This window comes from Pseudomonas sp. N-137 (genome assembly GCF_034555295.1).
Classification (GTDB): Bacteria; Pseudomonadota; Gammaproteobacteria; order Pseudomonadales; family Pseudomonadaceae; genus Aquipseudomonas; species Aquipseudomonas rhizophila.
In genome coordinates this window covers 115344-173014 of the sequence record NZ_JAXUDQ010000029.1, presented here as the reverse complement: position 1 = coordinate 173014, position 57671 = coordinate 115344, and the positions used below count along the sequence as shown (strand labels likewise).

Annotated in this window: 50 protein-coding genes and 3 pseudogenes (1 of these 53 only partly in view); 24 read left to right on the top strand and 29 right to left on the bottom strand. The window is 60.8% G+C overall.

Annotation, left to right across the window (positions count from 1 at the left end):
- Positions 1-24: 24 nt before the first annotated feature.
- Together T3A99_RS20580 and T3A99_RS20575 are read left to right on the top strand one after the other, a co-directional pair.
- Complete coding sequence (locus T3A99_RS20580; protein ID WP_322834749.1) at positions 25-555, top strand: hypothetical protein; 531 nt, start codon at positions 25-27, stop codon at positions 553-555.
- A 93-nt stretch (positions 556-648) separates the two neighbouring features.
- Entirely contained in the window at positions 649-918 is a 270-nt protein-coding gene (locus T3A99_RS20575) for a hypothetical protein (protein ID WP_322834748.1), read from the top strand.
- A 232-nt stretch (positions 919-1150) separates the two neighbouring features.
- On the opposite strand, the gene T3A99_RS20570 is transcribed toward T3A99_RS20575, so the two are convergent.
- The 8 genes and pseudogenes from T3A99_RS20570 to T3A99_RS20540 all read right to left on the bottom strand — a co-directional run bounded on the left by T3A99_RS20570 (position 1151) and on the right by T3A99_RS20540 (position 7710).
- A complete protein-coding gene (locus tag T3A99_RS20570) occupies positions 1151-1462 on the bottom strand; it encodes a hypothetical protein (protein ID WP_322834747.1) in 312 nt (103 codons plus the stop codon).
- A 75-nt stretch (positions 1463-1537) separates the two neighbouring features.
- Positions 1538-2002 (bottom strand): annotated as a pseudogene (locus T3A99_RS20565) (hypothetical protein).
- Positions 1999-2241 (bottom strand): hypothetical protein, encoded by a 243-nt coding sequence (locus tag T3A99_RS20560; protein WP_322834746.1) that lies wholly within the window; start codon positions 2239-2241, stop codon positions 1999-2001. The pseudogene T3A99_RS20565 and the gene T3A99_RS20560 overlap by 4 nt, the downstream one beginning before the upstream one ends.
- Positions 2242-2243: 2 nt before the next feature.
- Positions 2244-2912 carry a lambda exonuclease family protein gene (locus T3A99_RS20555; protein ID WP_322834745.1) on the bottom strand — a complete coding sequence of 223 codons (669 nt, stop codon included), beginning with the start codon at positions 2910-2912 and terminating at the stop codon, positions 2244-2246.
- Entirely contained in the window at positions 2909-3175 is a 267-nt protein-coding gene (locus T3A99_RS20550) for a hypothetical protein (RefSeq protein WP_322834744.1), read from the bottom strand. Before T3A99_RS20550 ends, T3A99_RS20555 begins: the two co-directional genes overlap by 4 nt.
- 12 nt (positions 3176-3187) lie before the next feature.
- Positions 3188-3504: pseudogene (locus T3A99_RS27980) on the bottom strand (recombinase RecT).
- A gap of 146 nt (positions 3505-3650) precedes the next feature.
- Positions 3651-4343, bottom strand: a complete 693-nt coding sequence (locus T3A99_RS20545; protein ID WP_047229344.1) for a response regulator — start codon at positions 4341-4343, stop codon at positions 3651-3653.
- Positions 4318-7710, bottom strand: coding sequence for an ATP-binding protein (locus T3A99_RS20540; RefSeq protein WP_322834743.1), 3393 nt, complete (start codon positions 7708-7710; stop codon positions 4318-4320). The genes T3A99_RS20545 and T3A99_RS20540 overlap by 26 nt, the downstream gene beginning before the upstream one ends.
- 320 nt (positions 7711-8030) lie before the next feature.
- On the opposite strand from T3A99_RS20540, the gene urtA reads away from it, so the two are divergent.
- The 9 genes from urtA (at position 8031) to T3A99_RS20495 (ending at position 16894) form a co-directional block, all read left to right on the top strand.
- The gene (urtA, locus tag T3A99_RS20535) at positions 8031-9275 is read left to right on the top strand and encodes an urea ABC transporter substrate-binding protein (RefSeq protein ID WP_047229346.1); all 1245 of its coding nucleotides are present in this window, start codon (positions 8031-8033) and stop codon (positions 9273-9275) included.
- Between the two features lie 111 nt (positions 9276-9386).
- A complete protein-coding gene (gene urtB, locus T3A99_RS20530) occupies positions 9387-10304 on the top strand; it encodes an urea ABC transporter permease subunit UrtB (protein ID WP_047229347.1) in 918 nt (305 codons plus the stop codon).
- 10 nt (positions 10305-10314) lie between these two features.
- Positions 10315-11502, top strand: a complete 1188-nt coding sequence (urtC, locus tag T3A99_RS20525) for an urea ABC transporter permease subunit UrtC (protein ID WP_047229348.1) — start codon at positions 10315-10317, stop codon at positions 11500-11502.
- Positions 11499-12257: an urea ABC transporter ATP-binding protein UrtD gene (gene urtD, locus T3A99_RS20520; RefSeq protein ID WP_139050669.1), complete on the top strand. Its 759-nt coding sequence runs from the start codon at positions 11499-11501 to the stop codon at positions 12255-12257. The genes urtC and urtD overlap by 4 nt, the downstream gene beginning before the upstream one ends.
- Positions 12258-12267: 10 nt before the next feature.
- Positions 12268-12957 (top strand): urea ABC transporter ATP-binding subunit UrtE, encoded by a 690-nt coding sequence (gene urtE, locus T3A99_RS20515; RefSeq protein ID WP_047229350.1) that lies wholly within the window; start codon positions 12268-12270, stop codon positions 12955-12957.
- Positions 12958-13112: 155 nt separating this feature from the next.
- A complete protein-coding gene (gene fmdA, locus T3A99_RS20510; RefSeq protein ID WP_047229351.1) occupies positions 13113-14342 on the top strand; it encodes a formamidase in 1230 nt (409 codons plus the stop codon).
- 36 nt (positions 14343-14378) lie between these two features.
- Positions 14379-14726: an FmdB family zinc ribbon protein gene (locus T3A99_RS20505; protein WP_047229352.1), complete on the top strand. Its 348-nt coding sequence runs from the start codon at positions 14379-14381 to the stop codon at positions 14724-14726.
- 14 nt (positions 14727-14740) lie between these two features.
- Entirely contained in the window at positions 14741-15784 is a 1044-nt protein-coding gene (locus T3A99_RS20500; RefSeq protein ID WP_047229353.1) for an aliphatic amidase, read from the top strand.
- Positions 15785-15787: 3 nt separating this feature from the next.
- Positions 15788-16894 (top strand): AAA family ATPase, encoded by a 1107-nt coding sequence (locus tag T3A99_RS20495; RefSeq protein WP_322834742.1) that lies wholly within the window; start codon positions 15788-15790, stop codon positions 16892-16894.
- Here T3A99_RS20495 and T3A99_RS20490 read toward each other — a convergent pair.
- The 3 genes from T3A99_RS20490 to T3A99_RS20480 all read right to left on the bottom strand — a co-directional run bounded on the left by T3A99_RS20490 (position 16839) and on the right by T3A99_RS20480 (position 19859).
- Positions 16839-18416: a lactate dehydrogenase gene (locus T3A99_RS20490; RefSeq protein WP_322834741.1), complete on the bottom strand. Its 1578-nt coding sequence runs from the start codon at positions 18414-18416 to the stop codon at positions 16839-16841. The genes T3A99_RS20495 and T3A99_RS20490 overlap by 56 nt on opposite strands.
- A gap of 377 nt (positions 18417-18793) precedes the next feature.
- Positions 18794-19057, bottom strand: coding sequence for a hypothetical protein (locus tag T3A99_RS20485; protein ID WP_047229356.1), 264 nt, complete (start codon positions 19055-19057; stop codon positions 18794-18796).
- 130 nt (positions 19058-19187) lie between these two features.
- Positions 19188-19859, bottom strand: coding sequence for a class I SAM-dependent methyltransferase (locus T3A99_RS20480; RefSeq protein WP_322834740.1), 672 nt, complete (start codon positions 19857-19859; stop codon positions 19188-19190).
- A gap of 226 nt (positions 19860-20085) precedes the next feature.
- Between T3A99_RS20480 and T3A99_RS20475 the strand changes: the two genes are divergently transcribed.
- Both T3A99_RS20475 and T3A99_RS20470 read left to right on the top strand, forming a co-directional pair.
- Complete coding sequence (locus T3A99_RS20475; RefSeq protein WP_107322866.1) at positions 20086-20790, top strand: TetR/AcrR family transcriptional regulator; 705 nt, start codon at positions 20086-20088, stop codon at positions 20788-20790.
- The gene (locus T3A99_RS20470; RefSeq protein ID WP_107322865.1) at positions 20780-21565 is read left to right on the top strand and encodes a pyrroline-5-carboxylate reductase family protein; all 786 of its coding nucleotides are present in this window, start codon (positions 20780-20782) and stop codon (positions 21563-21565) included. The genes T3A99_RS20475 and T3A99_RS20470 overlap by 11 nt, the downstream gene beginning before the upstream one ends.
- A 283-nt stretch (positions 21566-21848) precedes the next feature.
- Here T3A99_RS20470 and T3A99_RS20465 read toward each other — a convergent pair whose 3' ends face one another.
- Entirely contained in the window at positions 21849-23885 is a 2037-nt protein-coding gene (locus T3A99_RS20465; protein ID WP_107322864.1) for an NADH:flavin oxidoreductase, read from the bottom strand.
- Between the two features lie 359 nt (positions 23886-24244).
- Between T3A99_RS20465 and T3A99_RS20460 the strand changes: the two genes are divergently transcribed.
- Positions 24245-25147 carry a glycine betaine ABC transporter substrate-binding protein gene (locus T3A99_RS20460; RefSeq protein ID WP_076385501.1) on the top strand — a complete coding sequence of 301 codons (903 nt, stop codon included), beginning with the start codon at positions 24245-24247 and terminating at the stop codon, positions 25145-25147.
- A 134-nt stretch (positions 25148-25281) separates the two neighbouring features.
- On the opposite strand, the gene T3A99_RS27975 is transcribed toward T3A99_RS20460, so the two are convergent.
- On the bottom strand, positions 25282-26049 hold the full coding sequence (locus T3A99_RS27975) for a methyl-accepting chemotaxis protein (protein WP_372241386.1): 768 nt from the start codon (positions 26047-26049) through the stop codon (positions 25282-25284).
- A 93-nt stretch (positions 26050-26142) separates the two neighbouring features.
- A pseudogene (locus T3A99_RS27970) lies at positions 26143-27225 on the bottom strand (cache domain-containing protein); the annotation flags it as partial.
- A gap of 279 nt (positions 27226-27504) precedes the next feature.
- Between T3A99_RS27970 and T3A99_RS20450 the strand changes: the two are divergent.
- On the top strand, positions 27505-28545 hold the full coding sequence (locus tag T3A99_RS20450; RefSeq protein WP_047229359.1) for a GlxA family transcriptional regulator: 1041 nt from the start codon (positions 27505-27507) through the stop codon (positions 28543-28545).
- Positions 28546-28577: 32 nt separating this feature from the next.
- Here T3A99_RS20450 and T3A99_RS20445 read toward each other — a convergent pair whose 3' ends face one another.
- A complete protein-coding gene (locus T3A99_RS20445; protein WP_322834739.1) occupies positions 28578-29300 on the bottom strand; it encodes a pirin family protein in 723 nt (240 codons plus the stop codon).
- A 320-nt stretch (positions 29301-29620) separates the two neighbouring features.
- Here T3A99_RS20445 and T3A99_RS20440 point away from each other — a divergent pair, with 320 nt between their 5' ends.
- Complete coding sequence (locus T3A99_RS20440) at positions 29621-30571, top strand: GlxA family transcriptional regulator (RefSeq protein ID WP_047229361.1); 951 nt, start codon at positions 29621-29623, stop codon at positions 30569-30571.
- A 183-nt stretch (positions 30572-30754) separates the two neighbouring features.
- Complete coding sequence (locus T3A99_RS20435) at positions 30755-32233, top strand: ATP-binding protein (protein WP_305468090.1); 1479 nt, start codon at positions 30755-30757, stop codon at positions 32231-32233.
- On the opposite strand, the gene T3A99_RS20430 is transcribed toward T3A99_RS20435, so the two are convergent.
- Positions 32180-34990: an ATP-binding protein gene (locus tag T3A99_RS20430; protein ID WP_322834738.1), complete on the bottom strand. Its 2811-nt coding sequence runs from the start codon at positions 34988-34990 to the stop codon at positions 32180-32182. The genes T3A99_RS20435 and T3A99_RS20430 overlap by 54 nt on opposite strands.
- A 380-nt stretch (positions 34991-35370) precedes the next feature.
- Here T3A99_RS20430 and T3A99_RS20425 point away from each other — a divergent pair, with 380 nt between their 5' ends.
- From T3A99_RS20425 to T3A99_RS20395, 7 genes are all read left to right on the top strand, one after another.
- Positions 35371-36192 (top strand): alpha/beta fold hydrolase, encoded by an 822-nt coding sequence (locus T3A99_RS20425; protein WP_047229364.1) that lies wholly within the window; start codon positions 35371-35373, stop codon positions 36190-36192.
- Positions 36193-36324: 132 nt separating this feature from the next.
- Positions 36325-37272, top strand: a complete 948-nt coding sequence (locus T3A99_RS20420) for a LysR family transcriptional regulator (protein WP_047229365.1) — start codon at positions 36325-36327, stop codon at positions 37270-37272.
- On the top strand, positions 37269-37682 hold the full coding sequence (locus T3A99_RS20415; protein WP_139050656.1) for a DoxX family protein: 414 nt from the start codon (positions 37269-37271) through the stop codon (positions 37680-37682). Before T3A99_RS20420 ends, T3A99_RS20415 begins: the two co-directional genes overlap by 4 nt.
- Positions 37675-38301 carry an antibiotic biosynthesis monooxygenase gene (locus T3A99_RS20410; protein WP_047229367.1) on the top strand — a complete coding sequence of 209 codons (627 nt, stop codon included), beginning with the start codon at positions 37675-37677 and terminating at the stop codon, positions 38299-38301. The genes T3A99_RS20415 and T3A99_RS20410 overlap by 8 nt, the downstream gene beginning before the upstream one ends.
- Before the next feature lie 144 nt (positions 38302-38445).
- Positions 38446-40284: an amidohydrolase gene (locus T3A99_RS20405; protein ID WP_047229368.1), complete on the top strand. Its 1839-nt coding sequence runs from the start codon at positions 38446-38448 to the stop codon at positions 40282-40284.
- Between the two features lie 146 nt (positions 40285-40430).
- Positions 40431-41066: an isochorismate family cysteine hydrolase YcaC gene (gene ycaC, locus T3A99_RS20400; RefSeq protein WP_076385491.1), complete on the top strand. Its 636-nt coding sequence runs from the start codon at positions 40431-40433 to the stop codon at positions 41064-41066.
- A 250-nt stretch (positions 41067-41316) separates the two neighbouring features.
- Positions 41317-42195, top strand: coding sequence for a LysR family transcriptional regulator (locus T3A99_RS20395; protein ID WP_047227745.1), 879 nt, complete (start codon positions 41317-41319; stop codon positions 42193-42195).
- A gap of 55 nt (positions 42196-42250) precedes the next feature.
- Here the strand turns inward: T3A99_RS20395 and T3A99_RS20390 are convergent, their stop codons facing one another.
- The 13 genes from T3A99_RS20390 to nuoC all read right to left on the bottom strand — a co-directional run.
- Entirely contained in the window at positions 42251-42727 is a 477-nt protein-coding gene (locus T3A99_RS20390; RefSeq protein ID WP_047227744.1) for a hemerythrin domain-containing protein, read from the bottom strand.
- A gap of 201 nt (positions 42728-42928) precedes the next feature.
- The gene (locus T3A99_RS20385) at positions 42929-44032 is read right to left on the bottom strand and encodes an NAD(P)/FAD-dependent oxidoreductase (RefSeq protein ID WP_047227743.1); all 1104 of its coding nucleotides are present in this window, start codon (positions 44030-44032) and stop codon (positions 42929-42931) included.
- A 129-nt stretch (positions 44033-44161) separates the two neighbouring features.
- On the bottom strand, positions 44162-45625 hold the full coding sequence (gene nuoN / locus T3A99_RS20380; RefSeq protein ID WP_047227742.1) for an NADH-quinone oxidoreductase subunit NuoN: 1464 nt from the start codon (positions 45623-45625) through the stop codon (positions 44162-44164).
- Between the two features lie 7 nt (positions 45626-45632).
- Positions 45633-47165, bottom strand: a complete 1533-nt coding sequence (gene nuoM / locus T3A99_RS20375; RefSeq protein ID WP_047227741.1) for an NADH-quinone oxidoreductase subunit M — start codon at positions 47163-47165, stop codon at positions 45633-45635.
- 39 nt (positions 47166-47204) lie between these two features.
- Positions 47205-49058: an NADH-quinone oxidoreductase subunit L gene (gene nuoL / locus T3A99_RS20370; RefSeq protein ID WP_047227740.1), complete on the bottom strand. Its 1854-nt coding sequence runs from the start codon at positions 49056-49058 to the stop codon at positions 47205-47207.
- Entirely contained in the window at positions 49055-49363 is a 309-nt protein-coding gene (nuoK, locus tag T3A99_RS20365; RefSeq protein ID WP_044463936.1) for an NADH-quinone oxidoreductase subunit NuoK, read from the bottom strand. The genes nuoL and nuoK overlap by 4 nt, the downstream gene beginning before the upstream one ends.
- A 4-nt stretch (positions 49364-49367) precedes the next feature.
- Positions 49368-49868, bottom strand: coding sequence for an NADH-quinone oxidoreductase subunit J (gene nuoJ, locus T3A99_RS20360; protein ID WP_047227739.1), 501 nt, complete (start codon positions 49866-49868; stop codon positions 49368-49370).
- Between the two features lie 9 nt (positions 49869-49877).
- The gene (nuoI, locus tag T3A99_RS20355) at positions 49878-50426 is read right to left on the bottom strand and encodes an NADH-quinone oxidoreductase subunit NuoI (protein WP_047227738.1); all 549 of its coding nucleotides are present in this window, start codon (positions 50424-50426) and stop codon (positions 49878-49880) included.
- An 11-nt stretch (positions 50427-50437) separates the two neighbouring features.
- Positions 50438-51445, bottom strand: a complete 1008-nt coding sequence (gene nuoH, locus T3A99_RS20350; protein WP_047227737.1) for an NADH-quinone oxidoreductase subunit NuoH — start codon at positions 51443-51445, stop codon at positions 50438-50440.
- The gene (gene nuoG / locus T3A99_RS20345; protein WP_047227736.1) at positions 51442-54156 is read right to left on the bottom strand and encodes an NADH-quinone oxidoreductase subunit NuoG; all 2715 of its coding nucleotides are present in this window, start codon (positions 54154-54156) and stop codon (positions 51442-51444) included. The genes nuoH and nuoG overlap by 4 nt, the downstream gene beginning before the upstream one ends.
- 139 nt (positions 54157-54295) lie before the next feature.
- Positions 54296-55654 (bottom strand): NADH-quinone oxidoreductase subunit NuoF, encoded by a 1359-nt coding sequence (gene nuoF, locus T3A99_RS20340; protein WP_076385483.1) that lies wholly within the window; start codon positions 55652-55654, stop codon positions 54296-54298.
- Complete coding sequence (gene nuoE, locus T3A99_RS20335) at positions 55651-56148, bottom strand: NADH-quinone oxidoreductase subunit NuoE (protein WP_003203372.1); 498 nt, start codon at positions 56146-56148, stop codon at positions 55651-55653. The genes nuoF and nuoE overlap by 4 nt, the downstream gene beginning before the upstream one ends.
- A 2-nt stretch (positions 56149-56150) precedes the next feature.
- Positions 56151-57671 carry the 3' portion of an NADH-quinone oxidoreductase subunit C/D gene (gene nuoC, locus T3A99_RS20330; RefSeq protein WP_047227734.1) on the bottom strand. The gene runs 264 nt beyond the window's last position, so the window shows 1521 of its 1785 coding nt (coding positions 265-1785); its start codon lies off the right edge, out of view; the stop codon is at positions 56151-56153.

Below are 57671 nucleotides of genomic sequence, written 5' to 3'. Positions count from 1 at the left end.
CCGGCATGGAGATGGATCAAGGAGATGGCTTTGGAGGCAGCAACATGGGCGAATGTGATCGCAGGTCTAGCGCTTTTTGTATCTGTAGCAGCTGCTGTATTTTCGTGGAGATCCGTATCCCAGGCGAAGCGGGCTAATAGCATCGCCATTCATCAATACCAGAAGGAACTTCATCGGGCGTTTTTCGAAGTTCGAAGGCTCTTGAGTGGTCGCGGATTATTTTTGAAGCAGCAGGAGTTAGCTCCGTATGGGATGATTCTGCGGTCATCCTCGCTCTACGTCAGTGAGGCGCTTTCTGCGAAACTGCTTGAGTTCTACGATAGTTGCTTTCAAGTAGAAAATTTACACACCTGCCTCGAAATGAATCGCGATTATGCACGACTTATCGCAAACGAGGAGACGGGTCTAGCCGGCGCCGACTTTGAAGCGCACCGAGCGAGTGCTGATGATCAAGTAGTTAAAGCGCGCAAGGATTTAATGGACTGCCTGACGCTGACAACAGTGTTAGGAACGGTAATTGAATCTAAATTTGTTAAAGAGATAAAGCTTAGCTGACGGCCTGGCTCCCGACTCTATGACCGGTGGTGGCAATTTGGTTTTGGATGATGTTTTATGGTTTACCGGCATGGGCCGGCACAAGGAGAGAAAATGAGCAACTTCCCGTTCACTGTTGGAGATTTGCAGCGTCAGCTACAGAACCTTGATCCAGATGACATTCTCGAGTTTCAAGGCGGGCTGACCTTCAACAGAATCAAAAGGCGAGGCGATGATTTGCAGGTTCTGGAATTTTGCGAGGCTCAAGGCTTCTTGGAAGACAAATTCAAGAAGTCGAACCCGCATGTTCAGGTCGTTTTTATCAAAGCTGAACCCTTCGAAGAAGGTGAGCTGATTCAAGAAATCGACGTAAACATTCGATAGCCACAACTTCATCACATACGTACCCGGAGAAAGTAATGTTCCCAAACGAGTGCTGTGCTCAATCGATCCGCTCCTATGATGACGAAGATCGGCTTGGAACCTTCCGAGTTACCGGTGGGCGCGATGCAATCGACATAGAAATGACGCTTGTGTGCAACTCCTGTGCTGAGACGTGGAGCAGAACATACAAGTCCGACCATTCATTGTTCTGGATAAAAAAGAACCCAGAAGCTTAATCGTCCTTACTGATACGCAGTTCTTCGCGTCTGTAGGCCAACTCCAATTTCCGCGACACGTTTTCGGGTATCTCGTATTCGTGTCGCGGAGCGGTAAGGAACTGAGCAGATCCACCCGGGCCAAGTCCATGCAGATGATGAATCATCAGCGTGATGGCCTCGCCCTGTTCCTCGATGTCGCTCCAGGCCATCAGCTCAGCCAATGCCTGGCGTGTTCCAGCCATACAATGCAGCCTGATTTCCTCTTCGCCGCGGCTCTTTCGCTTCGCCGCGGTCTTTGCTGACCGTTCTTTCTGAGCTGCAGCCATGGCAGGTCTCCGTTATTCCGCTGGCCGGCAAGTCCAGCCAGGTCTGTCGTTTGCGTTGTTGGGTGCGAAAACGTCTCACGCTGCAACCTTCAGTTGATGCCAGGCACCGGCGGCGTGGAACAGCTCCGCGGCCTGCGCCTCATCGAGCGATACCTCCGCAGGGATGGCGATCCAGCCAGACGCCACCAGGTGGTTCGGGTTGCGGCTTTCGCGCAGCTCCAGGTAGTAATGCTCGATGGCATCCGTCAGGCGCTCGACCTTGTAAATGCCCTGTGGCGATATCTCCACCGACTTGATGTACTCGGCGCCGCGCTCGTCTCGACACATGGCGCCGATGTAAATCGTCCAGTGCTAGGAGAAGTCGAAAATGGCGTTGGCGATCGCCAAACTGCGGATTTGCCGACAGCTCTTCCAGTTCGCCATGATCTGGGAGCCGCTTGGGTCGATGTTCACGACTGCGACGTGATTAGTCCTGAGCAACGCCCGGCAACTGCGCTCGGCCCGGGCGAAACCGTTGTTGGGTTTGCGTTTCGACTTCATAGTGCGTCCGCCATCTTGCGTAGGGCGCGGCGCTCGGCCAGGGTCAGCTTGCGCGGTTTGCGCTTGAGGACCGTTTCAGGGTCTATCCGCGTTGAGCGGGGCGGCGGAATGGGGTTACGCGGCGGGCTTTGCAGTTCGGCGATCTGTCCGCCGGCGGCCAGGTACTGCGCGATTCGCTCTGCGATCGACTCGGCATCTGGCCGGTGCTGCTCGACGAGGTTGAGGTGGTTGCTAATCATGCTCAAGCTCCCATTCTATGGGCCTGCGCCCTTGCTTTGTCTGCGACTTCATCAACCATCCTGCCAAGCTCCAGATTGAACTGGACCAGCTCTTGATGAAGCATCGCGATGTACTCGTCATCGCGCTTAATGGTTTCGATGTACAGGCGGCAGTCTTCATCTTGGCGCGGATCGAACGACAGGAAATCCCACCATTCCCGGCCTGTGACGAACATGCAGCCCTGAACCTGCGGCTTGTGTTCGTCGGGCATTCCTTCGAGCCAGGTGCGAACGTGGACAGCCTCATTGAATGGGCACTTCGACTCAATGCCCCCGTCATCGCCAATCAAACCGTCCGGCGAACAGCCCAGCCAGTCGTATTTTGGGTGAACCACAAACCCGGACTTGATGACGGTATTGCCGGTCAGGATTTCGTAAAAGTCGTGACTCGACTGCTCGACTTCCGTGCCCCAGGCCATCGACTTGCTGCTGACTGAATGCTTCGACCTGTTAGCCAGGCGCTCAAAGGCCAGCTCGCGCATGTAGGTGGTGCGGGCTGCAAGCGGCTTGCGTTTGCTATGCTTGTCACGATCACCCCAAGCAATCACATCCTTGAACCTGCTTGCTGTTAGGCGACCGCTGCGGTCCTGATGCCACTGCTCCGTGCGCTGAAGATCTACGGCGGCGCTCATTGAGTGCCTCCTTGCTGATCGCTTTCAGAATCAACGTCTGCGCTCTCGTTGACGGTCGTGAACTCCGCATCAATGGTCTGTGCAATCGTCTTCAGTTCGCCGTGACGAGTTACGCCAATGGCGCCGCGCTGCTGAGGCTTCAGCGCCTTCCAGGCCTTTTCGTAACCCTCAATACCCTGTTCCTGAGCGATCTTTTTCAACTGCTCGAATAGGTCAGTGGTTGCGTCGGCTGTATCGCCCTGAGGAACTGATGCGGCGCCCACGTCTGCTGGCTTTTAGTTGGTAGATCTCGGGGTAACGTCTGTTTCAGAAAGCGCATAGCCGTCGTCCAGTTCGTCGCGTGTGTACACGCCCAAGATCACGTCAGGGCAATACAGCCGGGCGCATTTTTTGAGGGTCAGGTACGCGATCTGCTGCTTGGATCGTCCGCCCATAGCGTCGAGTTCCGTGTTCGCGCTTGAGTCATCAAGGTGGTCAGTTCGCGGGGAGAGTCCTCAGCCACGAACGTAGCCCAAACGCGGACCCCAAGCCCTTTCTCGTCGTTTATGTTCCAGTTTGGGGTGCGGTACTTCTTCGGCTGCGGATACCGTATTCGCAGCCTCGATCAGATGCCCGAGCTCGGCGCTGTTGCTGTTTTTTTGCTGACAAGGGCTTCGATGCTGAAGCCCTGCGGCGCTACTGTGACCATTGCCGGATGCAGCCGGGAATAGATCCAACAATACGTCTGGTTATCGCGGCTTACCTTGAAACACTGTTGCGAGAATCGGTCATGGCCGACAAGGCCACGGAGGTCGCTGCTGTGCGCGTTTCTACACCTAACTTCACATACACATGCTCCAGATGTTTGTTCACGGTGCGTGGGCTCAGATCAAGAATGGTGCCGATGTCGCGGTTGGTCTTGCCGCAGGCCACCCAGCGCAGAACCTCGACTTCCCGACCGGTGAGCTGAAAGCGTGCCGACAGCACCCTCTGCGCCGGCTCGTCGTCCAGGCTCGGCGCGGCTGGCTGTGACGCCGCTCGGGCCGACAGCAGGATGCGCGAGGTGCGCAGGTGTGCGGCGACCCGGGCCAGCACTTCGTCGGTCTGGATCGGCTTGGTCACGTAGTCGCTGCCACCGACTTCAAAGCCCTGGACCACATGCCTGCTTTCCGTCAGCGCGGTCATGAACAGCACCGGAATATCGGCGTTGGCCGGTTGCTCCTTGATCCGCCGGCAGGTCTCGAAACCGTCCAGGCCCGGCATCATCGCATCCAGCAGGATCAGGTCCGGACGCCGGCGTTCGATGCGGTTCAGGGCGCTGAGCCCGTCGAGGGCCACCAGCACCATGTAGCCGGCATCGTTGAGGGCGTCGGAGAGCATGGCGAGGTTGTCCGGGGTGTCGTCCACAATCAGCACGACACCGGGTTCAGCGACTGTGGTCAATACATTCATCTTCTGCCTCCTTGAGGGCGCGGTTGATTTCGTCCAGGCGAAAGTTTTTCAGCAGCTTGCGTAGGGAACTGATGAAAGGGGCGGTGGCTGGCGTCTCGGCCTGGATGGCGTCAAGTTTTTCGTGCAGACCGCGTACGTAGCCAATGGCGCTGAGTTCGCCGAGGGCGATGAGGTCAGGCTGTGAGGGCAATACCCCCGGTACGGGGAATGTCGCAGGGGCTGGTTTTTCGCGGCGCAGCCAGTGCAGGTCGAGTTGCTGCTGGATCCGTTCGAGCAGCTCCGGGGTGTTTACCGGCTTGGCAAGGTAGTCGTTGCAGGCACTGGCCAGGCTGCGCTCGCGCTCGTCGTTAAAGGCATTGGCCGATATCACGATGATCGGTGCTGTGGACAACGCATTGCGGCGGATCAGTCGGCTGGTTTCCCAGCCATCCATCGTCGGCATCGACAGGTCCATGAGGATCAGGTCCGGCCCCCGCAGGGCGACCTGGCGAATCGCTTCCTGGCCGTTGCTGGCCTGGATCACTTCAAAGCCCAGGGGCGTAAGCATGCCGCTGAGGACCTTGCGATGGTCCACATGGTCGTCCACTACCAGCACCAGACGCCGCGGCCCCTGGTAGCCGATGATGTCGTGTTCGACATGGATCACCGCTTGCGGCACCCGTACTTGCGAGAGAAACAGGCGCACCTGGAAACAGGTGCCCTTGTCCTGCTGACTCTTGACCTGCAACTCGCCGCCCATCAGCGAGGTGAGCATGCGGGTAATGGTCAGGCCCAGGCCAACGCCCTTGTCCTGGCGCATCAGATCACCGCGCTCGAAAGGCTGGAAGATTCGCTCGATGTGCTCGGGGTCGATGCCGATACCCGTGTCGATGATGTCGAAGGTTGCCGTCTCGCGCATGTAACTGACCCGCAGGCAGACCTCGCCGCTGTCGGTGAAGTTGACCGCATTGCCCAACAGGTTAATGAGGATCTGCCGGACGCGCTTTTCGTCGCCCCGCACTACCGCCGGTATCTTGCCGATCAGCTCCAGGCGAAAGCGCAACCCTTTGTCCCGGGCTTGTGGGGTGAACATCAGCTCCAGATCGTGGATCAGTTCCGGGAAGGGGATTTCCGTCGATTCCAGGCGCAATTTGCCGGCCTCGATCTTGGCCACATCGAGCAGGCCGTCGATCAGCGACAGCAGGTGCGAGCCGCTGCGCAGGATGGTCGCCAGGGCATCCTGATGCTGCTCCGGCATGGCCGCATCGCGCTGCAGGATCTGGGTAAAACCGAGGATGCTGTTCAACGGCGTACGCAGTTCGTGAGACAGTCCGGTGACGTAGCGACTCTTGGCCGCGTTGGCCGCCTCGGAAGCCTCCTTGGCATCTTGCAGGGCCTGGTCGGTCAAGCGGTGGGCTTCGATTTCCTGCATCAGCAGCAGGGTCTGGCGGTCCGATTCTTCCTGGGCCACGCGGCGGCTTTCCCGCGTCAGAACCACCCACCAGGCGAGGATGGCCGCCAGTACCGAGAGCGTCAGGAAGGCCTGGAAAAATGCCTGGTACAGCGTCGCCTGGGCTTGCGGCGAGTGGGGCAGCCCCTGGGAGGCCTGGCCATAGATCAGCGCCAGAGCGCCGCTGAGCATCAGGATCAGCGCGAGCAGCAGGCCCAGGTAATGGACTAGCCGGGTGTGCAGGCGTGGCACCGTGGCATTGGGCAACAACCAATGCAACAGCGCTTCGAATTGCGCCGACAGACGCCCGTGGGGTTTGCAGCGATCGCCGCAACGCGCGTCCAGCGAACAGCAAAGCGAGCAGATGGGCGTGCTGTAGGCCGGACAGAAAGCCATGTCGGCGGTTTCGAATGGGTTGCTGCACAGGCCGCAGGTGATCTGCGTGCTCGCAGCTACCGGTTGCAGCAGTAACGGATCGCTGGTGCGGGCGATGTAATAGCGGCTACGGGTGGCCCAGGCCAGCAGCGGGGTCATGACCAGCGAGGTGCCGAGGGCGACGAAGGGCGGAGCGGCCTGGGCCAGTGCACCAAATAGACCGAAGTGGGCGAGGACCGACAGCAGCGAGGCGATCAGCATGGAGCCGACGCCCACCGGGTTGATGTCGTAGAGGTGAGCGCGCTTGAACTCGATGTACTTCGGTGACAACCCCAAGGGTTTGTTGATCACCAGGTCGGCGACCACCGAGCCGATCCAGGCGATGGCGATGTTGGCGTAGAGACCGAGCACCTGGTCGATGACGTCGAATACCCCCAACTCCATCAGCATCAGGGCAATGGCCACATTGAACACCAGCCAAACTACGCGGCCGGGGTGACTGTGGGTGACCCGGGCGAAAAAGTTCGACCAGGCCAGGGAGCCGGCGTAGGCGTTGGTCAGGTTGATCTTCATCTGCGAGACGAAGACGAACAGCACCATGGCCGCCAGGGCCCATTCCGGCGAGGCGAACACATAACCGAAGGCCACCAGGTACATCTGGGTCGGTTCCGTAGCGCGCTCGATGGGGATCTCGTGTTGCAGGGCGAGAAACGCCAGGAAGGCGCCAGCGAACATTTTCAGGGCGCCGGGCAGGATCCAGCCGGGGCCGGCGCAGAGCAGGGCGGCCCACCAGCGCTTGCGGTTGGCCGCGGTTTTTTCCGGCAGGAAGCGCAGGTAGTCGACCTGTTCGCCGATCTGCGTCACCAGGGATAGGGCCACGGTACAGGCTGCGCAAAACGCCAGCAGATTGAAGTCGCCGCTGGCATCACGGCCCCGGAAACTGGTCCAGTCGCTGAAGGCCTCGGGGTTTTTCAGCAGCACAAACAGATAGGGCAGCACCAGCAGCACCAGCCACAGTGGCTGGGTCCAGAGTTGCAGGCGGCTGATCAGGGTCACCCCATAGGCCACCAGGGGGATCACCAGCACAGAGCAGATCACATAGGCAAAGGCCAATGGGATATGGAAGTACAGCTCCAAGGCCAGGGCCATGATCGCTGCTTCCAGGGCGAAGAACAGAAAGGTGAAGCTGGCGTAGATCAGCGAGGTGATGGTCGAGCCGATGTAGCCGAAGCCGGCACCGCGGGTCAACAGGTCCATATCGACGCCGTAGCGGGCGGCGTAGTAGCTGACGGGCAGGCCGGTGAGGAAGATGATCAGGCTCACGGCGAGGATCGCCCAGAAGGTGTTGGTGAAGCCGTAGCTCAGGGCCAATACCCCGCCAATCGCCTCCAGGGCCAGGAACGACACCGCTCCCAGGGCGGTGTTGGCAATGCGCAGCTCCGACCACTTGCGGAAGGACTTTGGTGTGTAACGCAGGGCGTAGTCTTCCATGGTTTCGTCGGCGACCCAACTGTTGTAGTCGCGACGGATCTTGGCGATGCGCTGGGTGCCAGGTGGAAGCACGGCGAAAGACTCCTGGGGTCAAGGCGCTCCGTGCCTGTCGGGTGTGCCCGTGGCGGATAGCCGAGCAATTTTCATGCCCTGCACCACGCCGTCTTGCCGCGCCAGCTGTTGCCTGCGCACGCGTCCGCGCAATGCCGTTCAGGCGGGGCCTGGGGCGATAGCCTGCGCCGCCTTGGTGCATTTTTCCCTACGTCAAATGACGTATGCGCTTACGTCAGGCTGCGTATACCCGTCACCGATCCGCGCCGCCATGCTGATGCCACCACCGTTGCCGGCCGCCTCAAGGCGAGCTGTCAGCGTCACCGCAGAGGAGTAGCAGCATGGAACCACGATTGATCCGCACTAAAGGCCTGTTGCCGCGCCGCCTGGCTCTGGGGGCGGCGGCCCTGTCGTTATTGGCTGCCAGTGTGTTCAGCCAGGGTGTATGGGCGGACGAGGCCAACAGCACCGGCCTGGCGGTGACCGCCACTGAGGTCACGGTCGGCCAGTTGCACTCGGCTACCGGCACCATGGCGATTTCCGAGACCGGCTCGATCCAGGCCGAACGCCTGGCCATCGAGCAGATCAACGCTTCAGGCGGCATCCTCGGTCGGCAGATCAAGGTGATCCAGGAAGACGGCGCCTCCGACTGGCCGACCTTCGCCGAGAAGGCCAAGAAGCTTTTGGTCAACGACAAGGTGGCAACGGTGTTCGGTTGCTGGACCTCGGCCTCGCGCAAGGCTGTGCTGCCGATTTTCGAGAAAGAAAATGGCCTGCTCTACTACCCGACTTTCTACGAGGGGCTGGAGCAGTCGAAGAACGTGATCTACACCGGCCAGGAAGCCACCCAGCAAATCCTCGCCAGCCTCGACTGGATCGCCAAGACCAAAGGCGCCAAAACCTTCTACCTGGTGGGGTCGGACTATATCTGGCCACGCACCTCGATGAAGATTGCGCGCAAACACATTGAAAACGTGCTGCACGGCACCGTGGTCGGCGAAGACTACTACCCGCTGGGCAACACCCAGTTCGGCTCGCTGATCAACAAAGTCAAGCTGAAGAAGCCCGACGTTGTGTTCGCCGCCGTGGTAGGTGGCTCCAACGTGGCCTTCTACAAACAACTCAATGCGGCGGGCGTCAATTCGGCCAAGCAGACCTTGCTCACCCTGTCGGTGACCGAGGATGAATTGCTGGGCATCGGCGGCGAAAACATGGCCGGCTTCTACGCCTCGATGAAGTACTTCCAGAGCCTGGACAACCCCAACAACAAAGCCTTCGTCGACGCTTTCAAGGCCAAGTACGGCAAGGATTCGGTGATCGGCGACGTGACCCAGGCTGCGTATCTGGGCCCATGGCTGTGGAAGGCTGCGGTGGAGAAAGCCGGCAGCTTCGATATCGACAAAGTGGTTGCAGCCTCGCCGGGCATCGAGTTGAAAACCGCGCCTGAAGGCTACGTCAAAGTGCATGAAAACCATCACCTGTGGAGCAAGACCCGCATCGGTGAAGTGCAACCCGATGGCCAGTTCAAAGTGGTGTACGAGTCCGATCTGATCGAACCGAATCCGTTTCCTAAAGGCTATCAGTAAGGTCCGGGCCTATCGCGGCAAGCCGACTCCAACACTTTGTAGGAGCTGGCTTGCCGGCGATGGAGCTCCATCGTTTCTCCACATCCTCCCTCCAAGCAGGAGTCCATCATCATGGAATGGCTATCGGAATTTGGTGCCATCGCGGCGATGCAGGGGTTCAACGGCTTGTCCGTGTTCTGCGTGCTGCTGTTGATGGCATTGGGGTTGGCGATCATTTTCGGCCAGATGGGGGTCATCAACATGGCCCACGGCGAGTTCCTCACGATCGGCGCCTACACCACCTATGTCTGCTCGAGCCTGACCAGTCATTTCGCCCCGTGGTTTCAACCCTATTATTTTTTCATCGCCATCGCCCTGTCGTTCCTGATGGCCGGGGCCATCGGCTGGCTGGTGGAGTGGGCGATGATCAGTCGGCTCTACAAGCGTCCACTGGACACATTGCTGGCGACCTGGGGGCTGTCCCTGGTGATGCAGCAGACCTTCCGTTCGGTGTTCGGTGCCCGTGAAGTCAGCGCGACGCCGCCGGAGTGGCTGATGGGCTCGTTCAACTTCACTGAGTCCATCGAGATCCCGCGCAACGGTCTGTTCATGATGGCCCTGACCCTGCTGCTCACCGGGGCCATTTTTCTCTTGCTCTACCGCTCACGCTGGGGCCTGCAAGTGCGGGCCACGGTGCAAAACCGACTGATGAGCCGAGCCGTGGGCATCAATACACGCAAGGTCGACCGAATGACCTTTGCCCTCGGTTGTGGTGTCGCGGGGGTGGCCGGCGCGGCCTTTACCACCATCGGCTCCACCGGTCCCACCGCGGGCTCGCAGTACATCGTCGACACCTTCCTGGTGGTGGTCTTCGGCGGCGCACAAAGCCTGTTCGGCACCATTGCGTCGGCGTTCGTCATTGCCCAGACCCAATCGATTTCGGAGTTTTTCCTCAGTGGTTCGATGGCTAAGGTGCTGACCCTGTCCGGGGTGATTCTGATCCTGATGTTGCGCCCTCAAGGGTTGTTCTCCATCAAAGTGCGCAAGTAGAGGCGAGCCAATGAAGCTTTTAGACAAGATGCTGGCGGGCAAGCAGAACCTGTTGGGCGTGGCCCTGTTGGCGCTGCTGATCTTCGTGGTCTTCCCGCTGACCCTGGATGCCTTTCGCCTGAACATGGTGGGCAAGTACCTGACCTATGCCTTCGTCGCTGTCGGCCTGGTGTTGTGTTGGGGCTATGGCGGCATTCTCAGCCTCGGGCAAGGGGTGTTCTTCGGCGTCGGCGGCTACTGCATGGCGATGTTTCTCAAGCTCGAAGCCTCCGACCCGCAGAGCACCAAAATCCAGTCGACGCCGGGCATTCCAGATTTCATGGACTGGAACCAGATCACCGAACTGCCGTGGCTCTGGGTGCCGTTCCACAGTTTCAGCTTCACCCTGCTAGCGGTGATCCTGGTGCCGGTGGTGCTGGCCTTCATCATTGGCATGGCGCTGTTCAAGCGGCGGGTGGGGGATGTTTATTTCTCTATCGTCAGCCAGGCCATCGCGCTGATTCTCACGGTGCTGATCGTCGGCCAGCAGGGCCTGACCGGCGGGGTCAACGGCATCACCGATCTCAAGACTCTGCTCGGCTGGGACCTGCGCAGCGACAGCGCCAAGCTGCTGCTGTACTTCATCAACGCGGCCTTGTTGTTCGGCTGCATTTTCATCGGCCGTTTCGTCCTCGCGTCGAAGCTCGGGCGGCTGCTGATGGCGATGCGCGATAGAGAGGAACGGGTGCGCTTCTCCGGTTATGACGTAGCCAGTTTCAAGATTTTCGTGTTCTGCATCGCCGCTGCCTTCTCGGCCATTGGCGGCGCCATGTTCGCCTTGCAGGTGGGCTTCATGTCGCCTTCGTTCGTCGGCATCGTGCCGTCCATCGAGATGGTGATCTTTGCCGCTGTCGGCGGGCGCATGTCGCTGCTCGGCGCGGTGTATGGGGCCTTGCTGGTGAACTACGGCAAGACCTATTTCTCCGAGTCGTTCCCCGAATTATGGCTGTACCTGATGGGCGGGCTGTTCATTGCCGTGGTCATGTACTTCCCCAATGGCTTGGCCGGACTCTGGGACAGCCATGGCCGCCAGACCCTTGGCCGTCTATTGCGGCGTCCCTCGCAGCAAGCTGCCGTTGCCGAACCCCTGCCAGAGGCGCCGCGCACCGCGCCGCCAGCCTCGGCTCCTGAACGTCCTTCGCTGGAGACGCAGCCATGACCGCCGTGGGTTTTCAAATGAACAAGCCGGTGCTGGTTATCGAGGGGCTGACGGTGTCCTTCGACGGTTTCAAGGCCGTGGACAACCTCAACCTGTACATCGACCGCAATGAAGTGCGGGTGGTGATCGGGCCCAACGGCGCAGGCAAGACCACGGTGCTCGACCTGATCTGCGGCAAGACCCGCGCCACCAGCGGGAGCATTCAGTTCGATGGTCAGGAGCTGACCAAGATGCGCGAGTACAACATCGTCCGTGCCGGTGTCGGGCGCAAATTCCAGAACCCGTCGATCTACGAAAACCTCACGGTGTTCGAGAACCTGGAGATGTCCTACCCGGCGGGGCGCAAGGTGTTGGGCGCGTTGTTCTTCAAACGCAGTGCCGCAGTGATTGCCCGGGTTGAAGAGGTGGCGCGGGAGATCTTTCTCGGCGAGCTGTTGCAGCAACAGGCCGATCTGCTGTCCCACGGCCAGAAGCAGTGGCTGGAGATCGGCATGCTGCTGATGCAGAACCCTGACCTGTTGATGCTCGATGAACCCGTCGCCGGGATGAGCGTCAACGAACGCGTCCAGACCGCAGAACTGCTCAAGCGCATCAGCCAGGGACGCTCGGTGCTGGTGATCGAACACGACATGGAATTCGTCAAGAGCATCGCCCATAAGGTCACGGTGCTGCACCAGGGCAAGGTCCTGGCCGAGGGCAGCATGGAGTCGGTGCAGAACAACCCGAAAGTCATCGAAGTCTATTTAGGCCATTGAGGAAGCAGGCATGTTCAACGTAGACAAGCTGTCCTGTGGTTACGGCCAGAGCCAGATCCTCCACGACCTCGACCTGGCCGTGGCCAAACGCGAAATCGTCGCCGTGATGGGACGCAACGGTATGGGCAAGACCACGCTGTTCAAGAGTTTGATGGGCATCCTTCCGCAGTGGCGGGGGCAGGTCAGCATCGATGGCCAGGAGGTCTCGAACCTGGAAACCCACGAGCGGGTGGAACTCGGCATCGCCTATGTGCCCCAGGGGAGGATGATTTTCCCCAGCATGACGGTGTTGGAAAATATTCAGACCGGCCTGCCAGCATCGGCCCGGGGCCAGGTCCCCGAAGATCTTTATGCGTTGTTTCCGGTGCTTCACGACATGCGCTCGCGCAAGGGCGGCAATCTCTCGGGCGGGCAACAGCAGCAACTGGCCATCGCCCGGGCGCTGGCGACCAATCCCAAGGTGTTGTTGCTCGATGAACCTACCGAAGGCATCCAGCCGTCGATCATCAAGGACATCGCCCGCACTTTGAAAGAGATCCGCAACCTGCGCGACCTGACCATTGTGGTCTCCGAGCAGGTGCTGTCATTCACCCTGGAAATCGCCGACCGCTTCCTGGTGATCGAGAAGGGCCGCTTCGTGATTGAAGAGACCCGGGACAAGGTCGACGAAGCCACCATCAGTCGCTACCTCTCTGTGTAGGTGCGGCCGGGCGGCGCGATGGTTTATCGGCCCCCTTTGTTGCAGCTGGCAAGCCAGCTCCTACAGGGGTACGTCATCCAACGTATTGGCCGATTCGGGCCGCCATTCGAGACTGGTTCCAACGCGGTACACCCCCAATGTTCAGGAGCTTCGCCATGACCGATACCTTGATCAAAGTCGACCTCAACCAGCCCGCCACCGAGAACGAACAGATCCATAACCGCTGGCATCCGGACATTCCCATGGCTTGCTGGGTCAAGCCAGGGGATGACTTTATTCTTGAGACTTACGATTGGACCGCCGGCGCGATCAAGAACAACGACGACGCCTCGGATGTGCGTGACGTCGACCTGTCCACCGTGCACTACCTGTCCGGTCCAGTGGGCGTGCATGGCGCCGAGCCGGGGGATCTGCTGGTGGTCGACCTGTTGGACATCGGTGCCAAGGCCGAATCCATGTGGGGCTTCAACGGTTTCTTCTCGCGGCAGAACGGCGGCGGATTCCTCACGGATCACTTTCCCAGCGCACAGAAAGCCATCTGGGATTTCAAAGGCATGTTCACCAGCTCGCGGCACATTCCCGGGGTCAACTTTGCCGGCCTGATCCACCCCGGATTGATCGGTTGCCTGCCCGACCCGGTAATGCTCGCCGACTGGAACCGCCGTGAGCAGGAGCTGATCGATACCAACCCGACCCGCGTGCCGCCCTTGGCCAACGCCCCGCTGGCCGCCACCGCGCACATGGGCAAGCTCAAAGGCCAGGCCCGGGATGATGCCGCGGCCACCGGCGCACGCACCGTGCCGCCGCGTGAACATGGTGGTAACTGCGATATCAAGGACCTGTCCCGGGGCTCGAAGATTTTCTTCCCGGTCTACGTCAACGGCGCCGGGTTGTCGGTGGGAGACCTGCACTTCAGTCAGGGCGACGGCGAGATCACTTTTTGCGGTGCAATCGAGATGGCCGGCTGGGTGCATATGAAAGTCGAGCTGATCAAGGGCGGCATGGCCAAGTACGCAATCAAGAACCCGGTGTTCAAACCCAGCCCGATTATCCCGACCTACCAGAACTACCTGATCTTTGAAGGTATCTCGGTGGATGAAGCCGGCAAGCAGCACTACCTGGACGTCAATATCGCGTACCGCCAGGCCTGCCTGAATGCGATCAACTACTTGACCAAGTTTGGTTATTCGCCCGCCCAGGGCTATGCACTGTTGGGTTCTGCGCCGGTGCAAGGGCATATCAGCGGCGTGGTCGACATCCCCAACGCCTGCGCGACGCTCTGGTTACCCACCGAAATCTTCGAGTTCGACATCAACCCCAACGCCAACGGCCCCATCAAACACCTCGACGGCAGTATCGATCTGCCGATCGCCCCGGACCTGTGAGACACGCCCGAGCCCGATCAATGTCCGGAGAGCGCCATGCCGACCTATGAGTACGAATGCCAAACCTGTGGCTGTTTCACAATGTTGCGGCCTATGGCCCAACGGCACGAGCCGTGCCAGTGCCCGTTTTGCGCGGGCCCAGGAGGGCCGTTGCTGTTGTCTGCGCCGGCGCTGACGACGTTGTCGAGCAGTCAACGCCAGGCCATGGCGACCAACGAGCGAAGTGCCCACTCACCGCAGACCCTTGGTGAGTACCAGCAGAACCGTCGTCACCCCAGTGGGTGCAGTTGTTGCGCACCGAGCAAACCGCTGGCCCCGACCAAAGCCAATCCTCAGGGGCTCAAGAGTAAAACCGGCTCCAGACCTTGGATGATCAGCCATTAACAGAGGTAAATTTCATGCGTCATGGTGATATTTCCAGCAGCCCGGATACCGTGGGTGTCGCGGTCGTCAATTACAAAATGCCGCGGCTGCATACAAAAGCCGAGGTCATTGAAAACGCCCGCAAGATTGCCGACATCATCACTGGTATGAAAAGCGGTCTCCCCGGCATGGACCTGGTGGTGTTTCCTGAATACAGCACCATGGGCATCATGTACGACCACGATGAGATGATGGCGACTGCCGCCAGCATTCCAGGCGAAGAGACTGCGATCTTTTCCGCCGCGTGCCGTGCGGCAGACACGTGGGGGGTGTTTTCCCTGACCGGTGAGCGGCATGAGGAACACCCTCACAAAGCCCCGTACAACACGTTGGTGTTGATCAATAACCAGGGCGAAATCGTCCAGAAGTATCGCAAGTGCATTCCCTGGTGCCCCATAGAAGGCTGGTATCCGGGTGATCGGACCTATGTCTGCGAGGGGCCGAAGGGCTTGCAGATCAGCTTGATCATTTGTGATGACGGTAACTACCCGGAGATCTGGCGCGACTGTGCAATGAAAGGGGCGGAGTTGATCGTCCGCTGCCAGGGCTATATGTACCCGGCCAAAGAGCAGCAGGTGATGATGTCCAAAAGCATGGCCTGGGCCAATAATTGTTATGTGGCAGTGGCCAATGCCGCCGGCTTCGATGGGGTTTACTCCTACTTTGGTCACTCGGCGATCATTGGCTTCGACGGTCGCACTCTGGGCGAATGCGGTGAAGAGGAAATGGGCATTCAGTACGCACAATTATCCGTTTCGCAAATCCGCGATGCGCGAGCGAACGACCAATCACAGAATCATTTGTTCAAGCTGCTGCATCGCGGTTACACCGGGGTCTATAACTCCGGGGACGGCGACAAGGGAGTGGCTGACTGCCCGTTCGACTTTTACCGCACCTGGGTACTGGATGCGCAGAAAGCCCAGGAAAACGTCGAAAAACTTACCCGTCGCACCGTCGGCGTGGCTCATTGCCCGGTGGGAGAGATTCCCCACGACGGTAAAGAAAAACACGCAGGCTAAACCATGCCTTTCGTGAATGATCGCATCGACCCAAACCACCCACAGCCTAGCCTGACCAACGCATCACCGGCAGCAGATTTGTTGACCTCACGCTTCGTCTTCAATCCCGCTCAGGTCATGGCGTTGTTGCGCAGTCGAATTGTCGGCCAGGAACAAGCCATGAGCGCGGTCGAGGCGTTGCTAAACGTGGTTAAGGTCGATATTGGTGAACGTGAGAGGCCGTTGACGGTGAACCTGTTCATGGGGCCGACCGGTGTCGGCAAGACCGAAATCGTCCGTCTGCTGGCACTGGCCATACACGGTCGCTCCGATGCTTTTTGTCGCATCGACATGCACACCCTGGCCCAGGAGCATTACTCGGCGGCGCTCACCGGAGCGCCACCTGGTTATGTGGGGAGTAAAGAGGGCGTCAGTCTGTTCAATAGCAAATTGATTCAAGGTACCTACAGTCGCCCAGGCATCGTGCTGTTCGATGAACTGGAAAAGGCCAGCAAGGAAGTGGTGCGCAGCTTGTTGGGCATTCTTGAGAACGGCCAACTGACCTTGGCGGGCGGTAGCCGAACGCTGGATTTTCGCAATAGCCTGATCTTCATGACCAGCAACATTGGAGCCCGGCAAGCGACCACCTACAGGGAACGTTTTTCACGCGGCTGGCGGCGCTGGCTCGGCATCGCCCCACAAGGTGAGCAGGCTATGTTGGAGCAAGCGCTGCACGCGTGGTTCGAACCGGAATTTCTAAACCGTATTGATCGCATCCTGGTTTTCCAGCGCATCGAAACCCAATGGCTGGAAGCGTTGTTGCAGATCGAACTGAACAAACTCAACCAACGTCTCGGTCAGCATCGTCGTACGCTGGTCCTGGACGTTGCGGCAAGCGACTGGCTGTGCCGAAAGCATGACCCACGCTTTGGTGCTCGGGCTCTGACAAGGCGAGTGCGGGTTGAGCTGGAGCCTGCGATCGCTGAGTGTATGCTGGCTCATCCGCAGGCAATGCAGATGACTGCGACGGTCGAATCAAACCGGCTCACGGTTGTTCCAGCGCAAAGCACTGTGTTCAACGCATCAACGCCAAAGGATTTTCCTGCAACATCACCGAACTGTGGAGGGTAGCCAGTGCTTCCTTGAGTAAGGATTGCTCCTGCGCATCCTTGGATTTCTTGCTCTCCTTGGCGGCGTACTCCAGCAATACCAAGTGACTGCGGCTGGCTGAAGCTTCCTTCGGCACCACGGTCTCTTCAATCAGTTTGCCCGTGACGTACTTCTGTGTCCGTGTGTCCTGGCTGGCGTGTTGCGTGACGGAGGCTTTGGTCAGTCGGCCATCCTTGTAGGCGAGGCTGGCCGAGCTGCTGGCCTTGTCATTCACTTGTACGTAGAGATAGTTCTGCGATTCGTAATCTTTGCCCAGCGCAGGTGCTTTCCCGCCCTTCAGGCTTTTGTGAAAGCTGGCCGATAGACTCGATTGCTGGGTTTGATCGATCTTGCGGTCACGCATGATGGAGCCTGCGACGACAGTCTTTTGCGAGAGGGTATAGGCAAAGCTATCGAGTTCAGACAGGTGCATCGGGTTGGACGCCTTGTTAGTCTGAGTGATGGACGCCTCGAAGTCTGCCAGTCCGGTCAATAGGCCTTTGTCCGCCGCATTACGGGTCAATCGGTCAGGTAGGGTAGTGCCCTGTGGGTAGTGGCTGTTCATGGCGCTGAACGCATCCTTGAACATCTCCATCAGGGCCGCCTTGGCGTTGCCACGCTCCTGCACTCGGTCAAACTGGGCAAGGTAGCTGTTCAGTGCGTTGGCCTGTTGCTTGGCATCGCCCAGGATTGCGCTGTTCTTCAGGTCAACGCTCAGGTTCAGTTTGCCCTCCGGACCGCTCATTTGCGTGGTGCGGCGTTGGTTGTCGGCGCTAAAGGCGAGGGTCAGATCTTCACCGTCCACACCCTTCAGTTTGGCGTTCAGGTCAATGGATGCCAATACGCTGGAGTCAAACTGCGTCAGCTTGCCCAGGTCGAGCTTGGGCGGCTCGGCGGTCAACCCGTCGACAGCCGCCTGAAAGGCACTGCTCAGAGCGCCAATCGCCTTGAGTTCCTCCTCGCTCAGCGGGCCACCATTCACCGTCGCCTGGACGCCAAGACCATCGTCCTGGCTTGTCAGGCTGAAGGTGACCGTCTTGCCGCTGGCGGTCTTGATGCTGAGACTGATCAGGTTGTCGGCTTTATTGTGCAGCAGCGTCTGTTCGGATTTTATCCCGGCGACGTCGTAAGCCCTGTCCGTGGTGGTATGGAGCACTGACTGGGAAATGCTCGAACCATTCTTGGCGAACTGCTCCACCAAGACCGCACCCAGGCGGTGAAAGCGGTTGGCTATCGACAGCGATCTGGGGTTGGTTCCCATGATGTTGGTGATAGCGTCCTGACCTTCCTTTTCCCAAACACGAACATTCTCCTGGCCAGGCAGTTGCCCGAGGCGGGTATAGGTCTGTGATTCAACATCGACCACCGGGCTGCCCAGGCTGACGATTGCCGACGGTCGAGCCGGGAAGACATCAGCACTGTCTATCGCTGTTGCAGGCGATGCCGCGACAGCGGAGCGAGTCTGGAGGGGAATGGCGGAAGTGATCGAGGATAGGGTAGTCATGACAGTCCGTGTCAACAGAGCAGAGTTACACTCAATGTAGTGAATACACCACCCGATTGAAAGCGGGCTGGGTGAAATAAATGGCAAAGAGCTATTATGCATTTGCCCGTTAGCGAATTCCCGGAGCGGTTCAGCCCAATCTGAAGAGATTGGGCTTTTTTCACGCCTTGAGAAACGGCGTTCCCAGGCTTGTGGTCGACACTGTCGCCGTCAGAAGACCAGCTTGAACAGGGCGATGACCACGATCAGGCCGATTATGAAAATGATACCTACGGTGCCGCCAAGAAATTTCAACATAATGATGCTCTCATCGGATGGGCTTAATTTTCTAGACCACCCTCGACAACGCTCGTTTCGTTGAATTTCACCCGCAGTGATCAATGAACCGCCCAAGACCTCGGAACAGGCACCTGATCAAACTTCGAAACGGTCTTGATCCAGTAGCGCCGATAGTCGGTCTGGTCCGGCGCCAGGGGTTTGTGGGTTGACCATGGATGCTCCGCCTTCAGGCTCGCCCGGTAGGCTTCCCATTCTTTCTGCTCGGCCACTTCCCTGGCTTTGGTCCTGTCATCGAACCAACCCAGGACGTACGCTTCGCCCTGATCCGTGCCGTGTGCTATCAGCAGATAAATCTCTGTCATTACCTGATCCGCCGTTCAATCCTGAAACCCAGTCACTGGGGTCTTACCTTGGGTATCGGCAGTTTTTTTGTGTTGTTGAGGTTTATTGATGAGTGGCGTGCGGTTGAAGTCTGCCCCGTAGCAAACGCCCTTAGTCTCGCCGCTCGGCTACTAACAGTAACGACTGCGGCATCGCACTTTGCGGGTGCTGTGGCTCCTGTAGGCCGGCGAGACGAAAGCCGGCCATGTCCAGTGCGTTGAGCCAACTGGACAAGGTTCGCAAGTACCACGGCATGGGTTGCCACTGTCCCTTGAAACCGGTGAAAGTCTCTTCCCGCCAACCATCCTGGTAGTCGTCCGCTGCCATGACCCACGGGTGCAGCGTCTGAATCACCAGCGTACCGCCAGGGGCGAGCAGGGCGTTCATGGCTGCGAGCAAAGGGACGATGTCTTGATGCAGCAGAGCGAAGTTGGCGCAGATCACGTTGTAGTCGCTGCCGATGTCCACCTTGGCCTGCGCCAGCTCTTCGTAGCTGGCCAAATATACCCGCGAAGAACCGGCGGCCCGCGCGGCCTCAACCAGCGTCGCATCGCCATCTACACCCACCACCTCGATACCTCGTTCAGTCAGGGCACGCAACAACCAGCCCTCACCGCAACCCAGGTCGAGCACACGCTCGGGTTGACGGCCTAGCACCGCCAGTATGATGGCCTGGTTGGTGACCTTGAGACGGCTTTCGAGGGTGCCGGTGCGGATGGCTTCGATCCAGGATTGGGCGTTGTGGTGCCAGCTTTGGAGGAGGGCGGATTCGCAGGTGGGCATTTCGACTCTCCGGGTGGGTGGTTAATGCAAGGATAGGACAAATGCTAATGGAGGCTTTGCCTGCCAGAGATACCGCTCAGGCAATTCGTGTGACCGAGAAACGATGGCGATAAGGCTGATGGTCGACTTCAAGACATATGTCTGTTCATGTCAACAAAATGTACTCACATGTACATTTTAGGGTCGTAGAGGTACATTGGTTTATGTATTTTGAAGGAGGCATGGGATGTCCCAGTTAGGGAAAGCACGTGGCAAGGCTCAAGACGCAGGCTGGCGGGGTTCGCCGGAGGGGTGGCTGGAAGCGGCCTACGAGGCTCTGAAGGAGTCGGGCATCGATGCTGTTCGGGTCATGCCGCTGGCCAAGCGCCTGGGCTTGTCACGCACCAGCTTCTACTGGTTCTTCGAGGACCGCGAGCAGTTGCTGGCGGCTTTGTTGTCTCGGTGGCGGGAGACCAATACCGGGGGCTTGATCAGGCAAAGCGAAAGTTATGCCGAAAGCATTTCCGAGGCGATCCTGAATGTGTTCGAGTGCTGGCTCAACCCGCAGTTGTTCGACTCGCAGTTCGAGTTTGCCGTGCGCAGTTGGGCGCTACAGTCCGCTGAAGTGGCTCAAGAGGTCGCTGCCGTAGACGAGCAGCGGATGAATGCTCTGGCGAGCATGTTCAAGCGCTTCGGTTATGACAGCCAAGGCGCTGATACCCGGGCCCGAACGATTTATCTGACGCAGATCGGCTATATCACCATGAATACGAGTGAGCTGATCACTGTGCGCTTCCAGCGCATTCCGCATTACGTGAGTATTTTCACCGGCAAAGTCCCCAAGCAGCGCGAGCTGGATCGCTTCTATGGGAAGTTCGGCTATGCCGAAAAGGAGCCTGGGATCTTTGTTCCCTTGACCGACACTTTCGAAGGCAGCACCGATGATCAATGAGACCGTGGGGATCATTGGCGGTACCGGCTGGCTGGGCGGGTCGATTGCCAAGGCGGTGCTGGCGAAGGGACTGTTGTCGGCGGCAAACCTGGTCATTTCCAATCGTTCAGGAAACCACCCGTTGGCTCAGCAAGGTGCTTGCCTGGTCGCGGACAACCAGGACCTGGTGGATCGCAGCGACGTCGTGATCATCGCCGTTCGCCCCGAGCATTTCGCCAGCCTGAACATCAACGCGACGGGTAAAATCGTTATTTCCCTGATGGCTGGGATTGGCGCACAGACAATTGCTGCACAGACCTCGGCTGCGGCAGTGGTGCGGGCGATGCCCAATGCGGCGGTGGAGATCGGGCAGTCCTTTACGCCTTGGTATTGCTTTGCAGAGGTAGCGGCAACGACGAAAAGCCTCGTGCAGCGCTTGTTCGAGTGTGTAGGCACGGCGGCAGAGGTGCAGCAAGAAGACTTCATCGATTACCTCTCGGCGCTCTCGGGTACGGGCCCGGCTTTCCCTGCTTTGTTGATGACGACGCTGGCCAATCAGGCGATGGCTGCCGGCATTCCTTGCGACATCGCTCAACTCGCCGCGAAAAATGTGGTGGTAAGCAGCAGCCAGTTGTTGGCCAGTCACGATGCCCAACACATGATCGACGCCCTGGTGGCCTACCGTGGGGTGACGGCTGCCGCCTTGCAAGCGATGATCGATGGGCACTTCGAGGAGCAGGTGGGCAGGGCGTTGCAGGCAGGTGCAGCGGTTGCTCGTCAGGGGCTTCAAACCTGAAAAACGCAGCCCCTGCGCGATCGGGGCTCGTGTGTGTATCGGTTGCTGGGGTAGCAGTTACCACCGTATCGCGAGCAGGCTCACTCCCACATTCAATCTTCAGTCGATCTAAAATTCATGTCCAACACAGACCCCCTGTGGGAGCGAGCCGGCTCGCGATGACAACAGCACATCCGGCATCCATGTAGCTGAACCACCGCTATCGCCAGCAGGCTCGCACGGGGTGAAAGTCAATGTTAAGTCTCAAAAATGCCCCTGACTCATGGGGTCAGGGGCATGACCTTCAGACGTCTTTCACCAGCCGCAGTGCATCGTAGATAGCGGCGTGGGTATTACGTGCCGACACCGCGTCGCCGATCCGGAACAGTTGGAAACGACCCTCGGGGTTGGTCACGATATTTTGGGTTTTCCCGGCGATCAGATCGTGCTGTTCAACCGCACCGTTGTTGCTCGAATGCGGGCGCAGGTCGAAGTACAGATCGTCCAGGGGCAGGGTGCCGTGGTTGATCACCACCTGATCGACCACGCGCTGCTTGTGCACTTGGCCATAATCGCTGCCGAAGCTGGCCACCAGCTGACCGTCGCGCGTCTCTACGGAGTCGACGCGATAGGTGACCGTGAAGGTGACGTTCAGGTCCTGCAGGCTGCGCATGTAAGGCACCAGGTTCATCGCCATCACCTCCGGCGCAAACGACCGGTCCGGCGTGACGATCTCCAGTTGTGCGCCGCTGTTGGCGATGATTTCGGCAGCCTGTAGCGCCGCGTGGTCGCCGGCGTCGTCGAAGATCAGCACGTTCTTGCCAGGCTTGACGTCGCCGGAAATGATGTCCCAGGTCGACACCACCAGTTCATTGCCCTGCTTGAGCACCTCGGTGTGCGGCAAGCCGCCTGTGGCGACGATCACCACGTCCGGTTCCTCGGCGATGACGGTCTCGGCTTCGGCCCAAGTGTTGAAATGGAACTTCACGCCCAAGCGTTCGCATTGCGCCATGCGCCAATCGATGATGCTGATCATCTCGCGACGCCGTTCGCTCTGCGCGGTCAAGCGGATCTGGCCGCCGGGTTGGTCAGCCACCTCGAACACCGTGACGTCGTGGCCGCGCTCGCCGGCGACCCGCGCTGCCTCCAGGCCCGCCGGGCCGGTACCGATCACCACCACCTTGCGCTTGGTGGGTGCCTTGGGGATCTCGTGGGGCATGGTGGTTTCGCGCCCGGTGGCGGCGTTGTGGATGCAATACGCGGCGCCACCCTGATAGATACGGTCCAGGCAGTAGTTGGCGCCGACGCAGGGGCGGATGTCTTCTTCGCGTTTTTCGATAATTTTGCGCACGATGTGTGGATCGGTCATGTGCGCCCGCGTCATGCCGATCATGTCCACCTTGCCCGAGGCGATGGCGTGGCGTGCCGTGGCCACGTCCGGGATCTTGGCCGCATGGAACGTCGGGAAACCGGTGGCCGAGCGGATTTCGCCGGCAAAATCCAGGTGCGGCGAGTTACGCATGCCTTGGATCGGAATCACATCGGTGAGGCCCGCATCGGTATCGATGTGACCGCGAACGACGTTGAGAAAATCCACCAGCCCGCTGTCCTTGAGCATGTGGGAAATCTGGATGCCGTCTTTGGCACCGAAGCCGCCCGGCAGGTTTTCATCGCCGGTGTAGCGCACTCCCAGCAGGAAGTCCTCGCCGCAGCGCTGGCGGATGCCACGCAGCACATCAAAAGTGAAGCGCAAGCGGTTTTCCAGCGAGCCGCCGTAGGGGCCGTCGAGGTCGTTGGTCAGCGGCGACCAGAATTGATCCATGAGGTGCCCGTACGCCTGTAACTCCAATCCATCAAGGCCTGCGGCCTTCATGCGTTCGGCGGCATCCACGTAGTCCTCAATGATCCGGTCGATGTCCCAGTCTTCCAGTTTCTTCGGAAAGGCCCGGTGGGACGCTTCGCGGCGATGAGAGGGCGATACGACCGGGAGCCAGTCGGCCTTGTCCCAGCGTGTACGCCGTCCCAGGTGGGTCAGTTGAATCATCACCGCGGCGCCATGTTCATGGCACTCGTCGGTCAGGTCCTTCATCCATTTGACCACCTCATCCTTGTACGCCAGCACGTTGTTGAACACCGGCGGGCTGTCACGGGAAACGGCAGCGGAACCTGCGGTCATGGTCAACGCCACGCCGGCCTTTGCCCGTTCAACGTGATACGCCCGGTACAGGTCCTTCGGCATGCCATCGACGGGGTAAGCGGGCTCATGGGAGGTGGTCATGATCCGGTTTCTGAGTGTCAGGTGTTTGATCTTGTAAGGCTGCAGCAAGGGGTCGCTGGACATGGTGTTGCGCTCCGGAGCAGAACGTCAGGCGTGGTTTTGACATAACGGTAAGTTGGATGTTCATGTGTGTCAATGATTCAGACAGTGGTGTACATTTTTCTTGCGCCGTCAAAATGCCAGGATTAAGATCGGCTCGCAGCGAGGTGATTTGGCTTGCTCGGGGTGAGGGACTCCAGGCTTGGGCTCAAGAGGGCTAGAGGCACTGAAAATGTCTGCCGCAGTGAACGGCGCCATTGACCCCAACGTGAACGTAGAGATCAAAACCGCCTGAAGATGAGGGCGCTTTTGCGCTCATGAGTGAAGGTGATTGCTTCTGCTGTCCTGCCAACAACAACTCACACAGAACGCGGAGAGGCACTATGGTTACGTTATCCAGTAAGACTTTTAGCGGCTGGCTTGCAGGCCTGTGTATGGTCTTTTGCAGCTTGCTTGCCCATGCCGAGGAGCCTGCGCCTGTGCGCATTGGATGGGTGAATTGGTCGGATACGGAAATCGCTGTAAAGCTGGCAAGCACCGCCCTGCAAGACCACCTCAAGCAACCGGTCAAACTGGTGCTGGCCGATATCGGCATTCAGTTCCAGGCGCTGGCTAACGGTAATATCGACCTGATCCCGATGGTCTGGCTGCCGAGCACTCACAAAGCCTTCTATGACAAGTACAGCGACAAGCTCGAAGACCTTGGCGTGTTGTATGAAGGTCGGATCGGTATGGCGGTGCCAACTTCCATTGCCGCCAGTGAGATCGCCAGCATCGAGGATCTCAACAAACCAGATGTGCGGGAAAAGCTCGGCGGCAAAATCCTCACTTCAGAAGTGGGCAACGGCCAATACAAGCTGACAGAAAAAGCCATTGAGCTATACAAACTCGATGGCTACAAAATGGTTGCTTCGTCCGAATCCGGGATGTTGAGTGAGTTGGATCGTAACCTCAAGCGTGACAAATGGTCTTTGGTCAACGCCTGGAGCCCGCATTGGATGTTCTCCAAATGGTCGCTGCGCTATCTGGATGATCCCAAGAAGATTTTTGGGGGCGCAGAGCAGATTCACGCGGTGGCCCGCAAAGGTTTTAGCGCGGAGTATCCCGACGTCGCCCGCTTCTTCACTCACTTCAATATTCCTCAAGCTGACCTTGAGAGATTGATGGCGGCGGCGCGGGACAGTTCGGCAGACAAGGTGGTCGCCGAGTACTACGCAGCCAACAAACCGCGCTTCGAGGCCATGTTTGGCGGGCAAACCGCATCGGTGACAACAGGGCCGCAATGACTCGGTGACACAGCAAGTGTGGGAGCGAGCCTGCTCGCGATAGCGTCAGCACATTCAACATCAATGCAAGCTGAGCCACCGCCATCGCGAGCAGGCTCGCTCCCACATTTGGGGGGCTGTCTCAGGCTCTACAACTAGAACTTGAACCGCCCCACCAATCCTTTGAGCTGCCCGGAAATATCCGTCAAGCGCCCCGAGCCCGTCTGCGCCGAGTGGGCATATTCTTCCACCAGTTGTGCATCGGTATGGATTTGCGAGATGTGCCGGTTGATGTCCTCGGCCACCTGGTGCTGTTCCTCGGCCGCCGTGGCGATCTGGGTGTTCTGGTCGCGAATCGAGTCCACCGAGATACGGATCTTGTCGAAGCTGTCGCGGGCCTGCTGGATGCGTTCAACGCTGGTTTTGGAGCCCTGCAGACTGCCTTGCATCTGCAGGGTGACTTCCTGGGTCCGGCGCGCGAGGTTGCCCAGCAGGCTGTCGATCTCGCCGGTGGAGTCGGCGGTACGCCGGGCCAGGGCGCGGACTTCATCGGCCACCACGGCGAACCCACGACCTTGATCGCCGGCCCGCGCGGCCTCGATGGCGGCGTTGAGGGCCAGCAGGTTGGTCTGTTCGGCAATCGAGCGAATGGTGTCGAGGATGGTGTTGATGTTCTTGCTGTCCTGCTCCAGCGCCTGCATGGTCTGGGTCGACTTTTGCAGATCCTCGCTCAGTTTCAGCACACTACCCGTGGCTTCGCCGATGTGATGCTGGCCGTCGTGCACGTCGCGATAACCTTCGTCCGCGCTGGAGGCCGCCTGGCTGCAAGAGCGGGCGACCTCATTGGCGGTGGCGACCATTTCGTTGAACGCGGTGCTTACCAGTTCAACGGCCTGGCGTTGACGTCCGGCGGCTTCGTTCATGTTTTGCGCCACTTCGCTGGTATCGGCGGCGGCGCTTTGCAGGTCGGAGGAGGCGCTGCCGATGCGCTGCACCAGTTGGGCGATCATGCCCAGGAACTGGTTGAACCAACTGGCCAGGGTGGCGGTTTCGTCCTTGCCTTGCACCGAGAGCTTGCGGGTGAGGTCGCCTTCACCTTCGGCGATTTCCTGCAGGCCATTGGCGACACCGCGAATCGGTCGCACGATCACGCTGGCGAAACTGGCGCCGACGATGGCGAACACCACTGCCAGCGCGGCGGCGATGATGGCGATCAACCAGGTCAGGCTCGCGGCTTCGGCCATGACTTCGTCGCGTTTGATCAGGCCGATGAAGCGCCAGCCCAGGCCTTTGGAACTGACGACGTTGGCCATGTAGGGCACGCCATCGATCTCGATCTGAGTCACGCCATCACCGCTTTTGGCCAGTTCGGCATAGTTGGGGCCAATTTCTGCCATGGGCTTGAAGTTGTGCTTGGCATCGCTGGGATCGACCAGGACGTTGCCATTGGCTTCGACCAGCATCAGGTAACCGCTGTCGCCCAGCTTGATGTTCTTGACCAGTTCGGTCAGTTGCTTGAGCGACACGTCCAGGCCCACCACACCCACCAGCTTGCCGGCGGCGTCGGAGACCGTATGGACGATGCCGATCAGCGACACGTCGTCCGGTGCCCAGTAATAGGCGTCTGTGCGCACGGTGGTGCCCGGTGAAGCGATGGCGGCCTTGTACCAGGGGCGTACGCGGGGGTCGTAGTTGGAAATTTTGGGGTCGTCAGGCCAGCTGGCGTAACCGCCGTCGGCCAGCCCCAGAGAAAGATAGGCGGTGGTCGGATGGCTTTTGGCGAATCTGTCGAATATGTCCAGCAGCTGTTTGTTGTTCTCAGGCAGCGGAATTTGTGCGGCGTCGGCACCGGAATAATTTTTCAGATCCTTGGCCGCGATAATCCGTGGGTCCTTGGCGAAGAACTCGACGTTCTGGCTGATGCCATCGAAGAACTGCTTCATGCCGTTGTCGATCTGGCGGATTTCACGGCCGCTGCTGTCCAGGAAGTTGGTTTGTGCGGCGTCGCGCAGGTTCAACACGACCAGCACCGCCACCAGGATAACTGGCAGGCAGGCGATGGCCGCGAACGCCCATGTCAGCTTCTGTTTGATATTCATGACTTCTCCCGCGGATATTTATAGGTGTTGAAACGGCGGAAACAGGAAACAGTAGCGGTGCGCGTTGCGAGTTTCTGGAACGGGGGAAGCGCCCATGCGTACCTACACGATATCGACCAGAATCGAAGGTACTTGAGGTCGAGGAGGGGGCGATGACCCTGCGCTGTCGCGAGTCGATTGCAGCCGTCGTGGTTAATCTGGAAGATGTGCCAATTGCTCTGCTGCTTAAAGCGCGAGCGTGATGCAAGTCCTGATGCCTTCATGTATTGACGAGGCCCTATGCCAAGCGCATTCGAGAGCGTACTTAAAAACAAAAACATGGCTTACCGGCCGCTCGGATCCTCAGGTGCTGACCAGGCTCCGGTTCGTGTCGCGTTCGTATTGATGGACAACTTCTCGATGATGTCCTTTACCGGTGCGGTGGATGCGCTGGTGACGGCCAACCTGATGAGCGACAGGCCTCTGTATGAGGTGCTGACGGTTGGGGCCTCGGGGAGTCAGGTGACCAGTGACCTGGGGATCGTCATCTCGGCCGATATCGAGTTGGCGCAGTTGCCGGAAAACCAGGACGTCCTGATCGTCGCCGGTGGCTTTCGCGTGAAGTTGCAGGGCATGCCGCTGCTGCGACGCAAGCTGCGCGCCAACGCCGCGTCCGGTTCAATACTGGGCGGGTTGTGGAACGGCGTTTTTTTCGTCGCCGATGCCAGTTTGCTCGATGGTTTCGAGTGCGCGGTTCACCCGGAAAGTCGCGCCATGATGGCGGAGGTTTTTCCCCATGTGAAAGTTTCCAGCCGCGCTTATGTGGTGGACCGGCAGCGGGTCAGTTGCGCAGGTGCCAACAGCTCGCTACGCATGATGCTTCAGTTGATCCGCCAGACGGGAGGCGAAGCGCTGGTGGGGGCGATCGAGGAGATCCTGCGGTGTGATGAGTCGGGCGACGCGTCGGATCTGCCGCCGGTCTTCGTCGAAACCGATCCGACGCTGCCAGAAAGTCTCAAGCTGGCGTTGGAGTTGATGTGGCAAAACATCGAGGAGCCGTTGACCATCGATGAGCTGGCGGCATGCGTGAAGATTTCCAAGCGGCAGTTGGAACGGCGCTTCTGCAGTTTCCTCGGCGCAACCCCGACACGTTATTACCTGGAACTGCGCCTGACCCGTGCGCGCCAACTTATCCAGCAGACCAATCGATCCGTCACAGAAATCGCCGTGGCGACGGGCTTTGTCAGCTCGCCGCACTTTCAGCGTCGTTTTCGGGATTTCTTCGGCGTTCCGCCCGGCAGTTATCGTTCGACGTTTGAGCGAAAACAGGGCGTTCGGTAATAGCACGCGACCTGTTCGGACAGGGGCCGCCCTCAGGGCATCTGCGGCAATTCCTGTGGCCGCAGGTCAAATACCAGGACCTCGGCACCCTGACCGTTGCTCAACGTCAGCAGCTGTTCCTCGCGCACCCGTACACCGTCACCTTCCTGTAACGGCACCCCATTGAGCTCGACACTGCCGCGGGCTACATGCACGTAGGCATAACGATCAGGCGCCAATGTCAGGGTGGCGTTTTCCTTGCCGTCGAACAGCCCGGCATAGACCCGTGCGTCCTGGCGCACCTGGAGCGAGCCGTTGGCGCCGTCCGGGGAAATGATCAATTGCAGGCGACCCCGTTTCTGTTCGGCGCTGAAGTGCTCCTGTTGATAGCGCGGTGTGGCGCCATTGACGTTGGGCACGATCCAGATTTGCAGGAAGTGCACCAGCTCCTCGGCGCTGTGGTTGAACTCGCTATGGGCCACGCCGCTGCCGGCGCTCATCAGTTGCACATCACCGGGGCGAATGACGGAGCCGGTACCCAAGGTGTCCTTATGCTCCAGCGCGCCTTCAAGTACATAGGAAAAAATCTCCATGTCCCGATGAGGATGCTGGCCGAAGCCCTTGGCCGCTGCGACCCGGTCGTCGTTGATGACCAGCAGGTCGGAGAAGCCTTGTTCATTGACGTTGCGGTAGCTGGCAAAGGAAAAGGTATGGAACGAGGTCAGCCAGCCGTGGCGGGCTATGCCGCGGTCTGAAGCTTTGCGAAGGGTCAGCATGGTAGCTCTCCTGATGTGTATGGGCGGCGGCGTTGGGCGTTCGCCAGGTTCAGAAGAAGGTTAATGGTTATTGAATTGTTCAATAAGCAGGTGGAAAACGAAATACTGTCCGTTCTAAGTGGACAATAAGCAGTGCCTACCCGCAGGCACGTGGCTTCGACATAATGTTGGTTTTGCAGGCTACACAACCCTGTGGGAGCGAACCTGCGTGCGTAGAGCCGCTTCAGCTTGGCCCTTTGTTGGTTGCCAGTGCGCTATCGTGAGCTGGCTCGCTCCCACAAGTGGCATCTGCAGGTCCTGAATATTTTGGCGTATTTTCGATGAAAACCGTTGCAATGGTGCTGTTCCCGGATTTTTTATTGCTCGACATGGCCGGGCCTCTTGAAGTGTTTTCCATCGCCAATCGTTACCTTGAACCCGATCTTCGTTATCAATTGCTGACCCTGGGAACCGAGCGCGGCGCGTTGCGAGCGTCCAATGGCGTGGCGGTACAGGCCGATATCCACATCGACCAGGCTTGGGCGGCCTATGACGTGTTGCTGGTGCCGGGTGGCCCGGGCGCCTATAACGACCAGCATCCGGGATTGCATACCTGGTTGCGCGCGGCAGCGCCGCGGGCCACGCGCTACGGCTCCATTTGCACCGGCGTATTTGTGCTGGGAGAGGCGGGGCTGCTTGACGGCTACCGCGTCACCACCCATTGGCACTACACCGAACGCCTGATTCAGCGTTTCCCCAAGGCACGGGTGGAGACCGACAAAATCTTCCTGCAGGATCGACGCTTGTTTACCTCCGGTGGTGTGACCGCCGGCATCGACCTGGCGTTGTCCATCGTCGCTCAGGACCACGGTCGTAAAGTCGCGCTGGATGTGGCCAAGGTGTTGCTGGTGGTGATGAAGCGCCAGGGCGGCCAGGCGCAGTTCAGCCCGCTGGTGGCGGCGGTGGCGGCTCAAGAGTCTGCCATTACCCGGGTGCAGCATCATGTGATGGAGCACCTGGAGGAACCGTTCACCATCGAACGCATGGCCGCGATCGCCGCCATGAGTTCGCGCCATTTCGCCCGGATGTTCGTTCGCGAAGTGAAGATGACGCCCATGGAGTTCCTGCAAGGTGCGCGCATCGACCGCGCCCGCCAGTTGCTGGAATCCACGGATTTGCCCCTCAAGACCGTGGCGTTTCGCAGCGGCTTCGGCAGTGTGCGGCACATGCGCTCGCTGTTCAGCGAAAAGCTTGGCCTGACCCCCGTGCAATACCGCCAGCAGTTCAGTTGAGCCGTCGGTGTCCGTCCAGGGCACCGCAATGTCCGTGATGCGCCCTGTGCCAGCATTGTCCTCTGGGCGATGGCTGCCAAGATAACCGCGAACCCTCTGGAAAGGATGCGCAGGAGCCAGGGCAGACGCGTTCGGATCGCCGTAGTGTCATGCCCGCGATGGTTATCCGGCGCTGGATCGCCCATGAACAGTTTCGCCAGACCCGACACCGAGCCGGCGGTGTGCTTCGGCCCGTTTAGCTTTTATCGCCAGCAGCGACTTGTCACGCGTGACGGCGAGCCCCTGGTATTGGGCGGTCGCGCCCTGGACATTCTTCAAGTGTTGCTGGAGAACGCCGGTCACTTCGTCAGCAAGCAAGCGCTTATCGCGCGCGTCTGGCCTGACAGCGTGGTGGAAGACATCAACCTGCGGGTGCACATCGCGGCTCTGCGGCGGGCTTTCGGTGACGCGGCGCAGGGGGCGCGCTACATCCTCAATCATCCCCGGCAGGGCTATTGCTTTGCCGCGCCCGTGGTCGTGGATGCTGACGTCGAGCAGCCGATCGAGCGCCACAACCTGCCCGCGCGCCTGAGCCCGGTGATCGGTCGCGACAAAGTGCTGGGCCGGTTGCTCAGCGAGGTGCCCCGTCAGCGCCTGACCACCGTGACCGGACCGGGTGGGGTCGGCAAGACCACCGTGGTGCTGCGGGTGGCCGAACTGTTGTTGGAACACTTTGACCACGGTGCCTGGTTTGTGGACCTGTCCGCCATCAGCGACCCGTCGCAGGTGACGAGGCAGGTTTCCCGCACCCTGGGCCTGGGACATGGCGCCTTGGGCCAGCAACTGAAATCCTGGCGGGTTTTGCTGGTGCTCGATGGCGGCGACCATCTGCTCGACGCCTGCCGGGACCTGGCCCGGGCGTTGGGCGCATCGGCTCCGCAGGTCTCGCTGTTGTTCAGCAGCCGCGAGCCCTTGAATCTGACGGATGAGCGCGTCGTACAACTGCTGGGGCTGACAGTGGCCTCGCCCCGTGAGCCGGCGCACCAGATATTGGCGTGTCCGGCGGTGCAGTTGTTGATCGATCAGGTCGCTGCCCGGCAGCAGGGTTTCGAGCCCAATGACCGCGAGCTGGCGGTGATTGTCCAGATATGCCAACGCCTGGACGGGTTACCGCTGGCGCTGGAACTGGCAGCGGCCCAGGTGGGTGTGTTGGGCGTGGCGGGGGTCTTGGAACAGTTGGATTGTGGGCTGTCACTCTTGAACCATGGGCGCCGCACGGCTGTGGCGCGCCATCGAAGCCTGGAGGCCATGCTGGATTGGAGTTTCGAGCGTTTGAGTGACGATGAGCAAGCGGTGTTCCAGCGTCTGGCCGTGTTCGATGGGCCGTTTACGCTCAAGGCTGCGCTGGCCGTCATCAGTTGTGCCGAGCTGGAAGCCGGGCAATTGCCTGGTCTGCTGTCACGGCTGGCGAACCAATCGCTGGTCATGGTCGAGCAGCGCGTGGACGGGGTTCGGTTCCACTTGCTCCACACCACGCGCGCCTATGCCCTGGAAAAATTGCGCCGCAGTGGTCAGTGGGCTGTTTTCAGTCGGCGCCACGCGTTGCAAGAAGCTTGGGAGGTGCGTCGTTCAAGGCCCCAGCCGTCGGGCCAGTTTTTGCAGGAGCGCGCCAGCTTGCTGTAGGTCGGGGGTGTCGAACCCTTCGCTGAAACGACGATAGACCGGCCCGAGCAGATCCTGGGCGGCACGGTCCATGCCCCGGCGTTGCCACAGCCGGGCCAGGGACATGGCGCTGCGCAATTCCCAAGCCAAGGCATTTTGCCGCCGGGCCACCGTCAGGGCGCTCAGCAGTTGCTCTTCGGCGCAGCGCTCAAGGGTGGGGTCGTTTTGCGCCAGCAGGGCTTCGGCATCGGCCCGCAGGATCTCCGCCGAACACCAGCCTGCCGCACCGTTGCGGGCGCGTTCGACCTGTGCCTGGTTGACGCAATCGATGCGCAGGGTGACAACGATGTCCTGGATCAGTCCGGCGTTGGTCGAACTCGCTTCCAGGGTTTCGTCATCGAAAGCGCGGGCATAGTGGCTGGCCCAGTCATGGAACAGCATGACCGAATGTTTTTTCGCCTGGTGCTTCAACAGTTCGAGCCTTTCCCGGGCGCGTGAATGATCGCCGTTGTAGTGCGCAATCACACAACCGCTCAGCGCCAGGGTGTAGCAGATCGAGATGCCGTGGTTGATCTGCAAGGCAATCTGCAGCGCAAGATCGGCGGTGCGCCGGGCTTTTTCGGCAAAGCCTTGCAGCCAGAGAATGCGCGCCAGCACGGTCAGTGCCGCCACGCTCTGATCGTATTGCACGCCGAAGCCGTGGGAGAAACGGCTGAGGTGGCCGCTCTGGGCCAGGCGCTGGATCACTTGTTCGGCATCACGCCGGGCGGCCGTCTGGTCGCCGGTGAAATGCTGCGCCAGCACCCGCAGGCGTTGGGTGCTCAAGGACAGGGTCGGGTCGCCGTGCATGCCCAGTCGGTCGAAATCCAGGCTTTGCTCCAGCGCCTCTTGGTAGTTGCCGCAGCTGAGGTTGACGGTCATGAGCCCCGACACGGCTCGCAGCTCGCCAGCCAGGTCCTGGCATTGTTGCGCCAGGCCCCGGGCCGTGATGAAGGCTTCGACAGTGGCAGGCGTGCCGCCTTGAGTATGGTAATTGAAACTGGCATGGGCCAGTTCCAGGGCCAGGGTCAGTCGTGGGCACGGCACGGGGCTGTGGCGCAATAACGCCCGCGCCTTGCTCACGTAAAGCCCGTGCTCCCTGAGCAGCGACAACTCCTGCCAGAGGGGCAGGGTGCGGGCAGTCAGGCGGATCGCTACCGCGTGCGACCCCTGCGGGCCCAGCCCCCGGTCGAGCGCGGCACGGATGTCGTCGCGATAGAGGGCGTAGCGGGCGATCCACTGCCGCGTGGGGGTCGTTTCCCAGTCTTTTTCGGCATGCTCCATCAGCGTCAGGCAGCGCTCGGCGTGACGCTGGTGGCTGGCAGCCAGTTCCCCGGCTTCAGTCAGTTTTTCCAGGGCATAGCTGCGGGTCGTGTCCAGCAGGCGATAACGCACCTCTTCATCGCCGACCTCGACGTTGAGCAGCGATTTGGCGACCAGCTGGCTGACCGACATCAGCACCTGGTCCGGCGCGATATGTTGACCCACGATCACCGCTGCGGCCGACGCCAGATTGAAGCTGCCCATGAACACCGCCAGCCGTCGCAGGCAGGTTTGCTCGCAGTCGGTAAGCAGCGCAAAACTCCAGTCCAGCGTGGCCCGCAGGGTTTGCTGGCGTGGTGCGGCGACGTTGGTGTCGTTGTGGAGCAGGGCGACGCTGTCTTGCAGTTGCCGGTGAAGTGCCTCCAGTCCGAATACCCCGATCTGACCGGCGGCCAGTTCGATGGCCAGGGGGATACCGTCCAGCCGACGGCAGATGTCGACCACCAGCGGTATGTCCTGATCCGTCAGCTCGAAGCTGTCATGACTGGCCATTGCCCGTTCGGCGAACAACTGCAGCGCCGGGAACTCCAGGGCCGGATACCCCTTGATGGGCATCTCCCGGGGGGGGAACGCCAGGGAATCCAGATGCTGCACGTGCTCGCCTTCGGCCCGCAGACCTTCGCGGCTGGTGGCCAGGATGTGCAAGTGAGGCGCACCGCGCAGCAGGGTTTCACTGAGCTGGGCGATGGCATCGATCAGGTGCTCGCAGTTATCGATGACCAGCAGCAGGTGTCGCTCTTTGAGTCGCCGGGTGATGGCATCCAGCGGGTCGCCTTCATGCAGTGGCAGGTCCAGCAGCGCACACAGGTTTGGGGCAATCATGCACGGATCGTTGAGCGACGCCAGGTCCAGCAGGTAGGCACCGTCGCGGTAGTGACCGATCAACCGCTCAGCGACACGCAAGGCGACGGTGGTCTTGCCGATCCCGCCGGCCCCCACCAGGGTGATGAAACGTTTTCTCGGCAGCTGGGCCACCAGGTTTTCCACCAGGCCCTGGCGTCCGATCAGCCGGGTGCGGCGCGGCGGCAGGTTGTGGGCCAGGGAAGGGTGCGGGATGCGCGCCAGTTGCTCGACCGGCTCCAGGGACACCGGTGCGACGAAACTGTAACCGCGCTGCGCCACAGTGATGATGTAACGCTGCCCGGACTGGCCGTCTCCCAGGGCCTTGCGCAGCGCCGCCACGTGCACCCGCAGGTTGGTGTCTTCCACCACGCTCTTGGGCCAGACACGGGCCATCAGTTCGTGCTTGCTCACCACGTTTCCAGCGTGTTCGAGCAATACCAGCAGGATCTCCACTGCCCGGCGTCCCAGGCGCAACGGCTGCCCGGCCTCCAGCACCAGCCGCTGGCGAGGATGGACGCGGTAGGGGCCGAAATGCACCGTCTGTTCGACAGGCAGGTTGAGGTATTGGCTCATGTTGCTCTCAATGTTCTGGTCCCGGTGCAGGGGCTTTTCCCGAGCATATTCCTCAGGTTTTGTTTCAAGCGCAACGGTGAAGGGCCTTCTCACTGGCAAACACACAACCCTCTGGTTGCTAGAACCTTGTGGCGAGGGGATTTATCCCCGCTGGGTCGCGAAGCGGCCCCAAAAGCCCAATCCCCCATGAATCTGACACACCCAGGTGTCAGTCTCGGGACTGCTTTGCAGTCCAGCGGGGATAAATCCCCTCGCCACAAAAAAGCCGTCTTCATCGCGGCTTAACACGCCGGTTCCAAAAAATTAACAACGTTTAACTCACGCAAATGCCCCCTCTGACCGGACCATTGAGCAATCCACCCACCTCAAGGAGTCACGTCATGAGCACCTTCATCACCCGCGACGGCACCGAGATTTACTACAAGGATTGGGGCAGTGGTCAACCAGTGGTCTTCAGCCACGGCTGGCCGTTGAACTCGGACAGTTGGGAGGCGCAGATGATGTTCCTGGCGTCCAACGGTTACCGCGTGATCGCCCATGACCGCCGCGGGCACGGGCGCTCCAGCCAGCCTTGGGACGGCAACGACATGGACACCTATGCCGATGACCTGGCCGAGCTGATCGAGCGGTTGGACCTCAAGGAAGCGGTGTTGCTGGGCTTCTCCACCGGCGGTGGCGAAGTCGCCCGCTACATGGGTCGTCATGGTGCCGCCCGCGTCGCCAAACTCGGGCTGATTTCGGCGGTGACCCCGTTGATGCTCAAGACCCCGGCCAACCCGGGTGGCTTGCCCGTGCAGGTGTTCGACGGTTTCCGCCAGGCCTCCCTGGCTGACCGATCTCAGCTATACAAAGATGTGGCCAGTTCGTTCTTCGGTGCCAACCGGCCGGGCGCCAAGGTCTCCCAGGGCATGATCGACTGGTTCTGGATGCAGGGCATGCTCGCCGGTCACAAGAACACCTACGACTGCATCAAGGCGTTCTCGGAGACGGATCTGTCCGAAGATCTGCGCAATATCGATGTGCCGACCCTGGTGGTGCATGGCGATGATGATCAGGTGGTCCCCATCGAAACCGCCGGTATCGCCGCCGCCAAGTTGCTCAAGAACTCGCAGCTGCTGATCTACCCCGGCGCGCCGCATGGCCTGACCGATACCCACAAGGACCGCCTGAACGCGGACCTGCTGGCGTTTATCCAGGGTTGACCAAGCCGCAAGCCTGTGGGAGCGAGCCTGCTCGCGAAAGCGGTGGGTCAGCTGGCACTTATGTCGACTGTGTTACCACATTCGCGAGCAGGCTCGCTCCCACAGGACCGGTATTCAACAGGAACAACACCCATGAACCGCAATGATTTACGCCGCCTCGACATGAACCTGCTGGTGATCTTCGAGGCGCTGATGTTCGAGAAGAACCTGACCCGGGTCGCCGAAAAGCTGTTCATGGGCCAGCCGGCGGTAAGCGCTGCACTGGGACGGCTGCGGGATCTGTTTGACGATCCGCTGCTGATCCGCAACGGTCGCGGCATGGAGCCGACGCCGCGGGCCCTGGCGATCCTGCAGGAACTGCAGCCGGCCATGGACACGATCTCGGGCGCGGTCAGCCGGGCCAAGGCTTTCGATCCATCCACCAGTTGCGACGTATTCCGCATCGGTTTGTCCGACGATGCCGAATTCGGCCTGTTTCCACCCTTGCTCAGTCAACTGCGCGAAGAAGCACCCGGCATCATTGTGGTGGTGCGCCGGGCCAATTTTCTGCTGATGTCTTCGCTGCTGGCCAGTGGTGAAATCAGCGTCGGCGTGAGTTACACCACCGACCTGCCGGCCAATGCCAAGCGCAAGAAGTTGCGCGACATTCCCTGCAAGGTCTTGCGCGGCGACCAGCGCCCTGGGCCGCTGACCCTGGACGAATACTGCGCGCGGCCCCATGCCATGGTTTCGTTTTCGGGCGACCTGAGCGGCAATATCGACCTGGACCTGGCCCGCATTGGTCGAACGCGCAAAGTGGTGTTGGCGGTGCCGCAGTTCAGCGGTCTGCGAGCCTTGCTGGCAGGCACCGAACTGATCGCCACCGTGCCTGACTACGCCGCCTGCGCGCTGGTGGAAGGCTGCGCGTTGCGCGCGGAGGATCCGCCGTTCCAGATCAATGCCGCCGAGTTGTCGATGGTTTGGAGCGGTGTGCATGACAACGATCCGGCCGAGCGCTGGCTGCGCTCGCGCATTGCCACCCACATGTCTCAATCGTTACCGGCCGCCGCCTATGCGGATCTGGATGGAGTACAGCGATGAGCAATGTGCACGAACGTTCCCTGCAGGATCTGGGTTTGCTGTTTCTGCGCCTGAGCGGTGGGCTGTTTTTACTGTGGGTCCACGGGCTGCCCAAGCTGTTGCATTACAGCGTTGAGCTGACGCGCATCGAGGATCCGTTTCACCTGGGCGCCGCGCCCACCCTGATGCTGGCGATTTTCGCCGAAGTGCTTTGCCCCCTGTTGATCATGGCCGGGGTCCTCGTGCGTCTGGCGTGCGTGCCCATCCTGTTTCTGCTGGCCGTCGCACTTGTGGTGGTACACCCGCAGTGGACCCTGGAAGAAGGGCAGTTCGGCTGGCTGCTGCTGATTGTATTTACCAGCGTGTTGATTGCCGGGCCTGGGCGCCTGGCGATGAACACGCGTTTTGTTGGAGTGCTACGTCATGTCTGAACCTCAAACCGTTGAATCCACCAGCGGCCCTGCAAAACCCGGCTTCGACGAAATCGTCACCCTGGTGATCAAGCATCGGATCAAGTCCGGCCAGGACGCGGCTTATGAGGCCTGGTTGCGCCGCACCGTGCGGGTGGCTGGTCAGTGGCCTGGGCACTTGGGTGTGGATGTGGTGCGGGGCAAGCTGGGCGGGCTGTCGCTGTTTACCTGCGTGCTGCGTTTCTGCTCCACCGAGGCGATGCAACGCTGGCTGGACTCGCCCCAGCGCCGCGAGCTGGTGGAAGAGGCCGCGCCGCTGCTGGCTGATGGCGACCAGACCGAAGTCGCCCCCCACAAGGAGTTCTGGTTCGCCCCGCTGGCCGATGCCGCCATTCCTCCGCCACGCTGGAAACAGGCGGTGGTGACGCTGTTGGTCATCCTGCCCCACACCTTGCTGGTACCGCTGATCTGGGGGCCTGTGCTGCAACTTCACGCATTTCTTTCCAACTACGTAGTCGCCACATTCCTGATCACCCTGACCATCGTGCTGTCGGTGGTGTACGTGTGCATGCCGCTGGCCACCCGCCTGTTCGCGCCGTGGCTAGAAGCCTCTCAAACCCACGAACACCTGGAGCCCTAAGCAGCGCCGAGCTGTTGTGACAAACACTGTGGTGGCGAGGGGGGGTTGTGGCGAGGGGATCTATCCCCGCTGGCTGCGGAGCAGCCCCTTCTAAATGCCAGCACCGATTGATTCACCTGCACATTTTTCGCCAAAGGAAGTCCGATGAACGCCGATCTGATTCTATTCAATGGCCAGTTCCATACCGTCGACCGTGAGAAGCCCCGCGCCAGTGCGGTCGCCATCAGCCAGGGGCGCTTCGTCGCGGTAGGGACCGACGCCGAGGCCATGGCCCTGCGCGGCAGCGGCACCCAGGTTATCGATCTCAAGGGCCGCACCGTCATTCCCGGGCTCAACGACTCGCACTTGCACCTGATCCGTGGTGGCCTGAACTACAACCTGGAACTGCGCTGGGAAGGCGTGCCGTCCCTGGCCGATGCCTTGCGCATGCTCAAGGACCAGGCCGATCGCACGCCGACGCCGCAATGGGTGCGGGTGGTGGGCGGCTGGAACGAATTCCAGTTTGCCGAAAAACGCATGCCGACTCTGGAAGAACTCAACCAGGCAGCCCCGGACACCCCGGTATTCGTCTTGCACCTGTATGACCGTGCCTTGCTCAACCGCGCGGCGCTACGAGTGGCTGGCTACACCCGCGATACGCCAAACCCGCCGGGCGGCGAGATCGTGCGCGACAGCAAGGGCGAACCCACCGGCATGCTGGTGGCGCGGCCCAACGCAATGATCCTTTACTCGACTTTGGCCAAGGGGCCGAAGCTGCCTTTGGAGTATCAGGTCAACTCCACGCGCCAGTTCATGCGTGAACTCAATCGCCTGGGCCTGACCAGCGCCATCGATGCCGGCGGCGGCTTCCAGAATTACCCGGATGATTACGCGGTGATCGAGCAACTGGCGCGCGAGCAGCAGTTGACGGTGCGCATCGCTTACAACCTGTTCACCCAGAAACCCAAGGAAGAACTCACCGACTTCAAGAACTGGACCGGCAGCGTCAAGTTGCACCAGGGCGATGACTTCCTGCGGCACAACGGCGCCGGTGAGATGTTGGTGTTTTCGGCAGCGGATTTTGAAGACTTCCTCGAACCGCGTCCGGACCTGCCACCGGGCATGGAGCAAGATCTGGAGCCGGTGGTTCGGCACCTGGTGGAGCAACGCTGGCCGTTCCGCCTGCATGCCACCTATGACGAATCCATCAGCCGCATGCTCGATGTGTTCGAGAAGGTCAACCGCGACATTCCGTTCAACGGCCTGCCGTGGTTCTTCGACCACGCCGAGACCATCACACCGAAGAACATCGAACGCGTGCGAGCGCTGGGCGGCGGTATCGCGATCCAGGACCGCATGGCCTTCCAGGGTGAATATTTCGTCGACCGCTACGGTGCCAAGGCCGCCGAGGCCACGCCACCGATCAAGCGCATGCTGGCCGAAGGCGTGCCGGTGGGGGCTGGTACCGACGCTACTCGGGTGTCGAGCTACAACCCCTGGACCTCGCTGTACTGGATGGTCAGCGGCCGCACCGTCGGTGGCCTCTCGTTGCACGAAGAAGGCCTGCCGCGCCTGACGGCGCTGGAACTGTTCACCCATGGCAGCGCCTGGTTCTCCTCGGAGCAGGGCAAGAAAGGCCAGATCAAGGTCGGCCAACTGGCGGACCTGGCGGCACTGAGCGCGGATTTCTTCAGCGTCGAGGAAGAGGCCATCAAGTGGATCGAGTCGGTGCTGACAGTGGTCGACGGCAAGGTGGTGTACGGCGCCGGCGACTTCGAAAAACTCGGCCCCGCCAGCGTGCCGGTACTCCCGGACTGGTCGCCGGTGGTCAAGGTGCCCGGCCACTGGCGTCCGACTTCACCGTTGCAGGCGCAAGTCCACCAGTGCAGCGGCCCGTGCACGGTGCACGCCCATAGCCATGAACGGGCGCGGCTGTCGAACGTTCCAGTCAGCGATTTTCAGGGCTTCTGGGGCGCGTTTGGCTGCTCCTGCTTTGCCTTCTGACTGACACACCGATTTTCTCCTGTGGGAGCGAGCTTGCTCGCGATGGCGGCGGAACATTCAACATCGCCTCCGCCTGACATTCCGCTATCGCGAGCAAGCTCGCTCCCACAGGGTTTTGTCACAAACCATCCCAAAGGAGTCATCCCATGAGCAACGTTCCTGCTTACGCTTACAATCGCCTGAACAAGGACGACGCAGTCGTTCTGCTGGTCGATCACCAGACGGGTCTGATTTCCCTGGTCCAGGACTTCTCGCCCAACGAGTTCAAGAACAACGTGCTGGCCCTGGCTGACCTGGCGAAATTCTTCGGGCTGCCAACCATCCTGACCACCAGCTTCGAAGACGGCCCTAACGGCCCGATCGTGCCAGAGCTCAAGGAAATGTTCCCGGACGCGCCGTACATTCCGCGCCCAGGCCAGATCAACGCCTGGGACAATGAAGACTTCGTCAAGGCGATCAAGGCCACCGGCCGCAAGCAACTGATCATCGCTGGCGTGGTAACCGACGTCTGCGTGGCATTCCCGACGCTGTCGGCATTGGCCGAAGGTTTCGAAGTGTTTGTCGTCACCGACGCTTCGGGTACGTTCAACGAAACCGTGCAACAGGCGGCCTGGGTGCGCATGACGGCTGCCGGCGCGCAGATGATGAACTGGTTCTCGGTGGCCTGTGAGTTGCACCGCGACTGGCGCAACGACATCGAAGGCCTGGGCAATCTGCTGTCCCAGCGTATCCCCAACTACCGTAACCTGATGAACAGCTATTCGGCGCTGACCGCCAAGTAAGCTGAGTGGTTGCTGCTGGATGACGCCCGCCTTGTGCGGGCGTTTTTGTACATGGCATCCACTTTTAGGCAAGCTGATCGGCCGTCATCGCGAGCAGGCTCGCTCCCACATTTATTCAGGGTGACCACAAGATCCTTGTGGGAGCAAAGCTTGCTCGCGATGACGGCTACACCTTCACCCTCTATGCAACCTGTCTCACCCTATCCACAATACCCACCAGAACATCCTGACTGTCCACCCTGGAATGACAATGAACCCCTTCGAAGAAATGCGCATTTTTGCCCAGGTCATGGAGTCGGGCAGTTTCACCGCGGCGGCGGAAAAGCTCGGGCTGTCCAAGCAGTTCGTCAGCCGCAAGCTCATGGAGCTGGAGCAACGACTGGGCGTGCGTTTGCTCAATCGCTCGACACGACGGCTGGATGTGACACCGCTGGGCCAGCGCTATTACGAAGCAGCGCTGCGCCTGCTCAGTGAAGTCGAACAGGTGGAGCAGGGCATCAGCGGCCAGACCAGCGAGCCTCGCGGCACCATTCGTCTTAGCGCACCACTTTCGTTCGCGGTCGCGCACCTGGGCAGCCTGTTACCGCTGTTCTTGCAGCGCCACCAAGAGGTGAGTGTCGAAGTGGATTTGAGTGATCGCTCGGTTGACCTGCTGGGGGAAGGCTACGACATCGCGCTGCGCATTGGCGTGCTGGAGGATTCGACGTTGATCGCCCGGCGTATCGCGACCATCGAGCGAGTGTACTGCGCCAGCCCCGCCTACCTGGCGCAACGCGGCACGCCCGAACGGCCCGAAGACCTACGCAATCACGATTGCCTGCCCTATGGGCATAGCCGTCAGGTGCAATGGCGGTTCGGTGGACGCAGCAAACCGCTGACCCTGGAGGTCGCCGGACGCATGCGTGCCAATAACGGCGATTTACTCAGGGACGCGGCTATCGCGGGCATGGGCATCACGTATCTGCCGACGTTCATTGTCGGAGAGGCATTGAAGGACGGTCGATTGATCAAGGTGCTCGAAGGCTTCGAGACAGAGGCCTTGGCGCTGTCGGCGGTCTATCCGCAACATCGGCAAAGTTCGCGCCCGGTGCAGGCGCTGTTGGAGTTCTTGCGAGAACAGATGCAGTGAGCTGCCCGGCTGCGTTCAGCCGTGGCAAACGGCTGAACGCATCGGCAGCGCCTGATCAAGCGGCCAGGCTGGAGCTGCTCATTTCTTTTTTGTACTGCGCCTTCATGGCTTCCATCTGCTCGCCCAACGACTCCAGCGTCGCTTTGCCCAGCAGCTTTTTGGCTTGAGGGAACATCTCGGTTTCCTCTTCTTCGATATGGTGCTCAAGCAACTCTTTGACCACTTTCACCCGGCCGGCAAATTCTGGGGTGGACGGGTCGGTGTTCTTCAGGTCCGGCAGCACCAGCGAGTCGACGGTGCGGTGCTCTTCCTTGGCCTCGTAGTACATCTCGGCCTGCTCCTTGCCGCCGGCCTGCTTGTAGGCCGGATAGAGAATCTCTTCTTCCAGTCGGGTATGAATGGAGATTTCCATTTCCAGCTTCGCCAACAGGTCGGTGCGTTTCTTGATGCCCCGGCTGGTTGATTCGCTCAGCTGGGCAAGGATGGCCTTGACGCGTTCATGGTCGGCTTTCAACAGGTCGATGGCGTTCATATGTAGCTCCTGGCAATTCACGGATGCGGGCCGGCTTCAAGCGCCAACGCCGCGTTACAGGGAAATTGCATCAGTCGTGCCAGCCAATGATTTATATAAACTCGTTTTAAAACAGCAGGTTATATCGGCCTGTTTTTTGCGGGTCGTGCAGCCTGCATGAGGGCATGGAAAAATGCATTGCACTTTGCGCTGCCCCCTCCGCTAGACGATCAGTTGCCGCACCCGCCCGGCGAGCGCCAAGCAGGAGGTCAGCCCTGGCGATTCGATCCCGAACAGATTGATCAGCCCCGGGACCTGATGCTCGGCGGGGCTGCTGATGAGGAAGTCCCGGGCCGGCTCGTCGGGGCCGGAAATTTTCGGGCGGATGCCGCTATAGCCCGGTTGCAGGCTTTGGTCCGGCAAGCCGGGCCAATAATTGCGAATCGCCGGGTAGAAAACTTCGGCGCGGGCCGGGTCCACGCGGTAGTCCTCGCGCTCGAGCCACTCGGTGTCCGGACCGAATCGGGCCTGGCCCGCCAGGTCCAGGGTCATGTGAATGCCCAAGCCGGCAGCTTCCGGAGCGGGGTAGATCAGATGTCGAAAAGGCGCGCGTCCAGTCAGGCTGAAGTAGTTGCCCTTGCACAGATAATCGCGGGGCACCGAGTGCGGCGCCAAGCCTTCGATACGGCGGGCGAGGGCGGGCGCCTGGAGGCCGGCGGCGTTGATCAGTCGGCGGCAGGACACGCTCATCTGCGCCGTACCACCCAGCTCCAGCATGAAACCTCCGGTGATGGTCCGTGCCCTCAGCAAGGGCGTGTGAAATACGATGTCGGCACCGGCCGCTTCGGCATCCCCCTGCAAGGCCAGCATCAGTGCGTGCGCGTCGACGATACCGGTGGAAGGCGAATACAGCGCGGCCACGCACGCCAGAGCGGGCTCCAGCTCCAGCGCCTGCTGCTGATCGAGCAGACGCAGGTCGTCGACACCGTTCTTCAATCCTCGCTCAAGCAAGGCCTTGAGACCCTCCACCTGAAACTGATCCTTGGCAACGATCAATTTGCCAAGCCTGTGGGTCGCGACCCCATGACTCGCGCAATACGCGTACAACCGCTGGCGACCCTCGACGCATAGTTGCGCCTTGAGGCTTCCCGGAGGGTAATAAATGCCGGCATGGATGACTTCGGAATTGCGCGAGCTGGTGCCCATGCCAATGGCTTCGCCGGCTTCGATCAACAGGACGTCGTGACCGGCCTGGGCCAGTTCCCGAGCCACGGCGAGCCCGACCACGCCAGCGCCCACCACCACGCAATCGATGTCCATGCCCAAAGCCTTTCCCTCTTGGAGTCGTATGTTCAAGCGCCTCAGGATAGCCCGAGGTAGGCGACTTCTACAGCCCAAAAAAAATGCCCGTATCAAGCGATACGGGCATTTTTTGATGCTACAGCGTTCGGGTGATCAACCCGTCAGGCCGGCCTGCTGAACCAGGGTCAGCAACGGCTGCGGGTACACACCGAGGAAGAACGCCAGTACGGCGATAGCCAGCAGCATCACGCCGCCTGCCTTCTGTTCCCAGTGCAACTCGGCATCGTGGCGACGCAGGTTCGGTTCCATCAGGTACAGGGTGACCATCACGCGCAGGTAGTAGAACACGCCGATGGCACTGCCCAGCACCAGGGAGCCGACCAGCCACCATTGGTGAGCCTCGACGCCGGTGGCAATGATGTAGAACTTGCCGATGAAGCCTGCGGTCAGCGGGATGCCGGCCAGGGACAGCATCATCACAGTCAGCACGGCGGTCAGGTACGGACGGCGCCAGAACAGGCCGCGGTATTCGTACAGAGCGTCGGCGTCACGGCCGTTGTACGGCGAGGACATCAGGGTGATCACGCCGAACGCGCCGAGGCTGGTGATCACGTAGGTGACCAGGTACACGCCGATGGCTTCCACCGCCAGGCCCTTGCTGGCGATCAGCGCGATCAGCAGGTAACCGAAGTGGGCGATGGACGAGTAACCCAGCAGACGCTTGAGGTTGCTCTGGGTCAGCGCCAGCAGGTTACCGAACAGAATCGACGCGATGGCAATGATGGTCAGCACGTCACTCAGCACACCGCTGCTGGCCACTGGCGAGATCTGGAACAACCGCACCATCACCGCGAACACTGCGACTTTCGACGCGGTGGCCAGGAACGCCGCCACCGGCGCCGGGGCGCCTTCGTAGACGTCCGGGGTCCAGAGGTGGAAAGGCACCAGCGACAGCTTGAACGCCAGGCCGATCAGCATCATGCCCAGGCCCAGTTGCGCGATCGGGCTAGGCAGGCCGGTGGCCGCCAGGGCCTGACCGATGCCGACGAAGCTCAGGGTGCCGGCTTCGGCGTAGAGCAGGGCCATGCCGAACAACAGGAACGCGGAACCGGCGGCCGACAGCACCATGTATTTGATGCCCGCTTCCAGGGAGCGCTTGTTGAAGAAGGCATAGGCCACCAGACCGTAGACCGGCACCGACAGCAGCTCCAGACCGATGAACAGGCTGGCCAGGTGCTGCGCGCTGACCAGGACCAGGCCACCGGCGGCGGCCATCAGGATCAGCAGGTACAGTTCTTCACGGTTGCCCGGGTAACCCGTACCGCCATCGCCGAGGTAGGCGTGGGCGAGGGTGACGCAGGCGAGGGTGGCGACCAGGATCAGCGCCATGTACAGGCAGGCGAAGCTGTCGATCTGCAACAGCGGGGTGACCGCCAGCGGCGCGACTTTCAGGGCCGGCAGAATCGACAGTAGGGCCAGGTTCAGCCCCGCCACCGACAGCAGGAAGGTCTGTGAGTGATTGCGCCGCCAGGCGATCGCCAGCATCACCACGATGATCGTGGCGCTGGTGATCAACAGCGGCGCAAGCGCGATAAAGTGTTGAATCGTGAATTCCATAGCGCTCTTACCGGGCCGAAGCGAGTTGAGAGAAGGCGGTGCCGAGCCACTGCTGCACGCCATGCATCGTGGCGGCAGAGGTGTCGAGGAACGGTTGCGGGTAGACGCCGAGGTAAACCAGCAGCACCGCAAGGCCGAGCACCATGATCAGTTCGCGACCGTCCATGCCGCGCAGCACTTCATCCGACTTGGTCGGGCCGAAGTAGGCGCGGTGGATCATGATCAGCGAGTAGACCGAACCGAACACCAGGCCAGAGGTGGCGATGGCGGTGATCCACGGAGCGCTGACGAACGAGCCGATCAGGATCAGGAACTCGCCGACGAAGTTACCGGTGCCCGGCAGGCCCAGGGACGCCGCGGCGAAGAACAGACTGATGGCCGGCAGGTAAGCGATGCGCGACCAGATACCGCCCATCTCACGCATGTCCCGAGTGTGCAGACGCTCGTACAACTGGCCGCTGAGGATAAACAGTGCCGCAGCCGACAGGCCGTGGGCCAGCATCTGGATCACCGCGCCTTGCAGGGCCAACTGGCTGCCGGAGTAGATCCCGATCAGCACAAAGCCCATGTGCGAAACACTGGAGAAGGCGATCAGGCGCTTGATGTCGGTCTGGGCGAACGCCAGGAACGCACCGTAGAAAATCCCGATCAGACCCAGGGTCATGGCAATCGGCGCGAACTCGGCCGAGGCATTGGGGAACAGCGGCAGGGCGAAGCGCAGCAGGCCGTAGGCGGCGGTTTTGAGCAGGATACCGGCCAGGTCCACGGAACCTGCGGTCGGCGCCTGGGCGTGGGCGTCCGGCAGCCAGGAGTGGAACGGCACCACCGGCAGCTTCACCGCGAAGGCGATGAAGAAGCCCAGCATCAGCACGTACTCGGTGGTGCGCGACATCTGCACTTTCAACAGGTCGGCGTAGTTGAAGGTAATCACGCCGGTGTTGTTGAAGTTGACCAGCACCAGGCCAAGGATCGCCACCAGCATGATCAGGCCGGAAGCCTGGGTGAAGATGAAGAACTTGGTCGCCGCGTAGATCCGGGTTTTCTTGCCGTCCGAAGAACTGTGACCCCAGAGCGCGATGAGGAAGTACATCGGCACCAGCATCATTTCCCAGAAGAAGAAGAACATGAACAGGTCCAGCGCCAGGAACACGCCGACGACACCGCCCAGGATCCACATCAGGTTCAGGTGGAAGAAACCGACGTGACGCTGGATCTCTTTCCAGGAGCACAGGACCGAGAGGATACCCAGCAGGCCGGTCAGCAGGATCATCAGCAGCGACAGGCCGTCGAGAGCCAGATGCACGCTGATACCGAAGCGTTCGATCCAGATGTGCTTGAACTCAAGCGCCCAGGTTGGATCGGCGCCAGGGGCCGGAGCAAATGAATAGTCGCCGGTCGCCCAGAGCCAGAGGCCGAGTGCGAGTTCCAGGGACATGGTCAGCAGCGCAATCCAGCGCGGGAGGGTGGAGCTTGAACGCTCCGCCATCCAGCACAGCAGGCCGCCGATGAAGGGGATCAGGATTAGCCAGGGCAGAATCATGACGGGCTCGTTTCCTTTCGCAAGTTCGCAAGGTTCATATCAGACCGCTACCAGCACGATGGCGCCGATAACCAGCACGGCGCCAGCCGCCATGGAAGCCGCATACCAACGCAGTTGACCGGTCTCGGTACGGCTCAGGGCAGTGTGGCCGCCCTTGGCCATGCGCGGGATCAGGCCAATGGTCTGGTCGAGCGGGTCTTTGCGCAGAATGTGGCTGATCGCAAGGTATGGCTTGACGAACAGTTTGTCGTAGATCCAGTCGAAGCCCCAGGCAGCGAACCACCAGGCCGAAAGGAATCGCCCGATGCCGCTGTTGGCGATCGCCGTGACGAAGCGACGCTTGCCCAGGAACAGCAGGGCGGCCAGCAGGATACCGGCCAGGGCAATGGCGCCCGAAGCGATTTCCAGGCTGTGCTTGGCGTCGCCGCCGGCATGGCCGACGCTTTGCGGCAGGACATCGGCCAGCGGTGGCGTGATCAGGGCGCCGACGAAGGTCGACAGCACGATCAGCACCGACAGTGGCAGCCAGTGGGCAATGCCGTGGCCAGCGTGGGCTTCGGTCTTGGCTTCACCGTGGAACGCGATGAAGATCAGGCGGAAGGTGTACAGCGAGGTCATGAACGCACCCACCAGGCCGGCATAGAGCAGACCCTGGTTGCCGCTGGCGAACGCTTCCCAGAGGATCTCGTCCTTGGAGTAGAAACCGGCGGTGACCAGTGGCAGGGCCGCCAGGGCCGCGCCGCCGACGATGAAGCTGGCGTAGGCCAGTGGCAGTTTCTTCCACAGGCCGCCCATCTTGAAGATGTTCTGCTCGTGGTGGCAGGCAACGATCACCGCACCGGAAGCAAGGAACAGCAGCGCCTTGAAGAAGGCGTGGGTCATCAGGTGGAAGATCGCGCCTTCCCAGGCGCCGACGCCCAGGGCCAGGAACATGTAGCCGATCTGGCTCATGGTGGAGTAGGCGAGGATACGCTTGATGTCGGTCTGGACCAGGGCTGCGAAACCGGCCAGCACCAATGTCACGCCACCGACGATGCCGACCAGGTGCAGGATGTCTGGCGCCAGGGCGAACAGGCCGTGGGTACGGGCGATCAAGTAGACACCGGCGGTCACCATGGTTGCGGCGTGGATCAGTGCCGAAACCGGGGTAGGACCAGCCATCGCATCCGCCAGCCAGGTCTGCAACGGCAGTTGCGCGGATTTACCGACAGCGCCGCCCAGCAGCATCAGGGTCGCCAGGACGATCCAGAAGTCGCCGGCCTGGAAGTGCTGCGGAGCACGTACCAGCAGCTCCTGGATGTTCAGGGTGCCCAGTTGCTGGAACAGGATGAACAGGCCGATGGCCATGAACACGTCGCCGATCCGGGTCACGATGAACGCCTTGAGCGCCGCGTTACCGTTGTTGCGGTTGCTGTAGTAGAAACCGATCAACAGGTACGAGCACAGGCCCACGCCTTCCCAGCCGAAGTACAGGAACAGCAGGTTATCGCCGAGCACCAGGAACAGCATGCTGGCGATGAACAGGTTGGTGTAGGCGAAGAAGCGCGAGTAACCGGCTTCGCCGCGCATGTACCAGGAGGCGAACAGGTGGATCAGGAAACCCACGCCGACCACCACGCCCAGCATGGTCACCGACAGGCCATCCAGGTACAGGGCGAAGTTCGGCGTGAAGCCTTCCACCGCCATCCACTGCCACAGCACCTGCACGTACGCGCCACCTTCAGGCGGGGCGACGTTGAACTGCCAGATCACGTAGGCCGTGACGATGGCAGACAGGCCGATGGACCCCACGCCAACCAGCGCCGAAAGGTTTTCCGACCAGCGTCCACGAGAGAACGACAGCAGCAGGAAACCGATGAGGGGAAATACGAAAGTCAGAAAGAGTAGGTTCATCCGCGCATCTCGCTGGCAGCGTCGATATCGAGAGTGTGGAAGCGGCGATACAGCTGCAACAGAATCGCCAGGCCGATACTGGCCTCAGCGGCTGCCAGGCTGATCACCAGGATGAACATGACTTGTCCATCCGGCTGCGCCCAGCGAGCGCCCGCGACGATGAAGGCCAGGGCGGAGGCATTCATCATGACCTCCAGGCTCATCAGCACGAACAGAATGTTGCGGCGGACCATCAGGCCGACCAGACCGAGGCAGAACAGGATGCCGGCAACCGCCAGACCATGCTCGAGAGGGATAGCAGGCATGTGATTACTCCTTCGCCTCGTTACGGCCCAAATGGAACGCCGTGACGGCTGCGGCAAGCAGCAGCATCGAGGCGAGTTCGACCACCAGCAGGTACGGACCGAACAGGCTGATGCCCACGGCCTTGGCGTCTACGGTGGTGTGGCCGATGGCCTGGCCGCTCTGGTGAGCGAACAGTACATACAGCAGTTCACCCAGCAGCAGCGCGGCGAGAATCACCGGCCCCGCCCAGATGCCCGGCTTGAGCCAGGAACGTTCTTGCTGCACCGAGGCCGGGCCCAGGTTCAGCATCATCACCACGAACACGAACAGCACCATGATGGCGCCGGCGTAGGCGATCACTTCCAGCGCACCGGCAAACGGCGCACCGAGGCTGAAGAAGGTCATGGCCACGGCGATCAGCGAGATGATCAGGTAGAGCAGGGCGTGCACAGGGTTGGTGTTGGTGACCACTCGAAGCGTGGAGACCACCGCGATACCCGATGCGAAATAGAAAGCGAATTCCATCTTTCTTCCTTAAGGCAGCAAGCTCTTCACGTTGATCGGTTCGGCTTCATTTTGCGCGGCGCCTTTTGGCTTACCGGCAATGGCCATACCTGCAACACGATAGAAGTTGTAATCAGGGTTTTTACCGGGACCGGAAATCAGCAGATCTTCTTTCTCGTACACCAGGTCCTGACGTTTGAACTCGGCCATTTCGAAATCCGGCGTGAGCTGGATCGCGGTGGTCGGGCACGCTTCCTCGCAGAGGCCGCAGAAAATGCAGCGCGAGAAGTTGATACGGAAGAAGTCCGGGTACCAGCGACCGTCTTCGGTTTCGGCTTTCTGCAACGAGATGCAGCCCACCGGGCACGCCACGGCGCACAGGTTGCAGGCCACGCAGCGTTCTTCGCCGTCGGGATCGCGGGTCAGGACGATGCGGCCGCGATAACGCGGCGGCAGGTAGACCGCTTCTTCAGGGTATTGCAGGGTGTCGCGCTTGCGAAAGCCATGGCCGAAGATCATGACCAGGCTTCGCAGTTGGGTACCGGTACCCTTAACGATGTCGCCAATATATTTGAACATGGGTCAAATCCTCACTGAACCGCGGCCGCAGGCGTGTTCATCAACACGATCGCAGCGGTCACCAGCAAATTGATCAGGGTCAGCGGCAGGCAGAATTTCCAGCTGAAGTCCATCACCTGGTCGTAGCGCGGGCGCGGGATCGAGGCGCGCAGCAGGACGAACAGCATGATGAAGAACGCGGTCTTCAGGGCGAACCAGACGAAGGACAGTTGCGGCAGGATGCCGAACGGACCGTGCCAGCCACCGAAGAACAACGTCACCAGCAGTGCCGAGATCAGGATGATGCCGATGTATTCACCGACGAAAAACATGCCCCATTTCATGCCGGCATATTCGATGTGATAGCCGTCGGCCAGTTCCTGTTCCGCTTCCGGTTGGTCGAAGGGGTGACGGTGAGTCACGGCCACGCCGGCCACGAAGAAGGTACAGAAACCGAAGAACTGCGGAATGATGAACCACAGGTTCTGGGCCTGGTACTCGACGATGTCGCGCATGTTGAACGAGCCGGCCTGGACCACCACGCCCATGAGCGCCAGGCCCATGAACACTTCGTAGGACACGGTCTGGGCCGAGGCCCGCAGGCTGCCCAGCAGGGCGAACTTGTTGTTGCTCGACCAGCCGGCGAACAGCACCGCGTACACCGACAGACCCGCCATGGCGAAGAAGAACAGCAGGCCGATGTTCAGGTCCGCCACGCCCCAGGTCGGGGTGATCGGGATGATCGCGAAGGCGATCAGCAAGGCGCTCATGGCCACGACCGGTGCCAGGGTGAAGATCACCTTGTCGGCAAACGGCGGCGTCCAGTCTTCCTTGAAGAACATCTTGATCATGTCGGCGGCGATCTGGAACATGCCGAACGGGCCGACGCGGTTCGGACCGTAGCGGTCCTGCCACCAGCCCAGCAGGCGACGTTCGACGAAACTCAGCAGCGCACCGCAGACCACCACGGCCAGCAGAATCACGATGGCCTTGAGAACCGTCAGGATCACGTCGATCACTTCAGGGGTAAACCAGCTCATTGCGCTGCCTCCTGCAGACCGTCGACGGTTTTGCCGAATATCGCCGGTGGAATACCCGCCAGGCCAGCCGGCAGGGCCACCAGGCCGGCGCCCAGTTCTTCATTGATGCGCAGCGGCAGACGCAAGGTCTGGCCCGCGACGTTCAGGCTCAGCAGGGCACCGTCGTTGACGCCCAGGCGATCGGCTTCGGACTTGGCCAGCGACACGTAGGCGGCCGGGATGCGTTCCTGGACCGGAGCGGCTTTGGAAGAGTTCTCTTCACTGCCGAACAGGTGATGGAACGGTACGACCTGCCAGGTGCCCGGTGCCGGGTTGAAGGCGCGCGGCACGCTGGCGAACCAGCTCAGGCCATCGCCCTGGCTTTCGATCAGGCGAGTGCCCGGGTCACCGGCACGCAGGTGACCGCCGACTTCGTCCTGGAACTTGTTCCAGGCTTGCGGCGAGTTCCAGCCCGGCGACCAGGCGAACGGCACTTGCGAGCGCGGTTCGGCGGAGCCCGAGTAACCTTCCATGGAGAACGAGAACGCAGTGTCGTTGTCCTGGGAGGTCCGTGGTTCGTGGACGCTGATGTCGGCGCGCATCGCGGTGCGACCGGAGTAGCGCAGCGGTTCGCGGGCCAGCTTCAGGCCCTTGATGCGGAACGCGGCCGATGGCGCGGCATCGACGATGCGAGCCAGTTGCGGGCTGCTCGAAGCGACGGCGGCGGTGACGTGGTCCAGTTGCGTCCAGTCGATCGGCTGGTTCAGCAAGGTGGCGCGCAGGGCATGCAGCCAGCGCCAGCCTTCATGGACCAGGATGCTGGCGTCCAGGTAAGTCGGGTCGAACACCTGGAAGAAGCGCTGGGCGCGACCTTCCTGGCTGACCAGCGTACCGTCGCCTTCGGCGAAGCTCGCCGCCGGCAGCACCAGGTGGGCGCGGTCGGTGGTGGCGGTTTTCTGGTGGTCGGCAACGATCAGCACTTTCGCGGCATTCAGGGCAGCGTCCACCCGGGCCTTGTCGGTGCGGGTGTACAGGTCGTTTTCCAGCACCACGATGGCGTCGGCGCTGCCGTCGATCACCGCTTGCAGGGCCGCGTCCAGCGACTCGCCACCGAGCATGGCCAGGCCGAGGCTGTTGGCTTCCGGCACGATCAGGCTGATGGAACCGTTCTTCTCGCGCAGCTTCAGCGCCTTGGCGATGTTGGCGGCGGCTTCGATCAGCGCCTTGGAACCCAACGAGGTGCCGGCGATGATCAGTGGGCGTTTGGCCGCGAGCAGGGCGTCGGCGATACGCTGGGCCAGGGCGGCCGCTTCACTGTCCAGACCTTCGACGGCCGGGGCACTGGCGTCCAGGGCGTGGGCCACGGCAAAACCGATGCGCGCCAGGTCATCCGGTGCTGCGTGGACGCATTCTTCGGCGACGTCGTCGAGCTTGGTTTCAGCCAGGCTGGCAATGAACAGCGGGTTCAGCGCGTGCTGGCCGATGTTCTTCACGGCGGCATCGAGCCATGGCTGCACGCGCATGGCGTCAGCCATGTCTTCGGCCTTGCCCTTGACCGACTGGCGCAGGGCCAGGGCCATGCGCGCGGCGGTCTGGGTCAGGTCTTCACCCAGGACGAACACCGCATCGTGGTCTTCGATGTCACGCATCGTCGGCACGGGCAGCGGGCTGTCCTTGAGCACTTGCAGGACCAGGCGGATGCGTTCCAGCTCACCGGCTTCGATGCCACTGTAGAAGTGCTCGGCGCCGACCAGTTCACGCAGGGCGTAGTTGCTTTCCAGGCTGGCACGTGGCGAACCGATACCGACGATGTTGCGCCCGCGCAGCAGTTCGGCGGCCTTGTCCAGCGCTTCGTCCAGGCTCAGCTTGGCGCCGTTGGCGAGCAATGGCTGGCGCGGACGATCCTTGCGGTTGACGTAGCCATAGCCGAAACGGCCACGGTCGCACAGGAAGTACTGGTTCACCGAACCGTTGAAGCGGTTCTCGATGCGACGCAGTTCGCCGTAGCGTTCGCCCGGGGAGATGTTGCAACCGCTGGAGCAGCCATGGCAGATGCTCGGCGAGAACTGCATGTCCCACTTGCGGTTGTAGCGCTCGGAGTGAGTCTTGTCGGTGAACACACCGGTCGGGCAGACCTCGGTGAGGTTGCCGGAGAACTCGCTTTCCAGGGTGCCGTCTTCAACTCGACCGAAGTACACGTTGTCGTGGGCGCCGAACACGCCCAGGTCGGTGCCGCCGGCGTAGTCCTTGTAGAAACGCACGCAGCGGTAGCAGGCGATGCAGCGGTTCATCTCGTGGGAGATGAACGGGCCCAGTTGCTGGTTCTGGTGGGTGCGCTTGGTGAAGCGATAACGGCGCTCGTTGTGACCGGTCATCACCGTCATGTCTTGCAGGTGGCAGTGGCCGCCTTCCTCACAGACCGGGCAGTCGTGAGGGTGGTTGGTCATCAGCCATTCGACGACGCTGGCGCGAAACACTTTCGCTTCTTCGTCGTCGATGGAGATCCAGCTGCCGTCGGTGGCGGGGGTCATGCAGGACATGACGATCCGACCACGCTTGTCGTTTTCGTCGGTGTACTGCTTGACCGCGCATTGGCGACAGGCGCCTACGCTGCCAAGGGCGGGGTGCCAGCAGAAATAAGGGATGTCGAGGCCCAGGGACAGACATGCCTGTAACAGGTTGTCTGCGCCATCGACTTCGAGCTCTTTGCCGTCTACGTGGATAGTGGCCATGGTTCAAAGTTCTTCGTTGGCCCGGTGTCAGCGGGCGTGGCTAATGGAATCTTGTTATTCGTCCGAATCCAAACAGCCTTTCAAAGGCGTCATCGGACGAAAGGCGAAGGGCACGGACCCTTCGCCTTTTAAAGCGTCGTTACGCGCCGACCATGGTCGGCGTGACCACCTGATTGAGATCGCCTGCGCGCGTTGGCGCGATGCCGGCCTCGAATTCAGAGCGGAAGTATTTGATCGCGCTGCCCAACGGCTCCACGGCACCCGGTGCATGAGCACAGAAGGTCTTGCCCGGGCCGAGGAAACCCACCAGACCCAGCAGGGTCTCGATGTCGCCGGCCTGGCCTTCGCCGTTTTCAATGGCGCGCAGCAGCTTGACGCTCCACGGCAGGCCATCGCGGCAAGGGGTGCAGAAACCGCACGATTCACGGGAGAAGAATTCTTCCATGTTGCGCAGCAGGGAAACCATGTTGACGCTGTCGTCCACCGCCATGGCCAGACCGGTACCCATACGGGTGCCGACTTTGGCGATGCCGCCGGCGTACATTTGTGCGTCCAGGTGTTCCGGCAACAGGAAGCCGGTGCCGGCGCCGCCGGGCTGCCAGCACTTGAGCTTGTAACCGTCGCGCATGCCGCCGGCGTAGTCTTCGAACAGCTCGCGGCCGGTGACGCCGAATGGCAGTTCCCACAGGCCCGGGTTCTTGACCTTGCCGGAGAAGCCCATGAGCTTGGTGCCCATGTCTTCGCTGCCGTCGCGGGCCAGGGATTTGTACCAGTCCACGCCGTCGGCAATGATCGCCGGCACGTTGCACAGGGTCTCGACGTTGTTCACGCAGGTCGGCTTGCCCCACACGCCGACGGCGGCAGGGAAGGGCGGCTTGGAGCGCGGGTTGGCGCGGCGGCCTTCCAGGGAGTTGATCAGTGCGGTTTCTTCACCGCAGATGTAGCGCCCGGCACCGGTGTGGACGAACAGCTCGAAATCAAAGCCCGAACCCAGGATGTTCTTGCCCAAGAGGCCAGCGGCCTTGGCTTCTTCCACGGCACGGTTCAGGTGCTTGGCGGCGGTGGTGTATTCGCCGCGCAGGAAGATGTAGCCACGGTAGGTTTTCAACGCACGGGCACTGATCAGCATGCCTTCGATCAGCAGATGGGGCAGTTGCTCCATCAGCATGCGGTCTTTCCAGGTGTTGGGCTCCATTTCATCCGCGTTGCACAGCAGGTAGCGGATGTTGATGGACTCGTCCTTGGGCATCAGGCCCCACTTCACGCCAGTGGGGAAGCCGGCACCGCCGCGACCCTTGAGGCCGGAGTCTTTGACGGTCTGGACGATGTCGTCCTGGGCCATGTCGGTGAATGCCTTGCGCGCGGCGGCGTAGCCATTCTTGGCCTGGTATTCGTCCAGCCACACCGCTTCGCCGTCGTCACGCAGACGCCAGGTCAGGGGATGGGTTTCGGCCGAACGCTGGATGCGGTTGGCGGGCCCGAAGGAAGTCAGGGTCATACGTAGCCCTCCAGCAGTTTGGCGACGCCGTCAGGCTGGACGTCACCGAAGGTGTCGTCGTCGATCATCAGCGCCGGGGCCTTGTCGCAGTTGCCCAGGCAGCACACCGGCAGCAGGGTGAAGCGCCCGTCTGCGGTGGTCTGGCCCAGGCCGATGCCCAGCTTGTTCTGGATCTCGCCGACCACGGACTCGTGGCCGCCGATGTAGCAGACCATGCTGTCGCAGACGCGAATGATGTGGCGACCCACTGGCTGGCGGAAGATCTGGCTATAGAAGGTGGCAACACCTTCGACGTCGCTGGCCGGGATGCCGAGGATCTCGCCGATGGCGTAGAGCGCGCCGTCAGGCACCCAGCCACGCTCCTTCTGAACGATCTTCAGGGCTTCGATCGACGCCGCGCGCGGGTCTTCGTAGTGATGCAGCTCGTGCTCGATGGCCGAGCGCTCGGTTTCGCTCAGGGCGAAACGGTCTGTCTGGATAAGCGTGCTATTCATGCTTAGCGGTCCACGTCGGCCATAACGAAATCGATACTACCCAGGTACGCAATCATATCCGCGACCATGCTGCCTTTGATCACCGAAGGGATCTGCTGCAGGTGTGGGAAGCTTGGGGTGCGAATCCGGGTGCGGTAGCTCATGGTGCCGCCGTCGCTCGTCAGGTAATAACTGTTGATGCCCTTGGTCGCTTCGATCATCTGGAAGGACTCGTTGGCCGGCATGACCGGGCCCCACGAAACCTGCAGGAAGTGCGTGATCAGGGTCTCGATGTGTTGCAGCGTGCGCTCTTTGGGCGGCGGCGTGGTCAGCGGGTGATCCGCCTTGTACGGGCCTTCCGGCATGTTGCGCATGCACTGGTCGATGATCTTGATGCTCTGGCGCATCTCCTCGACGCGAACCATGCAGCGGTCATAGGCATCACCATTGACTGCCAGCGGTACTTCGAATTCGAAGTTTTCGTAGCCGGAGTAAGGGCGCGCCTTGCGCAGGTCGAAATCGCAGCCGGTGGAACGCAGGCCCGCACCGGTGACACCCCATTCCAGGGCCTCTTTGGTGTTGTAGGCGGCGACCCCGATGGTACGGCCCTTGAGGATGCTGTTCTGCAAGGCGGCCTTGGTGTATTCGTCCAGGCGCTTGGGCATCCATTCGACGAAATCCTTGACCAGCTTTTCCCAGCCCCGCGGCAGGTCGTGGGCAACCCCACCGATGCGGTACCAGGCCGGGTGCAGGCGGAAACCGGTGATGGCTTCGATCACCGTGTAGGCCTTCTGGCGGTCGGTGAAGGTGAAGAACACCGGGGTCATGGCGCCAACGTCCTGGATGTAGGTACCCAGGAACAGCAGGTGGCTGGTGATCCGGAAGAACTCGGCCATCATGATGCGGATGACGTCGACCTTTTCCGGCACCTTGATCCCGGCCAGTTTCTCGACCGAAAGCACGTACGGCAGGTTGTTCATCACGCCGCCGAGGTAATCGATGCGGTCGGTGTAGGGAATGTAGCTGTGCCAGGACTGGCGCTCGCCCATTTTCTCGGCGCCACGGTGGTGGTAACCGATGTCCGGGACGCAGTCGACGATCTCTTCGCCGTCCAGCTGCAGGATGATGCGGAATGCACCGTGGGCCGAAGGGTGGTTCGGGCCCAGGTTGAGGAACATGTAGTCCTCGTTCGCCCCGGAGCGTTTCATGCCCCAGTCTTCCGGCTTGAAGCGCGCGGCTTCTTCCTCGAGCTGTTGCTTGGCCAGGGACAGGCTGAACGGATCGAACTCGGTGGCGCGGGCCGGGAAGTCCTTGCGCAGCGGGTGACCTTCCCAGGTCGGCGGCATCATGATGCGCGTCAGGTGCGGGTGGCCGGGGAAATCGATCCCGAACATGTCCCACACTTCACGTTCGTACCAGTTGGCGTTCGGCCAGATACCGGTCACGGTCGGCACGCTGAGGTCGCTCTCGGACAAGGCGACCTTGATCATCACGTCACTATTACGCTCGATCGACATCAGGTGATAGAACACGGTGAAATCGAC

Bases quoted from the DNA above. Each gene is read 5' to 3' on its own strand.
- fmdA (WP_047229351.1), top strand. From the start codon at position 13,113: ATGACCGATACCTTGATCAAAGTCGACCTCAACCAGCCCGCCACCGAG.
- T3A99_RS20465 (WP_107322864.1), bottom strand. From the start codon at position 23,885: ATGTCCAGCGACCCCTTGCTGCAGCCTTACAAGATCAAACACCTGACA.
- T3A99_RS20470 (WP_107322865.1), top strand. From the start codon at position 20,780: ATGATCAATGAGACCGTGGGGATCATTGGCGGTACCGGCTGGCTGGGC.
- T3A99_RS20395 (WP_047227745.1), top strand. From the start codon at position 41,317: ATGAACCCCTTCGAAGAAATGCGCATTTTTGCCCAGGTCATGGAGTCG.
- T3A99_RS20495 (WP_322834742.1), top strand. From the start codon at position 15,788: ATGCCTTTCGTGAATGATCGCATCGACCCAAACCACCCACAGCCTAGC.
- T3A99_RS20420 (WP_047229365.1), top strand. From the start codon at position 36,325: ATGAACCGCAATGATTTACGCCGCCTCGACATGAACCTGCTGGTGATC.
- T3A99_RS20430 (WP_322834738.1), bottom strand. From the start codon at position 34,990: ATGAGCCAATACCTCAACCTGCCTGTCGAACAGACGGTGCATTTCGGC.
- T3A99_RS20440 (WP_047229361.1), top strand. From the start codon at position 29,621: ATGAAAACCGTTGCAATGGTGCTGTTCCCGGATTTTTTATTGCTCGAC.
- T3A99_RS20505 (WP_047229352.1), top strand. From the start codon at position 14,379: ATGCCGACCTATGAGTACGAATGCCAAACCTGTGGCTGTTTCACAATG.
- T3A99_RS20575 (WP_322834748.1), top strand. From the start codon at position 649: ATGAGCAACTTCCCGTTCACTGTTGGAGATTTGCAGCGTCAGCTACAG.
- T3A99_RS20485 (WP_047229356.1), bottom strand. From the start codon at position 19,057: ATGACAGAGATTTATCTGCTGATAGCACACGGCACGGATCAGGGCGAA.
- T3A99_RS20425 (WP_047229364.1), top strand. From the start codon at position 35,371: ATGAGCACCTTCATCACCCGCGACGGCACCGAGATTTACTACAAGGAT.
- T3A99_RS20445 (WP_322834739.1), bottom strand. From the start codon at position 29,300: ATGCTGACCCTTCGCAAAGCTTCAGACCGCGGCATAGCCCGCCACGGC.
- T3A99_RS20500 (WP_047229353.1), top strand. From the start codon at position 14,741: ATGCGTCATGGTGATATTTCCAGCAGCCCGGATACCGTGGGTGTCGCG.
- T3A99_RS20490 (WP_322834741.1), bottom strand. From the start codon at position 18,416: ATGACTACCCTATCCTCGATCACTTCCGCCATTCCCCTCCAGACTCGC.
- nuoK (WP_044463936.1), bottom strand. From the start codon at position 49,363: ATGCCTGCTATCCCTCTCGAGCATGGTCTGGCGGTTGCCGGCATCCTG.
- T3A99_RS20555 (WP_322834745.1), bottom strand. From the start codon at position 2,912: ATGAGCGCCGCCGTAGATCTTCAGCGCACGGAGCAGTGGCATCAGGAC.
- T3A99_RS20405 (WP_047229368.1), top strand. From the start codon at position 38,446: ATGAACGCCGATCTGATTCTATTCAATGGCCAGTTCCATACCGTCGAC.
- nuoE (WP_003203372.1), bottom strand. From the start codon at position 56,148: ATGAATAGCACGCTTATCCAGACAGACCGTTTCGCCCTGAGCGAAACC.
- T3A99_RS20390 (WP_047227744.1), bottom strand. From the start codon at position 42,727: ATGAACGCCATCGACCTGTTGAAAGCCGACCATGAACGCGTCAAGGCC.
- nuoJ (WP_047227739.1), bottom strand. From the start codon at position 49,868: ATGGAATTCGCTTTCTATTTCGCATCGGGTATCGCGGTGGTCTCCACG.
- urtD (WP_139050669.1), top strand. From the start codon at position 11,499: ATGACCGCCGTGGGTTTTCAAATGAACAAGCCGGTGCTGGTTATCGAG.
- T3A99_RS20480 (WP_322834740.1), bottom strand. From the start codon at position 19,859: ATGCCCACCTGCGAATCCGCCCTCCTCCAAAGCTGGCACCACAACGCC.
- urtB (WP_047229347.1), top strand. From the start codon at position 9,387: ATGGAATGGCTATCGGAATTTGGTGCCATCGCGGCGATGCAGGGGTTC.
- T3A99_RS20580 (WP_322834749.1), top strand. From the start codon at position 25: ATGGCTTTGGAGGCAGCAACATGGGCGAATGTGATCGCAGGTCTAGCG.
- ycaC (WP_076385491.1), top strand. From the start codon at position 40,431: ATGAGCAACGTTCCTGCTTACGCTTACAATCGCCTGAACAAGGACGAC.
- T3A99_RS20435 (WP_305468090.1), top strand. From the start codon at position 30,755: ATGAACAGTTTCGCCAGACCCGACACCGAGCCGGCGGTGTGCTTCGGC.
- nuoI (WP_047227738.1), bottom strand. From the start codon at position 50,426: ATGTTCAAATATATTGGCGACATCGTTAAGGGTACCGGTACCCAACTG.
- T3A99_RS20415 (WP_139050656.1), top strand. From the start codon at position 37,269: ATGAGCAATGTGCACGAACGTTCCCTGCAGGATCTGGGTTTGCTGTTT.
- urtA (WP_047229346.1), top strand. From the start codon at position 8,031: ATGGAACCACGATTGATCCGCACTAAAGGCCTGTTGCCGCGCCGCCTG.
- T3A99_RS20460 (WP_076385501.1), top strand. From the start codon at position 24,245: ATGGTTACGTTATCCAGTAAGACTTTTAGCGGCTGGCTTGCAGGCCTG.
- T3A99_RS20560 (WP_322834746.1), bottom strand. From the start codon at position 2,241: ATGATTAGCAACCACCTCAACCTCGTCGAGCAGCACCGGCCAGATGCC.
- T3A99_RS27975 (WP_372241386.1), bottom strand. From the start codon at position 26,049: ATGAACGAAGCCGCCGGACGTCAACGCCAGGCCGTTGAACTGGTAAGC.
- T3A99_RS20410 (WP_047229367.1), top strand. From the start codon at position 37,675: ATGTCTGAACCTCAAACCGTTGAATCCACCAGCGGCCCTGCAAAACCC.
- nuoN (WP_047227742.1), bottom strand. From the start codon at position 45,625: ATGGAATTCACGATTCAACACTTTATCGCGCTTGCGCCGCTGTTGATC.
- urtC (WP_047229348.1), top strand. From the start codon at position 10,315: ATGAAGCTTTTAGACAAGATGCTGGCGGGCAAGCAGAACCTGTTGGGC.
- nuoL (WP_047227740.1), bottom strand. From the start codon at position 49,058: ATGAACCTACTCTTTCTGACTTTCGTATTTCCCCTCATCGGTTTCCTG.
- T3A99_RS20570 (WP_322834747.1), bottom strand. From the start codon at position 1,462: ATGGCTGCAGCTCAGAAAGAACGGTCAGCAAAGACCGCGGCGAAGCGA.
- nuoF (WP_076385483.1), bottom strand. From the start codon at position 55,654: ATGACCCTGACTTCCTTCGGGCCCGCCAACCGCATCCAGCGTTCGGCC.
- urtE (WP_047229350.1), top strand. From the start codon at position 12,268: ATGTTCAACGTAGACAAGCTGTCCTGTGGTTACGGCCAGAGCCAGATC.
- nuoH (WP_047227737.1), bottom strand. From the start codon at position 51,445: ATGAGCTGGTTTACCCCTGAAGTGATCGACGTGATCCTGACGGTTCTC.
- T3A99_RS20475 (WP_107322866.1), top strand. From the start codon at position 20,086: ATGTCCCAGTTAGGGAAAGCACGTGGCAAGGCTCAAGACGCAGGCTGG.
- T3A99_RS20450 (WP_047229359.1), top strand. From the start codon at position 27,505: ATGCCAAGCGCATTCGAGAGCGTACTTAAAAACAAAAACATGGCTTAC.
- nuoG (WP_047227736.1), bottom strand. From the start codon at position 54,156: ATGGCCACTATCCACGTAGACGGCAAAGAGCTCGAAGTCGATGGCGCA.
- nuoM (WP_047227741.1), bottom strand. From the start codon at position 47,165: ATGATTCTGCCCTGGCTAATCCTGATCCCCTTCATCGGCGGCCTGCTG.
- T3A99_RS20545 (WP_047229344.1), bottom strand. From the start codon at position 4,343: ATGAATGTATTGACCACAGTCGCTGAACCCGGTGTCGTGCTGATTGTG.